The organism is Haloparvum alkalitolerans, from assembly GCF_050122995.1.
Lineage (GTDB): Archaea > Halobacteriota > Halobacteria > Halobacteriales > Haloferacaceae > Haloparvum > Haloparvum alkalitolerans.
The window spans coordinates 52,838-105,340 of sequence record NZ_JBNLIA010000004.1 but is presented as its reverse complement, the minus strand read 5'-3'; the positions used below and the strand labels follow the sequence as shown (position 1 = coordinate 105,340).

Sequence of the window (52,503 nt, the reverse complement as noted above, 5' to 3'; positions counted from 1 at the left end):
TCGCCGCGTGGGTGGTCCGCGGATACCCGCCGGTCTCGGGGTCGGTCCACGGCCTCACCGCGGTCGTCGTGGCGGCGACCGCGGCGTTCCTGCTCCACACGCGGGTCGCGTCCGGGCGTGCGGCCGCCGCCCCCGCGTTCCGCCTCCGCGACGCCGAACCCGGCTACGAGCCGATCCACAACCCGGTCACGCTCGCCGGCCTCGCGGGGTGTGGCCTCCTCTGGTCGACCCTCGCGCTCGCGCTCGTCGACGCGGCCGGGATCGTCGGCGTCGGAGCCGGACCGCAGCGCGTCCTGGCGGTGGCCGGACTGTTGGTCGTGACCGTCGCGTGTCTTGGGTACGTCTGGAACGGCGGCGTCGTCGGCATCACGGCCTCCGTCGTCGCCTTCGGGGGCGTGGTCACCCTCGCGTCGACGCGCGGGGCGGTGCCGCTCGCGACCGGCGTCGACGCCGGCGTCCTGTTCGGCGGCGTGCTGTCGCTGCTCGTCGCCGCGACGTACCTCCTGCTCCACACCGAACACCGGACGGTCGCGCGCTGGCAGGTCCTCGTCGGCGGCCTCGCGGCCGGGTTCCTGCTCGAGATGACCGACTACTGGCCCGTCCGCGCCGTCGCGCGGTCGTACGAGACCGTCGGCGGCCGAGCGCTGATCGCAGCGACCGCGGTCGCGGCGACCGCGCTGTTCTGTGCGGTGCTGTGGCTGGAGCGACGGGCGATACGCGAGACGCTCGAGCGGTGAAGCGATAAAAAACGAAGGGCCGCCGGACCGCGGACGCGCTCGCCGCGAGCGCGTTACTCGTTGCCGAACATCTGGCGCATCATCGGGTGCATCTCCATGAGCTGCTCCTCGGCGATCTCCTCGTACAGCTTGTACGTGATGGAGACCGCGAGCAGCAGGCCCGTGCCGGAGACGCCGCCGACGGTGCCGAGCATGTTCGCCATGACCGCGAGCAGCCCCACGAGGGCACCGCCGATGACGGTCACCTGCGGGATGTACCGCTCCATGACCTTCTCGACGACCTGCGGGTTACGCCGGAAGCCGGGGATCTGCATCCCGGAGTTCTGGATCTGCTTCGCGGTCGCCTCCGGGCCCATGTCCGTCGTCTCCACCCAGAAGATGGCGAAGATGGCGCCGCCGACGACCATCACCGTCAGGTCGATGGCGACGCGGACGGCGATCATCCACGGCTCCGCGGTCGTCTCACCGAGGAACCACATCCACTGGCCGGGCTGCTGGATCGGCGCGACGTAGTAGAAGAACCCCGAGATGGGGGTCCCCTGGTCGTTGTACGCACCGAGCCACGTCGGCATCGCCGCCCACTGGGAGTTGAGGATCTGGCCGAGGAACTGCACGTTCGCCTGCAGCGCGCGAACGAGGATCATCGGCAGGACGGACGCGTAGATGAGCTTCACCGGGAAGCGACCCCGTGCGCCCTTCACGCGGGCGTGCGACAGCGGGATCTCCACGCGGACCGACTCCGCGTAGACGACCACGCCGAAGATGAAGATCGTCGTGAACAGCGCGAGCAGGCTCCCGGGCTCGAAGAGGAGGCTCTGGAGGCCGTCCGCCGTGAACGGCGAGCCGATCTCCTCATTGCCGGTGATGATCGCGACCCAGCGGGCGAAAAAGCCCGACTGGCCGAGCGCCGAGAAGCTGAAGAAGCCGCCGACGAGCTGCTGGCTCACCGCCGCGATGATGAACAGCCCCACGCCGGAGCCGACGCCCCACTTGCTCACGATCTCGTCCATGAACAGGATGAGCACGCCGCCGACGAAGATCTGGGCGAAGATCAGCACCTGGACGGCGAAGACGCTCACGCCGAGCGCGCTCGCGACCGTCTGGTCGACTGGCAGGAAGCCGCCGGAGAACACCATCGGCGCGGCCGTCAGGCCCGTGACGATGAACACCAACAGCTTCTGGAGCCCCTGGTAGAGCACCTGGTCGCGCGGGTCGCTCGTGTCAAGCCCGAGCAGGTTGGCGCCGCCGAGCAGCTGCAGCACGATGGACGCCGTGACGATGGGTCCGATCCCCACCTGCAGCAGCGAGCCGGACTCCCCGGCCAGGATCGAGCGGAACTGGCCGAAGAAGTCGCTGCTCTGGCCCGCCGCCAGTCCGAACGGGTTGATGTTGGTGAGGAAGAAGTACACCATCAGGATCCCGGCGGTCCACAGCAGCTTCCGCTTGAACGGAACGTGGCCCTCGGGACGCCGGACTGTCGGCATCCGCGTGAGTACCGGTTCGGCGGCGTCCTTCCAGCTCATACGTTACGCCTCGTCGCTCTCGTCGTCTGAAGTGTCTTCCGCTTCGTCGGCGGTCTCCGCCCGCTCGGAGAGGACGGCGTCGCCGCCGGCCTCCTCGATGAGCTCGACCGCGCCCGCGGTGAACGCGTCGGCGGTGACGACCAGCTCGTTGCGGACCTGACCGCCGCCGAGCACCTTCACCACGTCGACCTCGTGACCGTCCTCGACGACGTCGCGCGCGTCGATGACGTACGCGTCGCCGTCCTCCTCGGCGAGGTCGTCCGCGGCGTACAGCGCCGCGTCCTCGTCGAGCTTCTGGACCTTGACCTCGCGGACGTCCGCGCGGGCGTCCTCGGGTCGCTTGAAGCCGTGCTTGCCGAGCGGTCCGTAGTTGTGGAACTCGTGTTTGGCGCGTCCCGCCGCGCCGCGGCCGCCACGGTGGCCGGCGCCGCGCCGGTTCTTGTGGGAGCCGCCGCCGTGCGTGCGGGAGCCGCGCTGTCGTCGTTTCTTGCTCATCGCATGTCCTCCAGTAGCGCGTCGATCTCCTCGGTGGAGTGACGACCCAGCTCGCCGCCCTCGATGGTCGGGTGCTTGATGCCCTCGTGACCACCGCGGGGCGGGTGCAGACGGACGGTCGGGGAGAGCCCCTGCTCGCGCAGCGTCGTCTCCTCGTCGACCAGCGCCGCCGCGAGCGCCTCCAGGTCGTCGTAGTCGGTGTTCTCGTCGATCCACTCGTCGTCGACGTCGGCCTCGCCCTCGAGGGGCTCGCCGCGTCGCGCGAGCGTGGCCGCGACCGCGTCGACGCTCGGCTCGCCGAACGCCACGAAGTCGTTGACCTTGGTGATCATGCCGCGGTAGGAGTCCGTCTCGGGGACGAACGTCGCGTGGTTGACGCGACCGATGTTGAGCATGTCGAGGGTGTCGACGACATCCTCGCTCATGTTCACGTCGCCGCGGATCTGAACGAGCGCCTGCATCACTCGCTCACCTCGTCGTAGTGGACCTCACGGGCGTGCTCCGGCGTGCGCGCCGCCGCCGCGTTCTCCAGCGCGTTGAACGTCGCCTTCGCGAGGTTGACCGTGGTGCGGGTGTTGCCGTCGGAGCTGGTCCAGGCGTCCTGCACGCCGGCCAGTTCGAGGATGTTGCGCACCGTCTCCGCGGCCGCTAGCCCGAGCCCCTGCGGGGCGGGCTTGACCTCGACGGTCACCGAGCCGGCCTTCCCCTCCGCGCGACGCGTGAGGGAGTTGGTGCCGCCCGGCTGGTCCTCCCAGGACCCGGAGCCGCGGTCGACCTTGATGATGTTCAGCTTCGCCACGTCGATGGCCTTCTGGATGGCGCCGCCGACCTGCTCGTCGCGGGCCTGCGCGTAGCCGAGGTAGCCGTCGCGGTTACCGACCGCGACGACGCAGCGGAACTTCACGCGGCGCCCGGAGTCGGTCATGCGCTGGACCATGTTGATGTCCAGCACTTCGTCCTCGAGCCCCGGCAGGAGCTGGTCGACGATCTCGGCCTCCTTCAGCGGGAGCCCCGAGTTCAGCGCCTGCTCCATCGACGAGATCTCTCCTTCCTGTACCTTGCGGCCGAGGCGCGTCCGCGGCTCCCAGCCGTCGTTGTTTCTACTCATAGTCCTCCTGGATGGTGGCGAGCACGTCGTCGAAGTGCTCGGGCAGTTCCGTGGCGTCGAAGTCCCCGCTGTAGAGCGGCTCGTCGAGCTGCTCGGCGTAGTCGGCGATGTGCTCGCCGCGGTTGCGCGACCAGTCCGCCAGCACGCTCTCGCTGTGGGGGATCTCGAGCCCCGCGTCGATCGCTCCTTCCTGCACCGCGAACACCTTTCCGCCGGGCGTCGCCGTGTTGAGACCGATGTCGAGGACCGCCTCCTCGAACCCGTCCGCCACGGCGCGCGCACCGAGCAGGTACCCCGTCAGGTACGCGCTGGGGAGGTTGCCCGTGGGGGCGTCCCAGCCGTACTCGTCGAGGTCCTCGCTGGAGGCGCTCGCGTGAATCTCGTCACCGTTCTGTCCGGGGGTAGCCAGCTGCGCCCTGACGTGAGCGTTGCTCACCCGGGCGACCAGGCGAGGCTTGCCCGATTTCAGCAGGCGCAACCTCTGATGGTAATCCGTCCGGACCTCACGGCGCCGTCGCATCGGCACCTTGTATCGTGGTCCTGTCGCCATTAGTTCGTCACCTCGTATCCGTAGTTGTTCTCGATGTACGCCTCGAGACGGGCGACGTCGTCGAACTCGCCACCGCCCGCCTTGTTGTACAGCGTGCGGTACTCCGACGCGTCGAGGACGTCCTCCTCGTCTCGAAGCTCCTTCAGGCGCGCCCGCTGTGCGCGGATGCGCGCCTTCCAGTCGTCCTTGGTGTTCTGCCGCGCGCCGGACTTCCCCTTGCGGGAGCCGGCGCCCTTGCGGTGACCGTACGAGCGCTTCTCGGCGCGCTCGCGGGCCCGGCCGCGGGAGTTGGACTTGGCGTCCTTCGCGCGGATGGTGCCCTGGTCGATGAGTTCGCGGACGTCCTCTCGGGTGATGGCGTCCTCGATCTCCTCCTGTGCCTCGGGGTCGAGCCAGACGCGGTTCTCGCCGACGTCGAGTTCGTCGGCCGCGAGCCGCTTCTGTGCGCTGAGGTCGCTCATTGCTCGTCAACCTCCACTTCGACGTAGGTCGGATTGAGCACGCGAATTTCGCGTTCCTCGGCGATCTCCTCGATGCGCTCGCGCTTGCGAGCGCCGACGGAGCCGCCGATGCGGACGGCCTGCGTGTCGCCGTCGACGCCCTCGAGGTCGTCCGTGTTCTCCACGCGGACCTCCTCGAAGCCGCTCGGGTGCAGGTCGCGGGCCGCCTTCGGCGAGCGGAAGCCCGCCTCGACGGTGTCGCCCTTCCCCTTCATCCCGCGGCGCTGCTTCGAGAGCGTGCCGCGGGGGCGTCGCCACGACGTGGGGACGCGCTTCTTCTTGTGGTAGTCCTGACGGTTGAACTGCGGTTTGCCCTCGCGGTGCTTCTGGGCGAGCGCGCGCGCAGTGTCGTCGTCGAGCTCCGGCGTCTTGTCCGCGTGACCGCGGGGTCGGAGCTCCGTTTCGGTTTCCTCCTCGGATTCGGCCTCGTCGGCCTCCTCCTGGGTCTCGTCTTCGATCTCGGCTTCGGTCTCCGTCTCGACTTCGAGGCCACCGACGTCGGCCTTGATACGCGCGGCGAGCGCGTTGCCGATGCCGTCGACCTCCGCGAGTTCGGACTGCGAGGCCGCCTTCACGTCCTCGACGGTCTCGTAGCCGGAGTCGCGGAGCGCCTCGGCCTTCGAGGGACCGACGCCGCTGATGTCTTCGAGTTCGTCTGCCATTTAGGCTCCTCCTTTCTGGGGCTTCTCGACGATGTACACGCCGTCCTGGAAGACGCGCGTGTCCTTGTCGGTCACCTTCGTGAGCTGTTCGATGTCGGCGGCGGTCTGTCCCACGTCCTCCTTGCTCGGACCGGAGAGCGTGATCTCTTCGCCGTCGACCTGTACGTCGGTGTCTCCGCGGACCGGCGTGCGCCGGGCCGCCTTCTCGCCGAGGAAGTTCTCGATGACGACCTCGTCGCCCTCGACGTCGACCTGCATCGGGAAGTGGGCGTAGAAGACTTCCATCTTGTACTCCCACCCCTCGGTGACGCCGTGGATCATGTTGGCGACGTGGCTCTCGAACGTGCCGACCGTCGCGTTCGTCTTCGCGTCGTCGTTCTCGGACGCGACGACGACCGCGTCGTCCTCGACGGAAACGTCCACGTCGGGGTACCAGAGGCGGCGCGTGACGCTGCCGTTCGGCCCCTCGACGGTGAGGTCGAGGTGGTCGAGCTCGGCGGAGACGTCGTCCGGAATCGTGATTTCGACTCTGTTCATTGTTAGTAGACGTATGCGATCACTTGGCCGCCGATGCCCTGTTCGCGGGCCTCGTAGTGGCTCATGACGCCGTGGCTCGTCGTGACGATGAGCGTCCCGTAGTCACGGGCGGGGAGGAACCGCTTCTCCCACTTCTCGAACTCGTCGGCACCCGCGGAATAGCGGGGCTTGACGGCGCCACATTCGTTGATCGCGCCTTTCAGTTCGACGTCGAAGACGCCGGCTCGGCCGTCGTCGACGAACTCGAAGCCGTCGACGTACCCGCGGTCGTAGAAGACCTCGAGGACCGATCCGATGACGTTCGACGCGGGCTCTACCGTGTACGACAGATGGCCAACGCTCTCGGCGTTATCGAGTCCGGCGAGCGCGTTGGCGAGGGGGTCGTTGCCTGCCATGATTAGCTGTACTTCTTGAATCCCATCTCGCGGGCGACCTCGCGGAAGCACTGCCGGCAGAGGTTGATGTCGTACTTGCCGACGAGCCCCTGATTGCGGTCACAGCGCCGGCAGGAGTGCTGCTGGCCCGTCCGCTTCGTGGCGTGCTCGCCCGTCTGTTCGTTTGCGTCGCTCTCGCTCATTCGCCTACCTCCACGTCGAAGTTCTCCTCGAGGAACGCGGACGCGTCCTCGGGCGTCATGCGGTGGCTGTCCGGGATCGACCGGGTCTCCACGTCACGCTTCGTGACGCGGTAGCCGGGCCGGACGATAGTCGCGGTCACGTCGAGTCCGTAGATGCCGACGTTCGGGTCGTACTCCTGGCTCGGGAAGTCGGTGTGGTCCTCGACGCCGAAGCTGAGGTTGCCCGTCTCGTCGAACTGCTTCTCCGAGACCTCGACGATCTCGAGGGCGGTCTCGAGGAACTCCGCGGCCGCCTCCTCGCGCAGCGTCACCTTGGCGCCGATCGGGTCACCCTTGCGGATGCCGAACTCGCCGACGGTGCGCTTTGCGGTGGTGCGGACGGAGTCCTGTTCGGTGATCTCCTCGATGATGCGCTCGGCCTCGGCGAGCGGTTCCCCGCCCTGCCCGACGCCCATGTGCACGACGACCTTCTCGATGCGCGCCTCGCGCATGGCGTGGTCCGCGCTCATTCGTCATCACCCGTGAAGTTCTCGTCGATGACCACGACGTACTCCTCGACCGTCTCGAAGTCGCCGTCGTCCGCGGTGACGGTGACGGCGTTCGAGCCGGAGCCGAGGGTCACGTCGATCTCGTCGATCTCGCCGATTCGGCCGGCGTGCTGACCGGAGACGGCGGTGACGAGGGCGCCCTCCTCGTAGGTGAAGTGGGCGACGATCTCCTTCGTCTCGTTGTCGACGACGATGGAGTCCTTCGTGTCGTACTCGCCGGCGTCCTCCGCGTCCACGCGCACGTTCGTGCCGTCGTGGAGCGTCAGCTGGACGTCGCCGCCGGGAACGGCCGTCTTGTTCGAGATGCGGCCGAGCCGGCTGCTCGCGGCGTCCTCGTCGACGGGGGTCAGCGCGAGCCGACCGCCCTCGTCCGGGAACACGCGGTAATACTCCTCCCGCTCGGTGAACGCCAGGATGTCGAACATCCCGATGGGTCGCGCCTCGTCGGAGACCGCGTCGCCGTTGACCAGAACGGAGTCCTGGTTCAGCGCGTAGCGGGCCTCCTTCCGGCTGTCGACGTATCCGAGCACGTCACGCAGCAGGATGAGCAGCGGAACGCCGGCCTCGCCGTGCGGTCCCGCGCCAGCCTTCACCGTGAAGGTCTCGGTCTTGCGTTCGACCGGCCAGGAGTTCGGTACTGCCAGTCGCTTCTGGTGGTTCGTCATTCGTTATCCTCCTGGAGACGCGCCTCACGGCGGTCGTCCTCGAGGTCGAGTTCCGTCACGCGGACGTTGCTCGCCGGGAGCGGGCGCGGGGCCTCCTCGCCGTCGGCCTTCTCGACGGTCACACCTTCGACGGTGATGACCGCGTCGGTCAGGTCGACGTCGAGCACCTCGGCCTCCTCGCCGGCGGCGTCGCCGCGGAGCACCTCGACGGTATCGCCCGCGTTCACGCGGACGTTGCGCTGGCCGTACTCCTCACGGAGCTCCTCCGAGAGGGTGGCACGGACCTGCTTTTGCCGCTCGTGGAGCGGCGCGTTCTCCGTCTGCTTTCGTTGTTTGCGTGGCTGTCGCGTCATGATTAGACGATCATCGTCGCGGTCGAGGCGATGCTGCCGAAGCGCTCGGCGACCTCGCGAGCGATGGGGCCCTTGATCTCCGTGCCCCGCGGCTCTTCGAGGTCGTCGATGACGACGGCCGCGTTGTCCTCGAACTTCACGCGCGTGCCGTTCGGTCGGCGGATCGGCTTGCGCTGGCGGACGATAACCGCCTCCAGCACCTGCCGCCGCATCTCCGGAGTCCCCTTGGTGACCGAGACGGTCACCTTGTCGCCGATACCCGCCTTCGGGTGGCGGTTCTTCGTACCGGAGTAGCCGTGGACGCTGATCACTCGCAGCTCACGGGCGCCGGTGTTGTCGGCGCACGTGATCAGCGAGCCGCGTTCGAGGCCCTGCGTGACGTCGGCCTTCAGCGCCTCCATCACTCGTCACCTCCGATCTGGACGACGACGTGGGACTTCGTCTTCGACAGCGGTCGCGTCTCCGCGATCTTCACTTCGTCACCGACTTCGACCGAGTCCAGCACGCCCGGCACGTGTGCCGGGATGCGGGAACGACGCTTCATGTACCGGTCGTACTTGGGTACGAAGACGTCGTATTCTCGCTCGACGATGACGGTCTTTGCCATATCCGTCGACACGACCGTGCCCTCTCGGACCTGGCCGCGGACGGACAGCTGCCCGTAGAACGGGCACTTCTCGTAGTCGTAATCCTCCGGGTTTTCCGGTTCCGGAGGCGTGGGTACGTCGATTCCTATCGCCATGTAGAGACACCTCGTTCGGTGCGTTCGGCGGGTCGTGAGAGCAGTTGGTCGCCATCCACCGTAACGTAGACCACGTCTTTGCACTCGCCTAGGGAGCGGCTCGCCGACTCGGCGCCCGCGTGGGCTACCGAGGCGGACGGGCCAGACTGGCGAGGGCGTACCCCCGCAGTATCCGGCCCGAGTTGGGACGTGGACCCCGGCCCCTTTCGAGAGCCGGCGGCTTCATCTGTGCGCGTCGTGACGGAATCTCCGAGCGCGAACTCGAACGTCGTGCCCGCCTTGGGCACGCGCTTGTCCCCCGACTGCGTCCGCACGACGAGCGTGCGTTCGCTCTCACGCAGGACGCGGCCGGCGACGCTGGAATAGGCGTCGCTGGCGGCGGCGGCCACCCGAACCGGGAGGCCGACGAGTTCGTGTCGCGTGAGCGTGTCGGGGGAGATCATTCGTTATTCGTCGTCGAAGTCGCCTTCTTCGCGCTGGATCGTCTTGATCCGCGCGATGGTGCGGTTCAGTTCGTTCATGCGGCCCGGACTCTCGGGCATCCCGCCGGCGGCCTGCTGGGCCTTCACGTTGAGCAGCTCGGTCTCGAGCTCCTCGAGCTCGGCCTCGCGCTCTGCGGCGGTCATGTCGCGAATTTCGTCAGTGTAGAGGATGGCCATGTATTACTCCTCCGTTTCCTCGGTCTCGGCGTCGGCGTCCGCGTCGGACTCCTCGTCCTCGTCGGCCGCCTCCATCTCCTCGACCAGTTCGGCCGCCTCTTCCTCGACGTCCTCCTCGAGGTCCTCGAGCTCCTCGTCTTCCGGCGTGGTCTGCTCGATCTCCTCTTCGGGAGCGACGTCGGTCGCCTCGGGCGAGGTCTCCTGGGTCTCCTCGACGACTTCCTCGACGATCTCCTCGTCGATGACGTCCGTCGGGTCCTCCTCGGGCACCTCGACCTCCTCGTCGGCGCCCACGTCGGGCACCTCCTCGGGTTCCTCCTCGAGGAGGGACTCGACGCCCTCCTCCTCGATCTCCTGTTCGACCTCGGGCGCCTCGACGTCCTCGTTGATGTCGAAGTCGTCGGGCAGCTCCGCACCCGGCGGGATGATCTTCACCGTGACGCCGATGGTGCCGAGCTTCATGACGGCGACGCCCTGCCCCTCGTCGACGACGTCCTCCGCGGGCTCACCGTTGTGCTTGATGTAGCCGCGGTTGAACTTCTCGACGCGGGAGCGCGCCCCGGTCACCTTGCCGGAGAGGACGATCTCGGCGCCCAGCGCGCCGGACTCCATGATGCGGTCGATCGTGGTGTGACCGGCCTTGCGGAAGTACCAGCCGCGCTCTAAGGCGTTCGCGAGACGGTCCGCGACGATCCGTGCGTTGAGGTCCGGTTCGTCGACCTCCTGCACGTCGATCTGCGGGTCGTCCATGTCGAACCGCTCCTCGAGCTCGGTGGTGATCTTCCGGATGTTCTTCCCGCCCTTGCCGATGACCATGCCGGGCTTCTCGGCTTTGAGCTGGATCTGCGTGCCCATCGGCGTCTTGGCGATGTCCATACCGCCGTAGCCGGCGCGACCGAGTTCGTCAGCGAAGAACTCGTCGATCTGGGCGCGCTGAAGGCCGTTTTCGATGAACTGGTGTTCGTCTGCCATTAGTTGTCCTCCTCGATGATGAGCTCGACGTCACAGAGGGTCGTGTTCCACGGCGAGGCGCGGCCGAACGCCCGGGGCTTGCGGCCCGGTCGCTCGCCGACCTTGTGCGGCGCGACGTGCTTGATGACCATCGCGTCGCCGTCGAACCCCTGCTCGGTCGCGTTGTTCTTGACGTTGGTGAGCAGTTTGAGGAAGTCCTTGGAGGCCTTCTCGGGGTAGCGGCCCGCGTCCCAGCCGTCGATGTCGCCCTTGTGGCCGACACCTGTGTTGTGCTGTTTGAACGGGACGGACTGCTCCTCGTCGATGACGGCCTGGAGGTACTCCTCGGCCTCCGTGACCGTCTTGCCCTTGAGCTGTCGGGCGATCGCCTTGCTGTGCTTCAGGCTGATGGGCCGCTCGCGGAGCATCCCCTTGGCGGTGGTCTCCGGGTCGGCCTCGACGCTGTAGTTGATTCCCATGGGTTACTTGAGGGGCACGAACTTCGAGGACCGGGTCGCGCCGATGCCGGCCTGTCCGTGCTCGACGGTGCTCCGCGTCAGGTGGAACTCGCCGAGGAAGTGGCCGATCATCTCCGGCTCCACGCGGACGCGCTCGAAGCTGTGTCCGTTGTAGACGGAGAAGGTCAGGCCCACGAACTCCGGGAGCACCGGCATGTCGCGCAGGTGCGTCCGGATCGGGTTATCGGCCGTCTCCTCTTCGGTGCGGCTCCGGGCCTTCTCGAGCAGCTTGCGCTTCTCGGTGCCCAGTCCTCGGGTGATACTTCGCCGCTGGCGTGCGGGGAGCAGTTCCGCGACCTCGTCGAGGTCCATCTCCTGGAGCTCGTCGAGCGAGTGACCGCGGTAGGCGAACTCCTCGCCCTCGCGGCCGATGCGGTATTCGGAACTCATTTGTTGCTACCTCGTCCGGTTCGCTTGGATGCGATGTCGCCGACCTTCCGTCCCGGCGGGGCGTCCCGCGAGACGGACTTCGGCTTGCCGGGGTGCTGGCGGCCGCCGCCACCGAACGGGTGGTCGACGGCGTTCATCGCCACACCACGGACGCGCGGGTACTTCGTGCCGCGCGATTTCATCTTGTGATGCTTGTTGCCGGCCTTGACGAAGGGCTTCTCCGTCCGGCCGCCGCCCGCGACCACGCCGATGGTGGCGCGGCACTGCGGGTCGAGTCGCTTGACCTCGCCGCTGGGAAGCTGAACGACAGCCACCTTGCGGTCGTGGGTCATCAGCGTCGCCGAGACGCCCGATGCGCGGGCGAACTTGCCGCCGTCGCCGCGGTTGCTCTCGACGTTACAGACCGGGACGCCCTCCGGGATCTCCGCCAGCGGCATCGTGTTGCCGGGCTTGATCTCCGCGGAGACGCCGATCTCGATCGTCTCGCCGACGCTCACGCCCTCGGGCGCGAGAATGAGCCGGCGGTCGCCGTCCTCGAACTCGACGTCCGCGAGCGGTGCCGAGCGCGCGGGGTCGTGTTCGATGCCGACGATCTCGCCGGTGACCGTGTCGGTCTCCTCCGGCGTCTTGTGCGACAGCTCCGCCTTGTAGCGGTGGGACGGGGCCCGGAACGTCGGGCCGCCGCGTCCTCGCCGCTGTCCCTGAATTCTTCGTCCCATCTTAGAACACCCCGATGCGGGAAGCGATCTCGGTGGCGTCGTCGTCCTCGGAGAGGCCGACGGTCGCCTTCTTCGTCCCCTGCGGAGTTATCTGCGTGTTCACGTCGACGACCTCGACGTCGTAGCGCTCGGAGATGGCGTCGCGAATCTCCGGCTTCGTCGCGTCGATGTGGACGACGAACTGGAGCTTGTTGTCGAAGTCCATCTCGTCCATCGCCTTCTCGGTGACGATGGGGTGCTCGATGACGGTGCTCATCGCTCCGCCACCTCCTCGAGCGCGCTCTCGGTCCAGACGGTGAGTCGGCCCGGGTGCGTCCCGGGCGCGAGGTCCTCCGCGTTCACCTCGTCGGCCGTGGCCACGTCGGCGCCCGCGAGGTTGCGGGCGGCGCGGGACGGCTCCTCGCTGGTGACGAAGAGGATCGACTTCGGCTGGCTGTACTTCCGGCCGCGGAGCTTGCCCTGGCCGGCGCGGACGGAGCGCCCCTCCTCGGCGCGCTCGATGTCCGCGTAGACGCCGGCGCCTTCGAGGAAGGCGACGACCTCCTTGGTCTTCTCCAGGTCCTCGAACGCGTCGGAGACGACGAGCGGAAGCTCCGCGTCCTCGTCGAACGCGTGACCGCGCTCGGCGACGATCTCGGCGTCCGCGGTGGCCGCGATGGCCGAGCGGACGGCGAGCTGTCGCTCCTTCTTGTTGAGGTCCTTCGACTGGTCCTTCTCCGCCTTCGGCGGGTGAGCGCGCCGGCCGGATTCCGCGAAGGGAACCCGACGGGCCTGCCCGTTCTCGCGCGGGACGTGCGCCATCCCGCGACCCGAGCCCGGCGACTCCGCGGGCGTGCGGAGGCCGGCGAACTCGTCGGCGCCGTAGGCCTGCTTTCGGTTTGCCTGTGCGACGGTGACGGCCCGCCGGATCAGGTCCGGTCGGAACTGCGTCTCGAAGACGTCCGGCAGCTCGACGCTGCCCTCGTCCCCGCCGTCCAGATCGCGTACTGTTGCCTTCATAGCTTATCCCTGGTTGGATGCGGTGGAGACGTACCGGACCTCGGGGTCGAGGCGCGGCTGGTCGTTCGGTCGGATGGCCGGGCGGAAGCGGAGAAGCCGCTTGTTCGGACCCGGAAGCGAGCCCTTGATGAGCGCGTAGGAACCGTCGACCTCGCCGTAGTTGACGAAGCCGCCGTCGACCGAGGCGTCGTCTCCCTCGCCGAAGTCGATCAGGCGCTTGTTGAGCTCGGTGCGCTGGTGGTAGCCGGTCTGGCCCTGCTGGGGGACCGTCGAGCGAACGCGCGACGGGTTCCACGGGCCGAGGTTACCGATCCGGCGCCGCCAGCCCTGGCGGGCGTGCTTGCCCTTTCGCTTCTGGACGCCCCAGCGCTTGACGGGGCCCTGGGTGCCCTTCCCCTTCGTGATGCCCGAGACGTCGGTGTACTCGCCGGCGCGGAAGACGTCGCCGAACTCGTGGGCGCCGCCCTCCTCGACCAGGTCGAGCGCGAAGTCGACGCGGTCCGCGACGGAGCCGCCGCCGACCCGCGTCTCCATGACGTCGGGCTTCTTCTTGGGGACGTTCGCGAGCTCGGCCGGTACGGTGTGGGTGATGACGCGGACGTCGTCGACCGCGCCCTCCTCCAGCAGCGTCCGGAGCTCCTCGGCGTCCTCCTCGAAGGTGTCTTCCGCCGGCAGGTCGAGCGTGCGGTCGAGCTCCTCGTGGAACTCGGTCGCCCAGACCTCGGTGACCGGCTTCTGTCCGTACGGCGTCTCCTCGTAGGCTCGGAGGGCGACCGCGTACATCGGCGGCGTCTCCACCACCGTCACGGGGACGGACTCCTCCATCCCCTCACGCGGCGAGTTGGCCTCGTCGTTGACCATCACGACGTGGGTCATCCCGGCCTTGTAGCCGGCAAAGCCCTGCAGCGCAGGGGAACCCTCGTCGTCGGGCCACGAGCGGATGCGAGGCACCTCGCTCGCCGCGCGGGTGCGCGGACCGAAACCCAGCGAGCCTTTTCGTGGTCGGCTTGGTTGTGGCATTGGTTACTCCGTGAGTCTGAGAGCGCCCAGTGACGCGAACATCGCTTCCTCCGTTCGCACCACCGCGCTCTCCTGTCGCGGGATCGTGTTCAGCCAGAGGTCGAACCCCGGATCGGGCTCGACTGGGCCGCCGTCGGCGGCCCGGACGTCCTCGGGGGATACCCCGAGGATCGCCGGAAGCCCTCGTCCCGGCGCGCCGAAGACGACGGCGGTGTCGTCGGTCGACGTGCGGGCGACGAGTTCACCGAGTCGCGAGACGGAGAGCTCCTCCCCGTGTCGCGACGTGGCGACGGCGAACTCCTCGCGTGCGAGTGCGTCCGGCAGGTCCGCGCCCACGACCTGGAAACCGTCCTCCGGCTTCCCGGCGATGCGGGCGCGGACCGGTTCTCTCGAAGAGATCCTGATGGTAACGCGCTCCCCCTGCTCGACCTCCATATCGGAGGGGACGAGCAGCGAGATCGGGTGTTCCCCCAGCGGGGAATTGACCCGAACGCGGCCTTCAGATCCGACCTCGGTCACGAGTCCCTGTGTTAACGACTCGTCCCCGCCAGGGGCCGAGCCGGTCCGTGACTCGACGCGGAGCGGCGGCAGCACGCCCGCGTACTGCAGTTCGTCGCGCTGCCCCCAGAGCTCCTTCCGGAGGTCCGGGGGCGTCGCGGCGTACCGCAGCACGGTGCGGACGAATCCGCCACCCCATCGGCGCTCGCCTTCCCGGTCCGGGAAGACGACGAGCCGGCTCGCCCCGAAGACCGCCGCCGCGCGGGCGACGTATCCGAGCTTGCGAGTTGCCTCGCGTTTGTCCTCGGCTTCGCGGACGAGCGAGGACGGCACACACAACGTGAGTCCGTCCATGGGTCGCCTCGTCACTAGACTGTATCCACAGTTTCCGATCCACCGGTAAAAGCGTAGCGGTCCGTATTCCGGACTGTGGCGGGTTCACACGCCCCCTGAGCGGCGTTTCGCCGTGTGAACGCGTGACGATGGGAGGACGGGCTCCCCGATCTGGCGGTATTTATTGAGTCTTCGCGGGCACGCACGCGAGAGCCACAGGTCCGACAGTCCGGTGCTGCGACGCCCCGGCGCGACCGCGAACCGTGCCACCGGACGGCGAACGACCGCCGGAACGGAACCCTTATGTTCGCGTCGGCGGTTAGCAATGAGTGCGAAGCACGCACCGGTAGTGTAGTGGTATCACGCAACCTTGCCATGGTTGCAACCCGAGTTCAAATCTCGGCCGGTGCACCTTCTCTCCGACGCCGCCCGCGTAGCGAGCGGCTCGTCCGCCGCGCCCTCAGTCGAAGCCGCTCACCAGCGTGACGACCCACTGCGCCGGGTCGCGCTCGGCGCGGACCTCCACGCGCGTCACCCACTTCACCCACTGGAAGCCGCGGCGCCCGGGCGCCACGAGTCGGACCGGGGCGCCGTGGCCGTGGGAGAGCGGCTCGCCGCCGACGCGGGTCGCGAGCAGGGCGTCCTCCGCCTCCGCGAGCGGGAGGCTCCAGCGGTAGCCCGTCACGGAGACGAACCGCACCCACGCGGCGTCGCCGGTCGGCCCGCCCGCGGCCGCGAGCAGGTCGCCGACGCGGACCCCCGCCCAGCGCTGGACGGTGTACCAGCCGCTCGTGCAGTCGAGCAGGGCACGGGCCGCGTCGCTCTCGACGGTCGGTACGTCGCCGGCGCCCCCGGTTACCCCGCCGTCTCCACCGCTCTCGCCACCGCCGCTGCCCTCGCCACCGCCGCTGCCCTCGCCACCGCCGATTCCCCCGGCCGCCGGGTCGACCGCGAAGTTGGTCGGAGTCGCGACCAGCCCGGACACCGCGAGCCGGTAGGCGTCGCGGTCGATCGGGTCGGGGTCGTCCGCGACCCACGAGGTGACCGGAAAGCTCGCGTTGCCCGCGCCCTCCCGCGGCTGTGACCCCGTGAACCGCCGGTCCGCGCCCGCGGTGTCGAGCGCGGCGTTCAGGACGCCCTGCGCGCGGTACGCGAGCACGCCCGCACCGAGCAGCACCGCGAGCCGGAGCGCGTCGCGGCGACCCTCCGTGTCCGCCAGGCGCGGTCGGCGGGCGCGCGTGCTCGCGTGCGCCGCCACGAGGGGGACGAGCGCGAGCCCGAAGCCGACGTGGACGGACAGCAGCGTCCAGTAGGAGAGCCGGACGTCCAGCCCGAACACCCACGCGACTCCGGTGGCGAGCGTTCCGACCGCGGCGACGAGCGTCAGCGCCGAGAGGACCGTGGAGGGGACCCAGCGGTCGCGGTCGGTCAGCCGCCCGCCGACCCGCGCGAGCTTCCAGCCCAGCAGCGCGACGAACGCCAGCCCGAGCGCGCGGTGGAGCCAGAACAGCGGCCAGCCCGCCGGGACGCCGACCGTGAACGAGGCCAGTCCGGTGGCCGCCTCCGCGAGGACCACGGCGAGCAGCGACCAGTCGACGACCCGCGGCGGCGGCTCCAGCCGGGCGAGCCACCTCGCGGCCGCCGCGCGGAGCGCCATCGCCGAACGGTAGGGTCGGCCGCCACAAAAGCCCGCGGCCGGGGTCGGAGCGACCCCGTTCGTGTGGAGCCACGGCCGGCTTCGACCGTCCCGGATCGCAACCGTCCTCACCGTCCTCACACAAGGGCGCACGTGACCCTCCACTTCGAGGACCTGGACACGGAGACCCGCTTCGGCCTCGGTGAGGCCACGCTCACCGAAGCCGAGATCGTGGCGTTCGCGGAGCGCTTCGACCCGCACCCGTTCCACGTCGACCCCGACGTGGGCGACGAGTCGCCGTTCGGCGGGCTGGTGGCGTCGGGGCTCCACACCTACTGCGTCTGCAACCGGCTCGCGACCGACGCCCTCTTCGGCGACCTGGCGTTCCTCGGCGGAATGGGCGTCGAGGAGCTCCGCTGGCACCGGCCGGTCCGCCCGGGCGACACGCTCACCGGGACTACCGGCGTGATGGAGCTCCGCGCCTCCGAGTCACACCCCGAGCGCGGCTACGCGGACCTGTACACCGAGGGCGTGAACGGCGACGGCGATCGCGTCGTCTCGTGGACCGCGCTCGGGATGGTGCGGCGCCGCGACGCGGCCGTCGAGGAGCCGCGCGGGGCTACGGCCGGGAGCGACTCCCGCAAGTAGCACGACGACGGGACGGACTCCGACGGAGCGTTTCCGTCACAGGTCCGGTTGATCGTGGCGGCCTCGGCCGGAACGTCCCAGCCGGTTCGACCGCGCCGGGTTCCGGGAGACGGTCCGGGCCGCCCGCAGAGGCGGGCTCGCGGATCGACCGGCGACGCCGCCTCCTTCGCCTGATCGCGGCGACACGTGGTCGGCGCGGTGTGCGATGGTCGCACGACGCCGCGGCCGCCCCAACACCGCGTCAGCACAGCACCGCCCCAGCATCGCACCGCGTCAGCACCGCACCGACTCAGCACCGCACCGACTCAGCACCGATGTCGGACCGCACCGGCTCCTACGTCACTCCACCGGCCCGGCCGCGCTCTGGACGCGCCAGCCGCCCTCCACGTCGCCCTCGCGGTCGACGTACGCGATCTCGGTGGTCTCGGTGACCGCTGCGCGGTCGGTCTCCCCGGCCGCCGTCTCGACCGCTTCGACCCGAAACTCCACGTCGAGGCTGTCGCCACAACAGCCGACGTCGACGAACTCCTCGCGGACGTCCCCGACCGACACGGTGCCGAGCGAGCGTCGGAAGTAGCTCCGGTAGCGGTCCGCCTCGAACTGCTCGCGGGCCCAGTCGCTCGCGTTCTCCGGATACGAGAGCACGACCCGCGTCGCCCGCGGTGGATCAGTGTCTGCCATGTGTTACCGTACGGTTCGGGGGCGCCTAGAGGTTTCGCCGAGGTCCGCGAGCCGCGGTCCTCGCCCGGAGCCGCGAGGGGGATCGCTCCGCCGTCGGCGTACCGCTCGCACCGCCACGTTCGGAAGATAAGAAGGCTTATTCGGCCGGCAGGACGACCCCGGGGCATGGTCCAGATCGACGTACCGGAGGTCGACTACACCCGGTACACGAACCGGCAGCTGGTCGCGATCCCGCTCGCCGTGCTGGTGGTCTCGCTGGCGGTGATCGGCGGCTGGTACGTCGTGACCGGCGCGCCGGCGAACCTCGGCGTCGAGTTCACGGGCGGCGCCGAACTCCGCGTGACCGCCGACGACGCGGGCACCGACGCGGCGGACGCGCGGCTCGACGACGCCTTCTCCACCGAGCCGTCGTCGATCCAGTACATCTCCGGGGACGGCGCCTACGTGGTGACGTTCCGCGACGCCGACCTCCCGGACGACCCCGAGCAGCGACAGGAACGGCTGAGCGCGCTCTCCGAGGAGGCCGAGGCGTCCGGCTTCAGCGTGGAGAGCGAGAGCTTCGTCTCCGCGAGCTTCGGGGCCGGCGTCGCCACGCAGGCGCTGGCCGGCGTCGGCGTCGCGTTCCTCGGCATGAGCGTGCTCGTCTTCGCGATGTTCCGCTCGTTCGTCCCCTCGCTCGCCATCGTCGCCTCGGCGTTCTCCGACCTGCTGATCCCGGTCGCGATGATGAACCTGCTCGGCATCGAGATGACGCTCGGGACGGTCGCCGCCCTCCTGATGATCATCGGGTACTCCGTGGACTCGGACATCCTGTTGAACAACTCCGTGTTGCGTCGCACCGGCGGCTTCTACGAGTCGGTGAGCCGCGCGATGCGGACCGGCGTGACGATGACGCTCACCTCCATCGCCGCGATGCTCGTGATGACGGTCGTCGCGTGGCTGTTCGGCATCACGCTGCTCCGCGACATCGGCATCATTCTCGCAGTGGGGCTGAGCGCCGACCTGATGAACACCTACCTGATGAACGTGAGCCTGCTGCGCTGGTACAAGTTCGAGGGGGTGAGCCGATAGATGCTCGAACCGGTCAAGAAGCACTGGCGAGTCGCGCTGTTGGTCGTGGTCGTCCTCGCCTCGACGGTCGTGCTGTTCGCGCCCCAGTTCGCGCCGGAGACTGGCGTCGCGGCCGACGAGAACCCCGCCGACGCCAGACAGGGGATCACCAACCTCCAGTTCGGACTCGACCTGGCGGGCGGGACGCGGATCCGCGCGCCGTTGGAGGGATACACCGCGACCGACGTGAACTTCGACGGCGACGACCCGCCGGACGTGGGTCGGGCCGTCGCGGACGGGCTGTCGGGGACCGACAGCACCGACATCTCGGTGACGCGGAGCACCCAGCGCGAGGGGTACGGCACCATCGAGGTGACCGACGCGAACGTGACCGAGGAGCAGTTCCGGACCGCGGTCGAGGCGGCCGGCTACTGGGCCGAGGACACCGAGGTCCGCGTCGGCGTCACCGAGGAGACCCGCAACGCGGCACAGGACGTGATCCAGTCGAAGATCAACGAGGCGGGCCTCTCCGGCGGACAGGTTCAGCAGGTCACCGACCCCAGCGGGCGCCACTACATGCAGATCGAGGTGCCCGGCGAGGGGCGCGAGGACGTGATCGAACTGCTGGAGGACCGCGGGACGGTCCGACTCGACATCTACTACCCGGACCCGGACGCTGAGGGCAACGCCACGCGCATCCGGAACGCGCTCGTGCGCGACGACTTCGACGAGATCGGTACCGCGACCCGCGACCAGCGGAGCGACGTCGCGTACGTCCCCGTCACCATCGTGGGCGACGCGCCGGAGGGACAACAGTCGCCCGCGGAGCAGTACCAGGCGGCCGTTCAGGAGGCCGACGCCGCGGCCGGCCGCGGGCAGGGGACGCGGTGGCGCTGTAACACCGACGACTACACCGAGACCGAAGACCCCTGCCTGCTGCTCGTCGTCGACGACGAGGTGGTCAGCACCTTCGGGATGGACGACGGCCTCGCCGACAGCATGCGCGCCGGGACGTGGGCGAACGACCCGAACTTCCGGCTGACGACCGGCAACGAGGAGGGCTCCTTCGAGCGCGCACAGGAGGTCTCGATCAACCTCCGGGCCGGCGCGCTGCCCGCGGAGCTCAACATCGGCGGCGAGGGGTCCGTCTCCAGCATCTCCCCGACGCAGGGGGAGAGCTTCCGGCTCTACTCGCTGATCACCGGGATCATCTCGGTGTTCGCGGTCGCGGGCATGGTGTTCCTCCGCTACCGCGAGAAGGAGGTCGCGCTGCCGATGATCCTCACCGCGCTCGCGGAGGTGTACGCGCTGCTCGGCTTCGCGGCGCTGGTGAACTACCCGATCGACCTGGCGGTCGTCGCCGGGTTCATCGCGGTGGTCGGGACCGGCGTCGACGACCTGATCATCATCGCCGACGAGGTGATGAGCGAGGGCGACGTGAACTCCCGGACGGTGTTCGACTCGCGGTTCCGCCGCGCCTTCTGGGTGATCGGCGCCGCGGCCGCCACAACGATCATCGCCATGTCGCCGCTGATGGTGCTCGGACTGGGCGACCTCTCCGGGTTCGCCATCTTCACCATCCTCGGCGTGCTCATCGGCGTGCTCATCACGCGCCCGGCCTACGGCGACATCCTGCGGACGCTGCTGACGGAACGGTAAGGCGGCCCGTCGTCGGGAGCTTTTTTCTGCCCGCGCTCGACGACCAAGCGATGCCCGCCACGGACCCCGCTTCGAGCGACGCGCCGTCGACCCGGCCACCGGACGGCCTCGACCCCGGCGTCCGCCGCGACCTCGTCTACCTGCTCACGCGCGCGGTCGCCACGCTCGGGGCGATCCTGATCCTCGGCACCGCCGCGATCGTGTGGCCCGGCGCGGCCGCGACGCTCGTGGTCCTCCAACTTGGCGCGCTGGCGCTCGGCCTCTCGTGGCTCGGGCAAGCCGTTCCAGAGGGGAGCGACGGGTAGTCTCAGAACTCGTCCAGTCCGGACTGGGCGGCCGCGTCGAGCAACCGCTCGCAGGTGCGCCACGACCGGCGTGCACAGTCGGGCACGTCGCCGTGTTCGTCGACGTAGGCCTCCAGAAACTCGACGGTGGTCGCGTCGCCCGGGTAGCCGCTTCCGGGGTCGGCCTCGTGGCGCTCGGCGACCGCGGCCATCCGCGCGTCCCGCTCCACCTTCGCGACGACGCTGGCGGCGCTCACGACCGGGTGGGACTCGTCCGCGCCGTGTTCCGCGGTCACGTCGACGTCCGGCCCGCCGCGGTCGGCGACCGCCTCACGGACGCGGCGCCCGAACCGGTCCGCGAGCACGTCGCCGGCGTCGACGACGACCTCCGGGGGGTCGTCCTCGGTCGCCTCGGCCCCCGGCCCGTCGTCGTCCGCCGCCGAGAACAGGTCGGCGAGCGCCCGCGCCTGCGCGGCGACCGTCAGGCCGTTCATGTCGGTGTCGGGCGCGTCGATCTCGGCGGGCTCGACGACGCCGATCCCGACTCCGACGGCCTCGCGGTCGCGGAGGGCGGCGGCCAACTCCTCGCGGCGGGCGGGGGCGACGCGCTTGGAGTCGTCCACGTCGTCGGGCAGCGTCTCGGGGTCGACCCGGACGGCCGCCGCCACCATCGGTCCCAGCACCGGTCCCTTGCCGGCCTCGTCGACGCCGATACAGATCACGGTCGAAGAACGCGGCGAACGGTCATAGGCGTTTTCCGTCGGCCGTCGCGGTCAGTCCCGGAAGAACTCCGCGTCCTCGAACGGCTCGTCCTCGCCCTCGACGGCCAGCACGTCCAGCGCCGTCACGACCGCCTCGACGCCGAGTTCGCCCGCGAGGCTCGGCTCCGTGCGCCCCTCGTCGCCCGAGATCAGCTCCTTGATGTAGAGCCCGCCCGCGCCGTGGACCTCGACGGTCGCCTCGCGGGGGGCCTCCAACTCGGCCGTCATCTCGTAGACGTCGCGCTCGCGGGTGAGGTTTGCGCGCCGGTGGTCGACGCGGTTCGGCGTGTACTGTTCGATGGTCGCGCCCTCCAGCGCGTCGACCGCGGCCGCGAGGTCGGCCTCGCTCACGTCCGCGCCGAACTCCACGCGGGCGCGGTAGCGCTTCGAGGCGTCGTGGCGCTTGACGCGCTCGACCATCTCGTAGGTGGCGAGCCGTAACCCCTCGACCTCGATCTTCCCCTCGGCGAAGGCGTTGATGTCCGCCTGCAGGCGCTCCACGTCTGCCCGGCGCCGCTGCGGCTCCTCGACCTCGATCACGAACGGGCGGCCGGTGCCGAGCATCAGCGCGTCCACGTCCTCGCGGCCGGCGCCGTGGAACGTCGCCTGGGTGCCGCCGAGCACGTCTTCGACGACCGGCGCGGTCAGCTCCTCGACGCTGTGGGGGTAGAGGTAGCCCGTCCCGTCACAGTGGTCGCAGGGCTGTCTCCCCTGTCGCCCCGAGCCGTCGCACTCCCGGCAGGGCCACTCCGTCTGCGGGATGTCGCGCTCCAGCTTGCGGTAGCGGCCGTAGACGAACGTGGAGTTCACCTTCGCGTCGGCGGTCCCGTCCTCGAGGTTCAGCGTGAACTGGACGTGCGGGCGGTCGAAGGAGACCTCCGCGTCGGTCAGGCGGCCGACGCGCTTGCCCACCTCGCGGTTGAACTCGGACTTGAACGGCTCGCCGGCGTCGGCCTCGAGGCCGCACTCCTCGCGGAGCAGCGCCTCGTTCTCCTCGATCAGCGGCGGCGTTCTGGTGCCCACGTTGTAGGTCGAGAAGTCGACGTCGCCGACGGCCTCGACGGCGCGCTCGGCCCACTCGTCGAACGCGGCGCAGTGGCCCTCGCAGACCCAGCAGTCGGCGGTCTCGACGGGGTCGAAGTCGGCGTCGTCCGCGAGCGCGTTCGCGACCCGGAGCGAGCGCCCCCGCTCCGCGTTCGAGAGGCCGAAACTGCGGTCGGCGACGAGCCGACCGAGACAGGCGTCACACACGGGCCCGGTCGCGGCGGCGTCGGCGGCGACCTCGAGTACGTTCATACCTCCTCAAGCGGGCGACCGCGTAATTGCTTTTCTGACGGCGCTCGTCACTCGCCGGCGGCCGTCCCGGTCGCGGGCGTCCGCGTCGTCCGGTCGCGGTCGGTCTCGCGGCGCGCGTCGTAGGCGCGCTGCGTGCCGGCGCCCGCGACCGCAGCCAGCGCGACCAGCGCGGCGACGGGGTAGCTCGCGGCCAGCGCGACGACCACGGGCAGCGCGGCCAAGGCGATCAGGACGCCGAGGCGGGGCACGGCCGCGGCGTCGGGCGGTGCGGCGCCGCCGGCGGCGAGCGTCGCGGCGGTCGTCTCGCGTGCTGTGTCGGTGCGTGCGTCGGTTCGTGCGTCGGTGCGTGCGTCGGCGTGTCGGGGTCGTACCATCGTCGGAGTCGTGTGACGCGATGCCCTCGCGTCGGGGGTGGGTCGGTCGGCGGCTCAGTCGGCGGCTCAGTCGGCGGGTCGGTGCCGTGGGTCGGTCGACGGGCTGGTCGGCGGCTCGCTCGTTCGAGCGGCCACTCAGCGGCGGGTGACATCGTGCACCCCCACGAGGTCGGCCAGGTCCGCGGTCGCGGCGCCGTTCGCGAGGCGGACGCGCACGTTCGCCTCGACGGTGAGGTCGTTGAGCCGCGGCTGGAGGCCGGTGACGTCGACGTCGATCACGTCGGCGTCGGCGGCGCGGTCGAGCTTGGTTCGGACGCCGGCGTGGAGGTCGCCCGCGGCGTCGCGGGGCACCTCCAGCCGCACGGCGATCCGCTCGGTGCGGTCGGCCTGGTGGGTTGCGGCGGCCATACGGGACCGGAAGGGGGTCGAACCCTCGCGAGTCGCGCCGGTGCGACCGGTCCTGGTGGCCGAACGGGGACGAAAACGGCGTACTCTCCGATGTGGGGGTCGAGAGAGCGAAGAAACCGTCGCCGTCCCGCGTCCGGCGGGGGTTACGCGGAGACGGCGTCGACGGACGCGACGACCATCCCGCGATACCCGGCGACTCCGCTCTTCGGGAGCGGCGTCGTCCAGATTGTGTTCGGGGTGGTCATCGTGACTCACTCGTGACGTGTAGGGGAGGTATAATAAATGTATCCCGGGGCAGTCAGGCGTTCACACGGTGATTCGCGTCCATCAGTGATCAGGAGTGATCGCTTGCTGCTCCGGAGGGGTCGTGGGTCGCTCGTCCGCCGACGCCGCGGCCGGCGCTTTCGCGCCGCTTAACCGCGGCCGCGGCTCACCGTCATTCATGACCAACGCGCTGGAGATCGACGGCCTCCGCAAGCGGTACGGGGACGTCGAGGCGCTGAAGGGGGTGTCGCTGACGGTGCCGGAAGGGTCCTTCTTCGGCCTGCTCGGTCCCAACGGCGCCGGCAAGACGACGTTCATCAACGTGCTCGTCGGGCTGGTGCGCGCCTCCGGCGGGGACGCGTACGTCTTCGGCAACCACGTCGAGGACGACTACCGGGAGGCGCGCGACCGCATCGGGCTGGCGCCACAGGAGTTCAACGTCGACCGCTTCTTCCCCATCCACGAGGTGTTAGAACACAAGGCCGGCTACCACGGCGTTCCGGAGGACGTGGCCGCCGAGCGGGCCGAGCGCGCGCTCAAGCGCGTCGGCATCTGGGACAAGCGGGACACGCGGTTCGACTGGCTCTCCGGCGGGATGAAGCGCCGGTTCATGCTCGCGCGGGCGCTCGTGACCGACCCCGACCTGCTCATCCTCGACGAGCCGACCGCGGGCGTCGACGTCCAGCTCCGCAGGGACCTCTGGGAGCTCGTCACCGAGCTCAACGACGACGGCACGACCGTCCTGTTGACGACCCACTACATCGAGGAGGCCGAGCGGCTCTGCGACGAGGTGGCGATCCTCGATTCCGGCGAGGTCGTCACCGTCGCCTCGCCCGAGGAGCTGATGGACCGCGGCAACGACCGCATCGTGGTCACGCTCCGGGACCCGGCCGTCGCGGTTCCCGATGCGGTCGCGGGCGACGACCGGATCGAGCGCGTCGAGGTCGACGGCGACCGGCTGGTCGCGGTCGCACGCCAGGGCGGGCTCGTCGCGCCCGACCTCGTGCGCGCGCTCGACCGCGAGGGGTTCGAGATCGTCGACCTGGAGATCCGCCGGACCTCGCTGGAGGAGGTGTTCGTCGACATGACCAGACAGGGCGAGGCGGTCGGCGACGGCGAGAGCACGGACGGCGCGCCCTCCGGGAGCGCGGCGCCGGTCGCGGCCGACGCGAGCGGGGGCGGTGGTGGCGGTGGCGACGTGAGCGAGAGCGGCGTCGCCGAGACGCCCTCCGCGGAGGCGGAGCGATGAACCGCGTCGACCTCACCGGCTTCCTGACGCTCGCGAAGCGGGAGGTGCTGCGGTTCGTCCGCCGGCCGCGCAACACGTTCGCGCCGCCGTTCATCACCAACGTGCTCTACTTCTCGGTCTTCGGCGTGGTGCTCGGCGAGCGCGTCGGCACGGTCGCGGACGTGCCGTACATCCTGTTCATCCTCCCCGGGCTGGTGGTGCTCGGCGCCGTCTCGAACGCCTTCGAGAACGCTTCCTTCTCGATCTTCCACGGCCGCTGGAACGAGTACATCCACGAGGTGCTCACCTCGCCGCTGTCGTACGCCGGCATGGTGTGGGCGTACGTCCTCTCCTCGGCGCTGCGCGGGCTGCTCGTCGGCGGCCTGATCGCCGGCGTCGGGTGGGGGATCGTCTCGGCGCTTTACCGGCCGGTGCCGGTCGAACATCCCCTCTATCTGATCGCGTTCATGCTCGTGATCACGCTGCTCTTCGCGAGCCTCGGTGTCGTCGGCGGGCTGCTGGCAGAGGACTTCGACGACCTCACCGTGATGAACCAGTTCATCCTGCGCCCGCTGGTGTTCTTCGGCGCGGTGTTCTACTCGCTGGGTGACCTGCCGCCGGCGCTGCGACAGGTGTCGCTGGCGAACCCGATGGTGTACATGGTCAACGGCGTGCGCTACGGTTTCCTCGGGTTCGCGGAGGTCGACCCCCGGCTCTCGCTGGCGGTGCTGGCCGGGATGACGGTGGCGGCCGTGCTCCTCGACGTGTGGCTCTTCGAGCGCGGCTACGGGCTGACGGACTGACCGCGGCACCGCGGGCGGCGGTGCTGTTTCTGTCGCGGTTGCGGTTCCGCGGTTGCGGTTCCGCGGTTGCGGTCCCGCGGTTGCGGTCGCGGTTACGGTCGCGGTTACGGTCGCGGTTGCGGTCGCGGTTGTGGTGCGGTTTCCGTCGACGCTGTAGTACCGCGGCGGCGCGAGGGCGCGCAGCGCCCGGAGCGCCGACCGCGGGCCCTTTTTGATCGACATTTTTCAAGGACGGGTGAGCGCGCCGCCCGCGGCGCGCGAACCCGACGCAGAAAAAGGTCGGGGTGCGGTTTCCGTCGACGCTGTAGTACCGCGGCGGCGCGAGGGCGCGAAGCGCCCGGAGCGCCGACCGCGGCCACTTTTTAGTGGAGGTTTTTGCGACGGGGGTGAGCCGCGGCGTCTTCGACGCCGTGGCGGTTCCCCGTCGCAAAAACGTCCTATTGGAACCCGATCCGGCCGCTGCCGGTGTCCCGGAGGGCGTCCTGGCTGCCGCCCTTGAACTGCTCCTCCACGTTCTCGTAGTAGCGGAGGATGTCCTCGTTGATGGTGGGGCGCACCGACTCCATGGCGCGCCGGAAGTGCTTCATCTCGACCTCCTCGGCCTCGTCGTCGTCGCGGAGCGCCTCGATGGCGGCCTCGCGGGCGATGCCCTCGAGGTCGGAGCCGACGTAGCCGTCGGTGATCTCCGCGACCTCGCGGAGGCTCACGTCGGGGGCGAGCGGCGTGTCCTGGGTGTGGATCTCCAGGATGCGCTCGCGGCCCTCCTCGTCGGGCTGGCCGATCATGACGAGGCGGTCGAACCGGCCGGAGCGGAGGAGGGCGGGGTCGATCATGTCCGGGCGGTTGGTGGCGCCGATCACCATCACGTCGCCCATCTCCTCCAACCCGTCGAGCTCGGTGAGGAGCTGGTTGACGACGCGCTCGGAGACGTTGTTGCCCATCTCCTGTCCGCGGGAGGGCGCGAGGCTGTCCAGCTCGTCGAAGAAGATGATCGTCGGCGAGACCTGCCGCGCCTTGCGGAAGGTCTGTCTGATCGCCTTCTCGGACTCGCCGACCCACTTCGAGAGGAGCTGTGGCCCCCTGACGGAGATGAAGTTGGCGTTCGTCTCGTTGGCGACCGCCTTCGCCATCAGCGTCTTACCGGTCCCGGGCGGGCCGTACAGCAGGACGCCTTTCGGGGCGTCGACGCCCATGCGGTCGAACTTCTCGGGCGAGGTGAGCGGCCACTCGACGGACTCCTGGACCTCCTGTTTCGCCTCGGTCAGGCCGCCCACGTCGTCCCACGAGATCTTCGGGAGTTCGACGAGCACCTCGCGCATCGCGGAGGGCTCGACCTCGTTGAGGGCGCCGTCGAAGTCCTCCCGCTTGACGATCATGCGGTCGATGAGGCTCGGCGGGATGTCCTCCTCGTCGAGGTCGATCTCGGGGAGGTACCGCCGCAGCGCCTTCATCGCGGCCTCCTTCGTCAGGCTCTCGACGTCCGCGCCGACGAAGCCGTGGGTGTCGTCCGCGAGGCGGTCGAGCGAGACGTCGTCCGACAGGGGCATGCCGCGGGTGTGGATCTGGAGGATCTCCTTGCGGCCGACCTCGTCGGGGACGCCGATCTCGATCTCGCGGTCGAACCGGCCGGGGCGGCGGAGCGCGGGGTCGACGGAGTCGACGCGGTTCGTCGCCGCGATGACGATGACCTGTCCGCGCGTCTCCAGCCCGTCCATCATCGTCAGCAGCTGTGCGACGACGCGGCGCTCGACCTCGCCGGTCACGTCCTCGCGTTTGGGCGCGATGGAGTCGAGCTCGTCGATGAAGATGATCGACGGCGACTCGTCTTTCGCGTCCTCGAAGATCTCCCGGAGCTGCTGTTCGGACTCGCCGTAGTACTTCGAGATGATCTCGGGGCCGGCGATCGAGAAGAACGAGGCGGAGGTCTCGTTGGCGACTGCCTTCGCCAGCAGCGTCTTCCCGGTGCCCGGCGGGCCGTGGAGCAGGACGCCCTGCGGCGGCTCGATGCCGAGCTTCTTGAAGATCTGCGGGTGCTTCATCGGCAGCTCGACCATCTCGCGGACGCGCTGGATCTCGTTTTGCAGCCCGCCGATGTCCTCGTAGGTGATGCCGCCGCCGGTCTTCTCGAAGCCGGAGATCGGCTCCTCGCGGAGCTCGACCTCGGTGTCCTCCGTGATCATGCAGACGCCGTCAGGCTCCGTCTCGACGGCGATCAGCGGGATCGCCTGTCCGGGCGAGCGCATGAACGGGTGGTTCGTCGAGGACATCACCGGCACGATGTCGCGCTCGACGACCGGCCGCTTGAGGATCTGGCGTTTGACCATGCCGGCCGCGTCGGAGCCGAACTGGACGGACGCCTCCTCCGGCGGCGCGAGGACGAGCTTGTCGGCCGTCTCGGCCTCCGCCTTCCGGATGGTGACGCGCTCGCCGATGCCCACGTCCGCGTTCTGGCGGGTGAAGCCGTCGACGCGGACCGTGTCGGTGTTCCAGTCCTGCCGGTCGGCGCGCCACACCTTCGCGGCGGTGGTCTCGCCGCCCTCGATCTCGATGATGTCGCCCGGCGACAGCTTCAGGTGGAGCAGCGTGTCGGGGTCGAGGCGGGCGATACCGCGACCCGAGTCGTTCGGGTACGCCTTCGCCACTTCGAGTTGCACTTCGTTCATGATTGGCTCGCGGGGATACTGCGTAGGTCCGCGCGGTCCGGGGATAAGTCTGTTGTCCCCCCGGACACCGGGTGCTCGACTGGCGATTCCCGGCCGCCGCACGACCACGTCCGTGTGACCATGTAGCACGGTACTGTCCGCGGGTACAAAACCCCGTCGCTGCCGTGGGTTTTTCTCCCATACCCCGCCCCCGCGCTCAGCGAAGCCGACCGCGGAACGGCTCCGCTCCCGAGCGGGAGGCTCTTTACCCGGCCGCGCCGACGCTCGAGCATGAGGACGCTCGCGTTCGACGGCCGCACCGGCGCGGCCGGCGACATGATCTGCGCGGCGCTGATCGCGGCCGGTGCCGACCCCGCGGTGCTCGACCCCGTCGAGGACGCGCTCCCCGTGCGCTACGAGGTGGGAGAGACGACGAGGAACAGCATCCGAGCGACGACGGTCGACGTGCTCCTCGCCGAGACCGACGGCGGGCACTCGCACGACCATCACGACCACGGCGAAGCGGATCATCGACACGGCCACGGCGAGGACGACCATACCCACCAGCACGCGGAGGGTTCGGGGGTCCACCGCACCTACCCCGAGGTGGTCGAGGCGGTCGAGGCGATGGACCTCCCGACCGGGGTCGCGGAGGACGCGCTCGCGGTCTTCGAACTGCTCGCCGAGGCCGAGGCCGCGGTCCACGGCACGGACCTCGCGGAGACGCACTTCCACGAGGTCGGGGCGGACGACGCGCTCGCGGACGTGGTCGGCGCGTGCCTGCTGCTCGACGACCTCGACCCGGACCGCGTCGTCACCGGGCCGGTCGCCGCCGGCGGCGGCGAGGTGGAGATGAGCCACGGCGTCTACCCGGTTCCCGCGCCCGCGGTCGTGGAGGTCGCCGAGCGCTCCGGGCTCGCGCTGCGCGGCGGGCCGGTCGAGTCGGAGCTTTTGACGCCGACCGGCGCGGCCATCCTGGGCGCGCTCGCGGAGCCGGTCGCGGAACTCCCGGCGATGACCGTCGAGGCGGCGGGCTACGGCGCCGGGCGGAAGTCGTTCCCGGAGCACCCCAACGTCCTCCGCGCCGTCGTCGGTGAGGCGGTCCCCGACGGGGGCGACGACGCGGCGGACCCGCACGCCCCCGGCGACCACGGCCGCGACCACGGGGACACCGACCACGGCGGCACGCACGGCCGCGGGGACACCCACGGCCACGACGCCACTCGCGACCACGGGAACGCGCACGGTCACGACGCCGCCGAGCGCGGACGGCGCGACGCCGGACTCGTCCGCGACGACGTGGCGGTGCTGGAGACGAACCTCGACGACGCGCCGCCGGAGGTGCTCGGCGGGCTTCAGGAGACGCTCTCGGACGCGGGCGCGCTCGACGTGACGGTCCTGCCGACGACGATGAAGAAGTCCCGGCCGGGTCACCTCGTGAAGGTCGTCTGCGAGCCGGGCGACGCCGCGGCGGTCGCGGAGCGCCTCGCGCGCGAGACGGGGACCTTGGGGGTCCGAGAGTCCGCGGCCGGTCACCGCTGGATCGCCGAGCGCGCGTTCGAGACGGCGGAGGTAGTCGTCGATGGCGAGACCCACGAGGTGGCGGTGAAGGTCGCCTCGACGGCCGACGGCGAGGTGTACGACCGGAGCGCGGAGTACGACGACGCGGCCGCGGTCGCCCGCGAGACGGACCTCCCGATCCGCGAGGTCATGCGCCGCGCCGAGAACGCGGCCGGGAACTGAACGGGCCCCCGAGCGAGATCACGGGGGTTCACCGTCCGGGAAGCGACGGTACCGCCCAATCAGAAGAGGGTGGTTGGCTCCGAGTCCTGGAACTCGTGGCCGTGCAGTCGTTGCGGTACTGTGCGGGGAGAGACTCGAAGTGCTAGCGGCTCGACCCGGTCCGGTCACCGAAATCTCCGGGACCCACGGCTCGCTGCGTCTGCCGTTCAGTCGTCCAGTTCTTCGACCAGCCCCTCGGGGGGATGTTCGGCGTCGCTCTCCTCGCCGGGGGTTTCGGGCGGCGCGTCGAACTCCGGGTCGAACAGGCGGAGCGCGGTCTGGATGGTGGTCCAGTCGTCCTCGCCGGCGGCGTCGCGGAGGGATTTCGTGGGCGCCGCGAGCAGTTGGCCGACGAGCGCGTCCGCGAGCGCCTCGACGGTCTCGCGCTGCTCGGCGGTGAGCCCGCCCTGCGTCTCCAGTTTGGTGAGCGCCGTGTCGACCTCGCGGGCCTTGGTGCGCTCCGCGCCCGCGTACATCGCGGAGATGACCTCGTCGGCGCGCTTGCGCTTGAACGAGTCGAGCAGGCGGTCGAGCTCGTCGTCGATCATCGCCTCGACCGCGCGGGCCTCCGCCTCGCGCTGTTCGCGGGTCCGGCGCGTGACCGACTCCAGCGCGTCGATGTCGTACAGCGTGACGCCGTCGAGGTCGTCCGCCGCGGTCTCCACGTCGCGCGGCTGAGCGATGTCGATGCAGACGACCTCGCCCGCGTCGGTCAGGTCGCCGCGGCCGAGGACCGGTTCCGGGGCACCCGTCGCACTGATCACGAGATCCGCAGTCGGGATCACCTCGACCAGTTCCGAGAGCGGGAGCGCGCGCGCGTCCATCTCGATCTCGCCGGCGACGTGTTCGGCGTGCGGGACGGTCCGATTGGCGACGACGACCTCCGCGGTCGGAGTGTCCGCCAGAGCGCGGGCCGCGAGCGTCCCCATCTCGCCGGCGCCGACGACAACCGCGGTCGCGCCGGCCAGATCCAGTTCGCGCGCGGCGAGTTCGACGGCCGCGGAGCCGAGCGAGACGACGCCCTCGTTGATCGCGGTCTCCGTGCGGGCGCGCTCGCCGACGTGGATGGCCTTCGTGACGCTCTCCTCCAGCATCGGGCCGATGCCGCCCGCGGATCGCGACTCCTCGTAGGCGGTCCGCACCTGGCCGAGGATCTGGTCCTCGCCGAGCACGAGCGACTCCAGTCCGGCCGCGACCCGCATCAGGTGGCGGAGGCTCTCCTCGTGGTCGAGGTGTCTGACGGCGCCCTCGCGCACCTCCGGGGCGAACGTCGAGAGCGCCGCGGTGCCGTCGGCGGCCCTGTCGGTGACGACGTATGCCTCCGAGCGGTTGCACGTGGACACGGCGTACGCCTCCGAGACGCCCTCACGGGCGAGAAGGTCGGAGACGGTCGCGCGGACCGAGTCGCCGCCCGCGGCGTCGATCTCGTCGACCGACGCCCGGGTGTGAGCGACGCTGACGCCCGTGATTACGCCGGTGTCGATCATGCGTTGCACGTCTCCTGGACCACCCTGTTGGCTTCTTCCCGAGCGTTTGCGTCGCCCGCTTGTAAAGCCTTCCAAACCGGCCCCGACCGCACGACGGCGCGGACCGCGTCCCGTCGCGTCTCGGGGTCGACCCCCGCCGCCTTCAGCTCCGCCCGGATCTCGCCGGTCAGCGCCGCCATCGCGCCGGCACCCTCGAGTTCCGCCTCGATGCGCTCGCGGAGGTGCTTGGCGAGCGCCGGACTGGTCCCGCCCGTCGAGACGGCGACCGTCACCGGGTCGTCCGCGACCGTCGCGGGGACCACGACGCTCCCCGCGTCGCGCCCACCAGCCTCGTCCGTCCGGTTGACCAGCGCGCCAGCCGCCCGCGCGGCCGCCTCCGCCGCCGCGTTGACCGCGGGGTCGTCCGTCGCCGCGACCACCAGCGCCGGGTCGGTCCGTTCGACCCAGTCGCCGACCGCGTCGGCGTCCGGGGCCTCGCGGATCAGGTCGACGGCCCCGGCGTCCCCGTCGGCCACCCGATCAGTGGCCATGGTCCGCAGCGCGTCCGAAAAGGCCGGGCTCACGACGATTACCGACGCCTCCGACGCGAAGCGGCGGACCTTCCGGGTCGCGACGCTCCCGCCGCCGACCACCAGCACGGTCTCGCCGTCGAAGTCGTGGAACAGGGGGATCATGGATGTCGAGGAACTCCGAGAGGGATCAGGCCGTGTTCGAACTCGCGCGCTCGTCGATCCGGATCCCCGTCTTCTTCAGGATCCGCGTCGAGAACAGCGTGTCCCAGTCCTCGTCGCTCACGTCCCAGTAATCGTCCATCACCTCTTTCACCTGCTGGACCCGCCGGTCGCTCTCCGCCTCGGAGCGCCCGTGGGTCATCGCGAAGAAGTTGTACGGCCAGACGCCGTCGTGGCGCGGCCGCTCGTAGCAGTGAGTGACGAACTCCAGGTCGGCGACGACCGGGCCGACCTCGTCGAGCACCTCGTCGGGGACGTCCCAGACCGTCATCCCGTTCTCGGTGTAGCCGAGCGCGTAGTGGTTCGGGATGACGCCGACGCGGCGGACCTTCCCCTCCGCGTCGAACCGCTTGATCGTCTCCACCACCCAGTCGGTCTCCGCGCCGACCGCCTCGGCGACGTCCGCGTACGGCGTCTCCGTGACCGGCAGCCCGCCCTGAATCTCCACGACGAGGTCGCGCTCGGCCGGCGTCAGCGTCTCCCGCCCGGAGGGCTCGACCGCGGGACCGAGCTCCGAGAGGTCCACGTCGCCGTCCGGAACCGGCCCGTCGAGCAGGAACTTCGCGCCGACGTGGAACTCCTGAATCTTGGGCAGGTCGTACGTCTCCTGTCCGGTCGCGGCTTCGATCTCCGCGAGCACCTCCGCGACGCGGTCCGCGCCGTCCTTGTCCGGGTCGGGGTGGTCGGCCACCGAGACGACGAACCACATGTTGAGGTGCGGGTGCTCGCGCTCGTAGTTGTGCGCGACCGCGGGGAACTCGTTCACCGTCTCCGCGACCTCGTCGTACCGCTCCTCGGGGGCGTGCATCGCCACCAGCGACGCGGCGCCGCCGATCTCCTCGGCGTTGACGAGCGCGCCGAACCGAGAGAGGACGCCCGCCTCGTCCAACTCGCGCACGCGCTCGCAGAGCTCCGGACCCGTCACCTCGACGCCGCGATCCCGGAGCGCGGCCGCCGCGGGCTCGAAGGGGCGCTCGACGACCGGGAATCCCCCCTGAAAGGCGTTGAGGATCGCCCGGTCGAGCGTCGACAGATCCGCGTCGACCTGCTTCATACGCGCCCTGAGGGCCGCGGCGGATTAAGGGGTTCGGAGCCGCGGCCCGTCGAGCGGACTCAGCCGTCGAGGTCCCGCGCGATGTCCGCCAGCGACCCGCTCGGGCCGGCGTCCACGTCGTAGACCGCCCGGTCGCCCGGCAGCCGGAGCCCGTAGGCGTCGCCCGACTCCACGACGTCGAGCAACAGGGAGTCGTCCTCCTCGCGGTCGTGCTCGCGCAGCCACGCGACGAGGCGGTTCTCGCCCTCGCCGGGGGTCCGCGCGAGCCGCCGGTTGTCGTAGGCGCCGCGGATCAGGCGACCGCTCGCGTCCGAGACGATCCGCGCGTGGTAGGTCTCGCGCTCGACGATCAGCCGGACGAGGTCGCCGTCCGCGAGCCCCAGCGCGTCCGCGAAGCCGGACTCGACGCGGCGGTCGAGTTCGTCGTCGTTCGGGAGACGCACGCAGGGCTTCCGGGTACCGCCGCTGCGGGCGACCGTCACGCGGACGGACGCGACGCTCTCGTCGTCGGAGGTGACGCGCGCCATCGAAAAGGTGGGTCGGCTACTCCTCGTCGCCGTCGTCGCCCTCGCCGAGCGCGGCGGCCACGTCGCCCTCGCCCTCGACGACCTTCACGTTGATCTGGGCCACGTCCTCGGCGACCTCGGCGCCGCGGACCGTGACGCGCTTGCGCTCGCCCTCGCGGGACGGCTCGTAGCCGACGCCGCCCTCGAGGAGGAGCTCCTTCAGGCTCGTGCCGGGGACGTCCGCGCGCATCGGCCGCCCGGTTTCGTCCGAACCGCCGGTGATCTCGACCGTGAAGCCGTCGAGGCCGACCGCGGCCCCGTCGGCCTCGTCACCGAGGCTCAGTCCGAGAAACCGATTGGCGTCCTGTCCGTCGACCTCGCGCTGGAACGTCGCGCCGGTGTCGGGGTCGGCGACGACGACCTGGAATTCTGCCATGCGGGAAACGACAGCCCGACCGAGTAAAAGTACGTCGGATCCGCGGCCGCACGAGAGCCGTCCGCACGGGTCGGCCGTCTGTCCCGGTCGCGACCGGGCTGTTTCTGTCCCAGTCGCCGCCAAGTCGTTTTCCGTCCCCGACGGAGTGGGGGTCCGAACCCCGCGCAGCCGTTCCTTATTTCTCCGTGAGGGCGTCGACCCCAGTGACCACCGCCGGCGTCCCGCCGCCCCACGGCCCCGCCGCGAACGCCGTCTCCAGCGCCCGCGCGACGCGGTCGGGGTCGGACGGCCCGCCCGCCGCGGCGAGGCTCCCGACGCTCTCCGGATCGAAGGTGACGCCGAGGGCGTCGTACACCGGCGTCAGCACCTCCGCGACGGCCGGTTCGTCGCTCGCGACGACGACCAGGCAGCCCGACACGAGCGCGGCGTCCTTCTGGACGCGCTGTGCCAGTCCGGCGACCTTGCCGCCGTCCGCGACCCGGACGGAGTGGTCGCCGGGACAGAAGGACGCCGCCGGCTCGCCGCGCGCCACGTCCGCGCCGAGGTCGCGGAGCGTCTCCAGGAGCGTCTCGGTGGCCGTCGCGTAGCGCTCGTCGAGTCCTTCCCGCATCTCCGCGAGCGGGACCGCGACCGCGAACGCGAGCGTCTCGCCGGTGTACGCGACCGCGCGCCCCCCGACGCTCCGCTCGACCGGCTCGTAGCCGCGCTCCAGCGCCGCCGCTCGCGCCGTCGGGAACCCCTCCTGCCGGGCGTCGCGTCTCCCGAACGCGACCTGTCGATGCGGCGCCCGGACGCGAACCCGGGGGATCCCGTCCGCCGCGGTCGCCGACAGCATCGCGGCCGTCGCCTCGCGGTCGTCGTCCGGCGTCCCGGCCCGACCTCGCACCACGCGCATACGTTCCCTCGGCGGCCGAGCGACAAAAGCCGGTCGGGGACCGACGCCGCTTTGCCGGCCGACCCCCGAGATCCGAGCGATGAGGGTCACGCTGCCGGGCGCGGTGCTGGCGCGCTATCCGCGCTTCTCGCTGTACAACTCGCCGTACCCCGCCCACGACCGCGGAAGCGCGGTGGACCTCTACCCCGCGGGCGACGACGGCCTCTCGCCCGTGGCGGGCGTCGTCCGCGAGACGCGGACCGTCGGCTGTCCGGACCGCTCGTACGCCGCGGAGCGAGACCACCTGATCGTGCTCGACGTCGACCCGGAGTGGGCCGCGGCGGCGGGCGTCGCGGACGGTCTCCTCGCGCGGGTTCTGCACGTCGACCCGGCGGTCGAGCCCGGCGACCGAGTCGCGGTCGGCGACCGCCTCGGTCCGATGGTTCGGTCGGGTTTCTTCGGCCAGTGGGTCGACAGACACGTCCATCTCGGCTTCCGGCCGGCGGACGCGAACCCCCTCCGCGCGAGCGGGTCGCTCCCGGTCGACCTCGGCGTCGACGTGGCGCCGGCCGCGTGGGACGGCACCGGTCGCGTCGTGGAGACGGGACCGACGCACGCGGTGCTCGACGCGCCCGCTCATCCCGCGCCGGGCGAGCGGTTCGCGGCGCTGGCGAGCGACGGGGGCGTCCCGCTCGACGGCGGGTTGCGCCACTACGCGGGCGGCGGCGCGCTCGGAGCGGTCGCCGGCGCGGGAGTCGCCGGCGGTGGGGACGGCACGGAGCTCTCGCTCCTCGGCGAGCCGGTCGGCGTCGCCGACGGCCGCGACGTGCGGTGGAACCGGGTGGCGATACGCGCGAACGGCGAGCCGGCGGCGGGGCTGTCGCTGTTCGCGTCGCGGGAGCGGCTCGGGGCCAAGCTGGTGCTTCCGGAGGCGCCGCTGGCGGTGGGCGACGAGGTCCGCGTCCGGATCGCGCCGACGGACGACCCGGTGCGGTTCGGGGTGGGACGGTAGAGCGAGGGCGCGTCGACCGCGCGAGGGGTGACGGAACCGCCGCTATCGGCGACAGAAATGGCGAACGGCCGGCGCTCGGACGGTCCGCAGGTCAGGTCCCGCGGTCGTCGTGACTCCGCGGCGGTGCGCCGGACGCCCGCCGAGTTCGCCGCGGAGCGCGTCGTCAGGTCACGGGGCGGGTGGCGCGGCATGACTCAAAAGGGTCAGCCCCAGCGCTCCCGGTGCCGGCGCTTCGCCGCGCGGTAGTAGTCGTCCTCGCGCACGCGGTCGAGGTGCGTTTCGAACACCAGCGCCGCCTCGCGCTTGTCGGAATCCGCCCACCGCTGCGGCTCGCGCTCCGTCCCGTCCTCGTCGTACTTCCGCCCGCTCGGATACGTCGCGTAGCGCATCGCCCGCGTGTACCCCATCCGAAGGTACTTGCGCGCCATGTCCATGCCCACGAAGTCCCCGCGCTCGCGGTAGTCGCGGAACTGCTCCTCGATGGCGGTCGCCGCCTCGGCGGCCGTCTCGCGGTCCGCGTACCCCCACAGCGGCAGGAGTTCGGACTTGTACGGCTCGACCTTGAACGCGCCCTCCTCGCCGCGGCCGACGCGGTAGCACTCCGGGCGTTCCCGGAAGTCCACCGCGTACTCCGGACCGTCGTCGCGGGTCGGCAGGTCGGGCCACGCGTCGGACACGCGGGGCGGTACGTGCGGGGCGGCCACGAACGTTGCGGCCGGAAACTCCCCGCCCGTTCGACGCGATTCCCGGAGTTACAAGCCGGCCGACACAGAGGTCAGGGACATGAGTCAGGAGCCCACGGACCTGCCGCCGTTGCCGGACGGCGCGGCGGCGTTCATGGAGGAGCGCATCGAGGCCGAGCACGGCTACCTCTCGTGGCTGAACACGGGCGTCGAGTCGGTCGAGCGCGGCCGGATCGTTCTCACCATCCCCTACGACGACAAACTCACGAACAGCGACGGGGAGACGATCCACGGCGGCGTGGCAGCGACGCTCGTCGACACCGCCGGCGGGCTGGTCCAGCGGACGGCGTTCCCGGACCCCCTCGACGGCGGCGTCGCGACGGTGAACCTCAACGTGAACTACCTCAGACCGGCGACCGGCGACCTCCGGGCGGAGGCCGAGGTGGTCCGCGCTGGCGGCTCCATCGGCGTCAGCGACATGCGCGTCACCAGCACCGCGAACGGCGAGACGCGCGAGGTGGTCGTCGGGCAGGGGTCGTTCCGGCTGTTCCGGGAGGACTGAGAGGAGGGCCGGACGGCGCCGCCGGTCAGCGCCCGAAGCCGGGAAGGTCGTCGAGAACCGCGTCCGAGTTCTCGACCGCGTCCCGGAGGGCGTCGAGGCCGGGTTCGCCGACGCGGTCGGGGTTGGCGTGGACCCGCACGTCCTGTTCGCCGAGCGGGACGAAGCCGAGCCCGAGCCGCTCCGCGGTCGCCCGGAGGCCGACGCCGGCGTCCGCGTCGCCCGCTGCCACCTTTCTGGCGGGGCTCTCGTAGGCACGGACCGCGAAGCCGAAGCCGTCGACCGCCTCGGTCACCTCGCGGCGCTCGACGCCGCGCTCCTCCGCGAGCGCGGCGAGTTCGTTCGCGAGACTGGTTCTGAGTCCCGAGTCGGTCGTCCGGTTGACGAACCGGAGGTCGCGGTCGACCAGGTCCGCGAGTCCGGTCACGTCGTCGGGGTTGCCGGCGGGGACGACGAGTCCCCACTCTCGCGTCCAGCCGCCGAGGTCGACGGCGTCCACCTCGCGCTCGACCGGCCCGGCGGTGACCGCGGCGTCCGGCAGCCCGTCGCGGAGCCTGCGGAGCCCCTCGCGGGAGCCGACCGGGAGGTACCGCGGGCGGTCCACCTCGTCCAGCAGGCGGTTGAGCGCGGGGTCGTCCTCGCCGACGCCGAGCAGGGTCGGCGGGCGCACGTCGGGCGAGAACAGCTGCACCTCGACCGCCTCGCCCTCGTCGAGGTAGTCGGTGTCCGGGTCCACGGCGACGACGCCGTCCGCCTCCACGAGGCTCGTCGTCGCGCCGGACCCCTTGTCGACCGGGTACGCGAGCGGGGCGGCGTCCGGCCGCTCCAGCAGGCCGACGGGCATCAGCCTGAGTCGCCCCTCGCCGTAGCGCTCGCCCGCCGCCATCCGGGCGGTCACGGTCGCGGTCGCCGGCTCCGGCTGCCCCGCCGCCTCCCGGACTGCCGGCGCGACGAACGTCCGGAAGATGGTGAGCGCGGAGACGGGGTAGCCGGGGAGGCCGACGTACGCCGACTCGCCCGCCCGCTCCGCCTCGGGCGACCGGTCGAGGCGCCCGATCAGCATCGGCTTGCCGGGCTTGACCGCGACCCCGTGGAGCAGCAGGTCGCCCCGCTCCTCGATGACGCGGTAGATCACGTCGACCGCGCTCGCGGAGGTCGACCCCGACGACAACACGAGGTCGCACTCGTCGGCCGCCTGCGTCAGCAGGCGCTCCATCTCCGCGTAGTCGTCGCCGGCGTGCGGGTAGAGCTTCGCCTCGCCGCCGGCCTCCTCGACGCCCGCGGCGATCGTCGTCGAGTTCACGTCGTAGATCTGTCCGCGCGCGGAGTCGAGTTCCTCGCCCAGCCGGACCAACTCGTCGCCGGTCGAGACGATGCCGACCGTCGGCTTCCCGCGGACCGGCACCGCCTCGCGCCCGAGGGCGGACAGCAGGCCGATCTCCCGCGGCGTGAGTCGCGTGCCGGGGCCGAGCGCGCGGGCGCCGGCCGCCACGTCCGCGCCCGCGACCATCACGTGGTCGCCGGGCGCGACCGAGGTGCGGAAGGCGATCCTGTCTGCCGTCCCGTCGTCTCCGTCCGCTTCTCCGTCGCCGCCGTCCGCGCCGTCGCCGCTCGCCGCCTCCCTCACCTCGTCGGTCCGCTCGACCATCACCACGGCGTCGGCGCCCGGCGGCATCACCGCGCCCGTGGATATCTCGGCGCAGGTGCCGGGGTCGACGGTCACGTCCGGCTCCGCCCCAGCGTGGACCGCGCCGATCAGGTCGAGTTCGACCGGGTCCGCCTCGTCGGCGCCGAACGTGTCGCGGGCCCGCACCGCGTAGCCGTCCATCGACGCGCGGTCGAAGCCCGGCACGTCGAGGTCGGCGTCGATCCGCTCCGCGAGGACGCGGCCGCGGGCGTCCGCGAGCGGGACCGACTCCGGCTCGGGAGCGAGGTCCAGCGAGTCGATGACCTCGCGGGCCGCCGCCGGCTCCGCGAGGTCGCGGAACTCCTTGCGCTCGCTCATTCGGTCGCCTCCCAGATCTGTACGTCGACCGCTTCGCCGGCGTCGATCCCCTCGCGCCCCTCCGGGACGACGACCCAGCCGTCCGCGAGCGCGACGCTCGAGAGGACGCCGGAGCCGCTGGCGCGGGTCGGCGCCGCGGTCGTCGCGTCCCCGTCCTCGCTCAGCCGCACTCGCGCGAACGTCCGCGTCCCGGGCTCGCTGGCGATCTTCCTGTCGAGCGTCGCGCGCCTGGTCGGGTGCGGCGGCGCCTCGGTCCCCGCGACCGCCGCCACGACCGGCCGCAGGAACTGGACCGCGTTGACGATGCAGGCGACGGGGTAGCCGGGGAGACAGACGACCGGCGTCCCGTCCGCGACCCCGAGACACACCGGGTGGCCGGGCTTGAGCGCGACGCCGTGGACGAGCACCTCGCCGACCGCGTCGAGCACCTCGGGGATCAGGTCGCGCTCGCCGACGGAGGAGCCGCCGGTCGTCACGACCACGTCGGCGTCGAGGTCGCGCTCGACCGCCGCGCGCAGGGCGTCCTCGTCGTCGGTGACCACGTCCCGGTAGCGCGTCTCGGCCCCCCACCGCTCGGCCATCCGGGCGACGGTGAGTCCGTTCGTCTCGATCACCTCGCCCGGACCGGGGTCGGACTGGACCAGCTCCTCGCCGGTGGGGATCACGGCGACCTCGGGGGCCTCGTAGACCGGGACCTCGGTCAGCCCGACCGACTTCAGCAGGCCCAGGTCCGAGGGCCGGAGCCGGTGGCCGGGTTCGTAGAGACGCTGGCCCTCGGCCACGTCCTCGCCGGCCGGCCCGACGTTCTCCCCCTCGGCGACCGCGTCGAACGTCTCCACGTCGCCGCCGACCTCCTCTACTTCCTCGATCATCACGACGGCGTCGGCGCCCTCCGGGAGCGCGCTTCCGGTGTGGACGCGGGCGGCTTCGCCCGGACCGACCGCGGCGTCGTCGCCTCCGGGAGCCTCGGAGCCCGCGCCGCCCGTTCGGCGGAGCACCTCCGGCGAGCGCCCGGACGCCCCGAAGGTGTCCCGTGCGCGAACGGCGTAGCCGTCCATCGCGGCGCGGTCGTAGCCCGGCACCGGCGCCGGGGCCTCGACCGGCTCCGCGACGACGTGCCGGTCGGCGTCCGCGAGCGGGACCGTCTCGACGCGCCCGTGGGGCGTCGCCGCGCCCAGCAGCGTCTCGCGGGCGTCCGCGACTCGGGTCCGGTCCTTGAACCCGGTCTCGTGTCTGTCGTGGCTCATGCGTGGCGGTTCCGGGCCCGACGGCAAAAACCCCGCCGACCGCGTCGGACTGGCCTCCGGTAGCACCCGCGAGCCGGCTACGACAGCACCTGCGGGCCGAACAGCATCACCAGCAGCGCGACCAGCATCGTCAGTCCGACGCTGACCGTGATCGACCGCGTCAGCGCGGGACGTGCCTCGACCGGGAGACGGGAGACGACCGCCTCGGTCGCGGTGCGGAGGATCCGCCCGCCGTCCAGCGGGAACGCCGGGACGCAGTTGAAGATGGCGAGCTGGAGGTTGATCCAGCCGGTCCAGAACAGCAGGTTCGCGGCGAGGAACACCCCGCCGTCGCCCAGCGCCGACAGCGGACCGGTCACCTCGTAGAAGGCGGAGTTGCTCCCGACGAACCCCGCGAAGTTGTACTGGATGCTCGGGTCGACGACCGCGAGGAACGGGAGGACCGTGACGAGCAGCAGCGTGCCCAGCAGGCCGCCCCCGGCCTCGCCGCTCAGCAGGGAGAGGTAGTAGTCCGCGGGGTAGCCCGTCATCCCGAGGCTGTCCACGCTCACGCCCGAGACGCCCGGCGTGGCGAAGATGCCGAGGAACGCGCCGCCGTCCTCCTCGTGCGTGCCGAGCTCCACGGCGTAGTTCGTCCACTCGTAGCCGCCCTCGCCGTCGCCCGCCGTCCGGTACGCCTGTACGGTGACCTCCTCGCCCGGTTCGCGCGCGTCGAGCGCGGCGGTCAGGTCGTCGTTGTCGACGACGCGCTCGCCGTCGACCGACGTGACGACGAGATGGTCGCCGGCGGGCGCGCCCGCCGCCTGGAACGGCCCCTCTTCCGCGACCGCGACGAGCGCGCCGGCCGGCGCGGTGACCGTCTCCCCGTCGGCCGTCTCAAGCGTCACCACGGGATCGTCGGCGGCGGCGATGGCCTCACGCAGGCCGCCCTCCGTGCGGACCGCGGTGCCGTCGACCGCCACCACGGTGTCGTTGACGCTGACGCCGGCCGCGGACGCGCCGTCGCCGGCTCCTCCGCCGGACCCGTTCGACGGCGCGGCGAACGGCGATGTCTCCGCGACGCTGGTCACGAGCAGTTCGCGCTCGACCTCCGTCGTCGTGCCGTCGGAGAGTTCGACGGCGACGGTCTCCGCGTCGGTCGTCTCGAGCCGCTCGGAGAGGTCGGAGGCGTTCGCGACCGGCTCTCCCTCCAGCGCGACGATGCGGTCCCCGGCGCCGATGCCGGCGTCGGCGGCCGGCGAGCCGGGGTAGGTTCCGCCGACCGCGGCGCCAGGCGCGACGGAGATGGCGCCCGCGACCGGGCCGAAAAGCAGCGCGAACGCCAGCGCGACGACGACGAAGTTGGCGGTGACGCCGGCGGCGAACATCCGGGTGCGGCCGCCGCGGTCGACCTCCTTCGTGGACTCCTCGTCCGGTTCGACGAAGGCGCCGATGGGGATCAGCGTGAGCAGCGCGACGCCCATCGAGTCGATCTCGATCCCCTCGACGCGGCAGAGCAGGCCGTGGGCGCCCTCGTGGACCACCAGCGCGACCAGCAGGCCGACCACGATCTCGGCCGCCACCGTCAGCGGGAGGAACTCGTTGACGCCGGGGATGATCAGCACGTTCTGCGGCGTGTTGATCCCGGTCGGGGCCGGCGGGTTCGCCACGATCGAGACCGCGTTGGCGACGAGGAGCACGAACATCCCCGCCATGATCACCAGCGCGGCGCCGACGCCGACGTTGGCGACCGCGCGCCACAGTCGCTTCGGGCCCGCGAGGCGGTCGAGCAGCGCACGCCCCCGCTTCGTGTGGATCGTCGTCAGCGGGCCGGAGACGCGGACCGCGTCCGGGAGGTACCCCCGGTTGCGCAGCCACATCGCGGCCGCGGTGTACGCGAGGATCCCGAGCAGGATCCACTGCAGGGTATTCATTGTCCGCGGTTCGGGTGCGTTCCGGGTAAGCCGTTCGGTTCCCGGAGTTTCGACTCGAACCGACCGCGCCGGGCGCACGGGTCGCGGCTCCCGAGGGGGACGCGCCGGTCCCGGCAGGTATCAACACACAAGTACCCGCCCCCCGAACGGCGGTGCATGAACGCGCTTCTGGACTTCGTGGTTCGCGTGGTCGGCGACGTGGGGCGTCTCGGCGGCGTCTTCGTCGAGCAGGTGCTGACGAACGGCGACCCGATCTCGATCGCCGTGTTCGTCGTCGGTCAGCTGTTCATGGTCGGGGCCATCGCGGCGCTCGGATACGCCGCACTCGGCGCCCTGCTCTCGGAGATCGGCGTGGACCTTCCGGCGCTCGGCGCCGGCGCCGCGGAGTAGTCAGCGGGCCGGCAAGGGGCAAGTCAGTCCCGTTACCCGCCTCTTTTGACGACGCTGTCCGAACCGGGAGCCATGGATCCAGACCTGGACCGGTTCAACTCGCGCCGGTCGACCGTCTACGGCCAGCGCGGCGTCGTCTCGACGAGTCAGCCGCTCGCCTCGCAGGCGGGCATCGAGACGCTGCGCGACGGCGGTAACGCCTTCGACGCCGCGGTGGCGACCGCGGCCGCGCTCAACGTCGTCGAGCCCACCTCGACGGGGCTTGGCGGCGACGTGTTCGCGCTGTACAAAACGGCCGACGGCGAAGTCGGAGCGATGCGCGCCTGCGGCGGCGCCCCCGCGGACGCCACGCTGGAGAACGTCCGCGAGGCGGTCGCGCAGGACCCCGACGCCGACGCCGACGACCCGGCCGACGCGGAGATGCCGGACACCGGCCCGCTCGCGGTGACGGTCCCCGGCACCGCCCGCGGGTGGGAGGCGACGGCGGAGGAGCTCGGGACGAAGGACCTCGGCGAACTGCTCCAGCCCGCGATCCGGTACGCGACCGAGGGGTACCCGGTCTCGGAGGTCGTCTCGGCGCAGTGGCAGCACGGCGAGGAGCTGTTCGAGACGCCAAACGCCCGCGAGGCGTTCCTGTTCGACGGCGAGGCCCCGGAGACGGGCCAGACCGTGCGCCTGCCGAAGCTCGGCGCCTCGATGGAGACGATCGCCGAGGAGGGCGCGGACGCCGTCTACGAGGGCGAGATCGCGGAGGCCATCGCCGACGAGGTGCAGGAACAGGGCGGCTTCATGACCGTCGACGACCTCGCCGCCTTCGAGGTCGAGTGGCCGGAGCCGGTCTCGACGACGTACAACGGCGCCGAGGTGTACGAGCTCCCGCCGAACAACCAGGGGCTCATCGCGCTGGAGGCGCTCAACGTCGCCGAGCAGTTGGGCGCCGGCGAGTACGACTACGACTCCGCGGAGCGCGTCCACTACTTCTCGGAGGCGCTGAAGGTCGCGTTCCACGACGGCCACCGCTACATCACCGACCCCGACTACGAGGACCACCCGCCGCTCGCGTCCGAGGCGTGGGCCGAGAAGCGCGCCGCGGAGGTCGGTCCGGAGGCGAACCACGACGTGAGCTTCGGCGTCCCGAACGCGGGCGACGCGGAGGACGCGGACACGGTCCTGCTCACCGTGGCGGACGACGAGGGCAACGTCGTCTCGTTCATCAACTCCCGGTTCGCCGGCTTCGGCTCCGGAGTGGTCGCGGGCGACACCGGCATCGCGCTCCAGAACCGCGGCTCCTCGTTCTCGCTGGACGCGGACCACCCCAACCGCATCGAGCCGGGCAAGCGCCCGTTCCACACCCTGATCCCGGGGCTCGTGGAGTTCGACGAGGACGACTGGGCCGCCTTCGGCGTGATGGGCGGCTACATGCAGCCGCAGGGGCACGTGCAGGTGATCAGCAACATCGTGGACTACGGGATGCCCCTCCAGCGCGCGCTCGACGAGCCGCGGTGGCGCTACCGCGAGAGCGGCGAACTCGCGCTCGAACCGCAGTTCGACGACGACGTGGCCGCCAAACTCGTCCGGAAGGGCCACGACGTGCAGGTGCTCTCGCCCGGGCTGTTCGGCGGCGCGCAGATCACCCGCAACGAGGACGGCGTGCTCTCCGGCGCGACCGAACCCCGCAAGGACGGCAACGCGCAGGGGTACTGACCGGCCGCGTCGCTGGCGGGGATTTTTCTGTCGCTACAGGATTTCCGTGGATGGGGGCCTTCTGTAACTGCGGTCCTTCTGTAACTGCGGGCCTTCTGTAACTGCGGGCCTTCTGTAACTGCGGGCCTTCTGTAACTGCGGGCCTTCTGTAACTGCGGGCCTTCTGTAACTGCGGGCCTTCTGTAACTGCGCCGGCCGAGACCGCGGCCCTCGCCCGCCCGATCAGTCCACGTCGCGGAGCCCCTCGCCGACGATGCCGCCGAAGTAGCCGCAGACGGCGAAGTAGACGACCGCGACCGCCGCCAGCACCGGGAGCGAGATGGGCCAGTCGATGCCGATGACGGCGGCGGGGATGGTGATCCCGGGGACCGACGCGAGCGCGCCGGAGAGCGCGCCGACCTGCCAGCCCGCGCGGTCGCCGTCGTGGAGGTACGCCGCGACCGTGCCGCCGACCGCCGGCGAGAAGGGGACGAACACGAGGGGGACGGTGATCGCGGCGCCCACGCCCGCGCTCGGAAGCGTGTCCATGCGCCTCCTCCGCGGTCGAGGGACAAAACTCCGGCGCGACGCGCCGACGCGGGAGCGGGGCGGCCGCGGCCGGCCGGCGCCCTTACTCGGGGTTCGACTCGTCCGCCGCGAGAACGCGCTTGAAGACCGGCAGGACCCACTTCACCTGCGCGCCGTCCTCCACGAAGACGAGCGTGCGCGGCGGCCGGACCGCCTTCGGCCTGACGCGGAGGCCCTCCTCCGCAGCCGCCTCCGCAGCCGCGTCGGGAGCGGCGAGGAACTCGACGCGCGCGCGGTCCGACTGGACGTACACCTCCGCGAGCGGGGGCTCATCCCGTCCGGCGTCGTCGTCCGGTCCGTCCTCGGTCCGGCGGACCGCGTACGCCAGCGCGCCGTCCGCGGTCGGCTCCACGTCGGGGTCGGCGTCGGTGACCGTCAGGTCGCGGAGCCGGCCCTCGTTCCCCTCGATCTCGGAGGCGAGCAGCTGAGCGATCCGGACGCCGTCGTCGAGGCGCTCGTCGACCATCAGGCGGCCTCCCCGCCGGCGTCCTCGGAACGGTCGTCGACCCCCTCGCCGGTTCCGCCGTCGGCCCTCTCGCTCGCTTCGTCGCCGACCTCCCCGCTCGCCTCCGCGCCGTCCGCGAGCAGTTCCTCGCGGACGGTCCCGGCCAACGCCCCCACGTCGACGTCGTGCTCGCGGGCGTACACGACCGCGGCGGCCTCGAGGGTGATCGCCAGCGTGCGCTGGCGCTCGTTGATCGCCGCGACCGCTTCCTGCTTGTCGATGCCGGCGGCGACGACGGCGTCGAGCGCGCGCTCGAACGTCGACTGCTCGCGGAGGATCGACTCGTCGGGGACGAAGTTCTCGGGGACCGACGCCTCGCCGGGGTCGAACTGCGGGACGAGGTCGCCGTCCTCGACCGCGACCAGCCCGCGGCCCTGCGCCACGTCGACGAGGCGCTTGGCCTGATCGGGGGAGAACCAGTCGCGGTCCAGCGAGAGCGCGACCACGAACTCCCCCTCGCCGAGCCGGTCCTTGCCGGACTGGCGGAACGGGACGGCGACGGCGGCCTCCAGACTCATGTCCGCACGACCGGCGCGGACGCCGGTAAACGTATCGAAGCGGCCGGCCGGAACCGCCGGCGGTGCGGGATAGGGGGCCACAGCCCCGAGTCGAACGGTTCAAGTATTCGCTCGCCGTTCGCTGTACGTATGAAGGACCAGGGACGCTCCAAGCGGAAGCGAACCGGCGGCCGACTGAAGCACTCCAGCGACAAGAAGCGCCACCAGCTCGGCCGCGAGGCGACCGAGACGACGCTCGGCGAGCCGCGCCTCCAGTACATCGACTCCCGCGGCACCGGCAGCAAGGTCAGCGCGCTCTCGACCAACCTCGCGCAGGTCACCGTCGACGGCGAGACGGTCTCCGCGGAGATCGAGGACGTCGTCGACAACCCCGCGAACGTCAACTACGCCCGCCGGAACATCATCACGAAGGGCGCCATCATCGAGACCACCGAGGGCCGCGCCCGCGTCACCTCGCGTCCCGGTCAGACCGGACAGGTCAACGCCGTCGCCGTCGAGGAGTAACGGTCCCGTTCTTCCGATTTTTCTCCGCGCCGACAGCGGTGCCGCGGGCCGTGGCCGTCCACCGGAGATGATCCTCCGAGGCTACCGATCCGCCCCTCGATCAGTCGATGAACAGGTCCGTCCCCGGGAGCGCGGACGCCGCCGCCGGCAGCGCCGCGAACCAGTCGGCGTCGAACACCGTCGCCTCCCCGGACGCGATCCGGAGCGGCTCCGCCGCCGTCGGCTCGGGCTCGGCTCGGAATACCACGAACCGTCGCGACGCGGTCGCCTCCCCGTCCGGCGTGACGAGGTCGATCCCCCACACTCCCTCGACCGCGTCGAGAGTCCCGGCGACGCCGGTCGCCGCGAGCGCGCGCCGTGCTGCCGCGGCGTAGTCGTCGTTCGCCGCCACCGTCTCGACCGGGAGTTTCCACGCGCAGTCCGCGGTCGCTTTCCGAAGCAGAGCGCGACCGTCCTCGTCCTGGATGCCGACGACGGCCATGTCGTCGTGCGTCGCGAGCTCCGCGACCGCTCCGCGATCGGCGGTCTCGGTCTCCACGTGAAACGGGACGTCACGCTCGCGGAGGACGGAGAGGTCGGTGAAGGCGTCGGGAACGGAGTCCGGTTCGGCGGTCGCCGCATCGTCGCTCGCCGCATCGTCGGTACGCGGAGATCGGTCCTGTGTCATGAGTGGCTCCGCCGCCGTCAGGTCCGGCCACGAGAATCGGACGCGCCGACCGGCCCCGTGATCCCGGGCTCACGAGCGGTGATACCCCGATATCGGCTCCGCGACCAAGAGCCCGGCGATTTATTTCCAGGTTATTGATCTACGTAAGAATTCGGAGCGGAGGGACAAAAATCCATCGCCGCGTGCCGGCCGACACGCGCCGGTGGCCGGCCGCTCCGGGCCGGGACGCGGCCGTCGGACGGTAGGTGCCGCGCCTCGCGCCGCCGTCTAAAGGTATTTCCCCGCGCGTCCCCGACGAGTCGCCAATGCGGATGGAACTGCGGGTGTGCAAGCACTGCTACGACGGTTCGCACGGCAACGACCACAAGACCGCGGTCACCCGGGACATGGTCAAGTGCGCGGAGCGGATCCGCGAGTACAAGGATCTCATCGGGATCGACTCGCTGTACATCACCTACGTGAAGGAGGGCGACACCGGCGGCGCGGAGGCGCTGCCCGCCATCGTCGCCTCCATCGAGGGCAAACAGATCCAGCTGTCGGACACCCAGCTCGTGATGGAGGACGAGGAGGAGAACATGCTCGTCTACCCCGAGGTCGAGGACATCCTCGAGGTGCTCACCCGGAACATCGACCAGATCGAGAACCAGACCCGCAACGAGGTCGGCGTCGACCTGTCCGACGAGACGCTGGAACTCGTCGGGTGACGCGCGGCGCCGCGCGTCGCCGACGCGGGCGCTCGCGCACCGCCGCCGTCCCGCCGACGCCTACCTTTTAAGCGCGAGCGCCGCCCGAGGGGCGGTATGCTCGACAGGCTGCTCGGCCGCGCCTCGCTGAAGGAGCGCATCGAGGAGTTGGAGGAGGAGAAGCGCCACCTGGAGCGGCGCGCCGAGGCCGAGGAGGAGCGCCGCAGCGAGGCGGTCGCGGACCGCCAGCGCGCGGAGGAGCGCGTCAACCGGCTGGAGGACCGGATCGAGGAGCTGGAGGACCGCGTCGAGCGCGGCGGGGCCGAGGCGGTCGACCTCGAGTTCCGCTGCGTGACCGACGCGAGCGGCGAGCGCGCCGCGGAGATCCTCTCTCGGCTCCGCGGCGTGGAGACGGGGCCCGAGGGCGCGCTGACGGCGTTCGTTCCCGACGAGAACGCGCTGCCGGAGGCGGTCTCCGAGATGCTCGGCGACCGCGCGCCGCTCGCGCGCCGGGCCGCGCCCGCGGTCGTGGTCGCGGACGACGCCGGCCTCGTGAGCGCCGCGCTCCGGCCGCCGCTTTCCCCCGACGAGGCCTTCTGTGAGTGGGACGAGGCCTTCCGGCTGGAGGAGGCGTGGTTCCGCCCGACCGGCCGACTCGGCTTCGGCCTGATCCGCGCGGACACCTTCGCGGTCGGCACCTACGAGGCCGGCGAGCGCGTCGACGTCGAGGGGTTTCACACGGACGTGATGGAGGGCCACTCGAAGGGCGGCTTCTCGCAGGGCCGGTTCGCGCGCCGGCGCGAGGGGCAGATCCACGACCACATCGAGGAGGCCCGCGAGGTGCTCGCGGAGGTCCGCGCGGACGTGGACCGGGTGGTGCTCGTCGGCGAGCGGAGCGTGCTGAGCGAGGTGCGCGATCTGGCGGACGCGACGGACGTGGCCGACGCGACCGGCGACCCGGAGGCCGCCCTGAACGACGCCTTCCGAGACTTCTGGACGACGCGCGTCTACGGGATCTGATCGGGGTACTGGGACACCGCCTATCGTCTTGGTGCCGGAAACTGTGGCGGTGCTGTGCGGTCGGCGCGCGCGAGGAACGCGCGCGAGGGAGCCCGCAGCCGCGGTCGCGTTGCGTTGCGGTCACGCGACCGCGGCTGCGGCGAGGCTGGGGAGGTGTGAGGCTGCGGTGAGGAGCGGTTGCGGTGCTGTTCGGGGTGGGACTGAAAGGGGCAGTCGGCTCGGTCCCGCCCGGACGACGCAAGCACTCGCGTCGGGTGTTGCGGAGAGACGCGAGCGCGCAGCGAGGCCCGGCGGGTCGAGCCGGCTGGGGCTTTCTGGGTGTTGCGGTTCCAAGCAGCAAGATCTGCAACAGAACAAGATTAGTCGTACAGAGAGCCGGTTGGGGCTTTCTGGGTGTTGCTGTCCGATCAGCAGAATTTCCGCATGGAGCCTCCACGCTCCTTCGCGTCTCGCCCCGGAAAGGATGCTTTCAAGCGCCCGGTCGCCGAACCGGGAGGCATGTACGAGGGACTCAAGGGGTTCAGGGAGTTCTACCCCGAGGAGCAGTCCGCCCGCGCCGAGGTCGCCGCCACGCTGGAGGCGGTCGCGGCCCGGTACGGCTTCCGCGAGATCGCCACGCCCGCGCTGGAGCGGACCGAGATGTACGTCGACAAGTCCGGCGAGGAGATCGTCGAGGAGCTCTACCACTTCGAGGACAAGGGCGGCCGCGACGTGGCGATGACGCCGGAGCTCACGCCGACCGTCGCGCGCATGGTCGTCGGGAAGGGCCAGGAGCTGTCGAAGCCGATCAAGTGGGTCTCCACGCGCCCGTTCTGGCGCTACGAGCAGGTCCAGCAGGGCCGGTTCCGGGAGTTCTACCAGACCAACGTCGACGTGTTCGGCTCCGCGGAGCCGGAGGCCGACGCCGAGGTGCTGGCGTTCGCGGCCGACGCGCTCACCGAACTCGGGCTGACCGGCGACGACTTCGAGTTCCGCGTCTCCCACCGCGACATCCTCGGCGGCCTCGTCCGCGCGCTCGCGGACGACCCCGAGGCGGTCGACACCGGGGCCGCGATCCGCGCGGTCGACAAGCGCGCGAAGGTCGGGGACGCGGAGTACCTCGGCCTGCTGTCGGACGCCGGCCTCGACCGCGAGACGGCCCGGGAGTTCGACGACCTGATCGCCGGGGTGGAGACGGTCGACGACCTCGACGCGGTCGCCGAGGCGGGCGGCGACGACGTGACGGCCGCCGTCGAGAACCTGCGAAACGTGCTCGCGGCCGCGGACGACTTCGGTGCCGCCGAGTTCTGTAAGCTGTCGCTGACGACCGCCCGCGGGCTCGACTACTACACCGGCGTCGTCTTCGAGTGCTTCGACTCGACCGGCGAGGTGAGTCGGTCGGTGTTCGGCGGCGGGCGCTACGACGACCTGATCGAGAGCTTCGGCGGCCAGCCGACGCCCGCGGTCGGCGTCGCGCCGGGCCACGAGACGCTCGCGCTGCTGTGCCAGCGCGCCGGCGTCTGGCCCGACGAGGAGCTGACGACCGACTACTTCGTGCTCACCGTGGGCGACACGCGGAGCGAGGCCGCCGCCATCGCGCGCGACCTGCGCGACCTCGGGCACGTCGTGGAGACGGACGTCGCCGACCGGAGCTTCGGCGCCCAGATGGGCTACGCCGACTCCATCAACGCCGAGACCGTCGTCATCGTCGGCGAGCAGGACCTCGCCAACGACGAGGTGACGATAAAGGACATGGGCTCCGGCGACCAGACGACGGTCCCGGTCGACGAGTTCCCCCCGGAGGAGGGGCGACCCACGTACGAGGACTACGAGTAGCGCCGGTCGCTCGCGGTCGACGTCCGGTCTTCAACCGCGGCCGCTTCCGACCGCGCCCGCTACCGACCGCACCCGCTACCGACCCCGCCCGCTTCCGACCGCGGCCGCCACGGTTTTTCCCCTCCGCGCGCAACGCCTCGTTCATGTACGACGACGTGCTGCTGCCGGTCGCCCCTGACAGCGACGCGAGCCGAGCGATCCCGCACGCCGCCCACGTGGGGGAGCGCGACGGCGCGACCGTCCACGTGCTGTCGGTCGCCGACACCGTGGTCGAGACGCTCACCGGCCCGGAGGTCGGGTCCCTCGCCGACCGCGTCGAGAGCGCCGCCCGCGACCGCGCCCACGAGGTCGAGGCGGAACTGGAGGACCGAGAGGTAGAGACGCGGACGCACGTGGTCCGCGGCCGTCCCGAGGAGGTAATCACCGAGGTGATCGAGGAGCAGGGGATCGACCTCGTCGTCATGCCGAGCCACACGCGCACGGGCGTCCAGCACTTCCTGCTCGGTTCCGTGGCCGAGCGCGTGGTCAGACACGCGCCCGTGCCGGTGACGACGGTGCCGATGAACGACCGCGCCGCCGACGACTCGTAGGTCCCCCTCGCCGCGGAGCCGCGTCCTTTTAGCCCGCCCGTCGCCTGCGTCGGTCCGTGCGCGCGTTCCGCATCGCCTACGACGGCCGCCCCTTCTCGGGCTTCCAGCGCCAGCCTCGGGTCCCGACGGTCGAGGGCGCGCTGTTCGACGCGCTCCGCGACCACGGGGTCCTCGGCGCGGACGACCACCGGCCGCCGGGGTACGCGGCCGCGGGTCGGACCGACGCCGGGGTCTCCGCGGTCGGCCAGACGGTCGCGTTCGACGCCCCCGACTGGCTCACGCCGCGCGCGTTCAACGGCCAGCTCCCCGGCACCGTCCGTGCGTGGGCGAGCGCCGAGGTTCCCGACGGATTCCACGCGCAACACCACGCTGCACGGCGGACGTATCGGTATTACCTCCACGCGCCCCGCGACCCCGATCCCGGGCTCCAGAC

64 protein-coding genes and 1 tRNA gene (2 of these 65 only partly in view) are annotated in these 52,503 nt (G+C 71.1%); 19 read left to right on the top strand and 46 right to left on the bottom strand.

Translation table 11 applies throughout. The annotated features are described in order from the left end of the window. Positions 1–737: the 3' portion of a restriction endonuclease gene (locus ACQE3L_RS06230; RefSeq protein ID WP_426962904.1), read on the top strand. 1,063 nt of this gene lie to the left of the window's left edge; only the last 737 of its 1,800 coding nucleotides appear in the window; its start codon lies beyond the left edge, outside the window; it ends in the stop codon at positions 735–737. A gap of 53 nt (positions 738–790) precedes the next feature. Here the strand turns inward: ACQE3L_RS06230 and secY are convergent, their stop codons facing one another. Genes secY through ACQE3L_RS06105 form a run of 25 tightly spaced genes read right to left on the bottom strand, consistent with a single transcriptional unit; the run spans position 791 to position 15,105 of the window. After that, entirely contained in the window at positions 791–2,260 is a 1,470-nt protein-coding gene (gene secY / locus ACQE3L_RS06225) for a preprotein translocase subunit SecY (protein ID WP_426962903.1), read from the bottom strand. A gap of 3 nt (positions 2,261–2,263) precedes the next feature. Next, positions 2,264–2,755: an uL15m family ribosomal protein gene (locus ACQE3L_RS06220; protein WP_426962902.1), complete on the bottom strand. Its 492-nt coding sequence runs from the start codon at positions 2,753–2,755 to the stop codon at positions 2,264–2,266. After that, a complete protein-coding gene (rpmD, locus tag ACQE3L_RS06215) occupies positions 2,752–3,216 on the bottom strand; it encodes a 50S ribosomal protein L30 (protein WP_426962901.1) in 465 nt (154 codons plus the stop codon). The genes ACQE3L_RS06220 and rpmD overlap by 4 nt, the downstream gene beginning before the upstream one ends. Continuing rightward, entirely contained in the window at positions 3,216–3,863 is a 648-nt protein-coding gene (locus ACQE3L_RS06210) for a 30S ribosomal protein S5 (RefSeq protein ID WP_426962900.1), read from the bottom strand. Before ACQE3L_RS06210 ends, rpmD begins: the two co-directional genes overlap by 1 nt. Then, a complete protein-coding gene (locus ACQE3L_RS06205; RefSeq protein WP_426962899.1) occupies positions 3,856–4,413 on the bottom strand; it encodes a 50S ribosomal protein L18 in 558 nt (185 codons plus the stop codon). The genes ACQE3L_RS06210 and ACQE3L_RS06205 overlap by 8 nt, the downstream gene beginning before the upstream one ends. Then, positions 4,413–4,874, bottom strand: a complete 462-nt coding sequence (locus ACQE3L_RS06200) for a 50S ribosomal protein L19e (RefSeq protein WP_426962898.1) — start codon at positions 4,872–4,874, stop codon at positions 4,413–4,415. Before ACQE3L_RS06200 ends, ACQE3L_RS06205 begins: the two co-directional genes overlap by 1 nt. Further along, a complete protein-coding gene (locus ACQE3L_RS06195) occupies positions 4,871–5,575 on the bottom strand; it encodes a 50S ribosomal protein L32e (RefSeq protein ID WP_426962897.1) in 705 nt (234 codons plus the stop codon). Before ACQE3L_RS06195 ends, ACQE3L_RS06200 begins: the two co-directional genes overlap by 4 nt. Further along, entirely contained in the window at positions 5,576–6,112 is a 537-nt protein-coding gene (locus ACQE3L_RS06190; RefSeq protein ID WP_426962896.1) for a 50S ribosomal protein L6, read from the bottom strand. A gap of 2 nt (positions 6,113–6,114) precedes the next feature. Next, positions 6,115–6,507, bottom strand: coding sequence for a 30S ribosomal protein S8 (locus tag ACQE3L_RS06185; protein WP_426962895.1), 393 nt, complete (start codon positions 6,505–6,507; stop codon positions 6,115–6,117). Between the two features lie 2 nt (positions 6,508–6,509). Next, entirely contained in the window at positions 6,510–6,689 is a 180-nt protein-coding gene (locus tag ACQE3L_RS06180; RefSeq protein ID WP_426962894.1) for a 30S ribosomal protein S14, read from the bottom strand. Further along, positions 6,686–7,198, bottom strand: a complete 513-nt coding sequence (locus ACQE3L_RS06175) for a 50S ribosomal protein L5 (RefSeq protein WP_426962893.1) — start codon at positions 7,196–7,198, stop codon at positions 6,686–6,688. The genes ACQE3L_RS06180 and ACQE3L_RS06175 overlap by 4 nt, the downstream gene beginning before the upstream one ends. After that, on the bottom strand, positions 7,195–7,902 hold the full coding sequence (locus ACQE3L_RS06170) for a 30S ribosomal protein S4e (protein ID WP_426962892.1): 708 nt from the start codon (positions 7,900–7,902) through the stop codon (positions 7,195–7,197). Before ACQE3L_RS06170 ends, ACQE3L_RS06175 begins: the two co-directional genes overlap by 4 nt. Continuing rightward, positions 7,899–8,255, bottom strand: a complete 357-nt coding sequence (rplX, locus tag ACQE3L_RS06165; RefSeq protein WP_426962891.1) for a 50S ribosomal protein L24 — start codon at positions 8,253–8,255, stop codon at positions 7,899–7,901. The genes ACQE3L_RS06170 and rplX overlap by 4 nt, the downstream gene beginning before the upstream one ends. Before the next feature lie 2 nt (positions 8,256–8,257). After that, positions 8,258–8,656 carry a 50S ribosomal protein L14 gene (locus tag ACQE3L_RS06160; RefSeq protein WP_058366159.1) on the bottom strand — a complete coding sequence of 133 codons (399 nt, stop codon included), beginning with the start codon at positions 8,654–8,656 and terminating at the stop codon, positions 8,258–8,260. After that, the gene (locus tag ACQE3L_RS06155; RefSeq protein WP_426962890.1) at positions 8,656–8,997 is read right to left on the bottom strand and encodes a 30S ribosomal protein S17; all 342 of its coding nucleotides are present in this window, start codon (positions 8,995–8,997) and stop codon (positions 8,656–8,658) included. The genes ACQE3L_RS06160 and ACQE3L_RS06155 overlap by 1 nt, the downstream gene beginning before the upstream one ends. After that, the gene (locus ACQE3L_RS06150) at positions 8,988–9,440 is read right to left on the bottom strand and encodes a ribonuclease P protein subunit (protein WP_426962889.1); all 453 of its coding nucleotides are present in this window, start codon (positions 9,438–9,440) and stop codon (positions 8,988–8,990) included. The genes ACQE3L_RS06155 and ACQE3L_RS06150 overlap by 10 nt, the downstream gene beginning before the upstream one ends. A 3-nt stretch (positions 9,441–9,443) precedes the next feature. Next, positions 9,444–9,656 (bottom strand): 50S ribosomal protein L29, encoded by a 213-nt coding sequence (gene rpmC, locus ACQE3L_RS06145; RefSeq protein WP_058366161.1) that lies wholly within the window; start codon positions 9,654–9,656, stop codon positions 9,444–9,446. A gap of 3 nt (positions 9,657–9,659) precedes the next feature. Continuing rightward, positions 9,660–10,628, bottom strand: a complete 969-nt coding sequence (locus tag ACQE3L_RS06140; RefSeq protein WP_058366162.1) for a 30S ribosomal protein S3 — start codon at positions 10,626–10,628, stop codon at positions 9,660–9,662. Next, a complete protein-coding gene (locus tag ACQE3L_RS06135) occupies positions 10,628–11,086 on the bottom strand; it encodes a 50S ribosomal protein L22 (protein WP_426962888.1) in 459 nt (152 codons plus the stop codon). Before ACQE3L_RS06135 ends, ACQE3L_RS06140 begins: the two co-directional genes overlap by 1 nt. Before the next feature lie 3 nt (positions 11,087–11,089). Next, positions 11,090–11,515 carry a 30S ribosomal protein S19 gene (locus tag ACQE3L_RS06130; protein WP_426962887.1) on the bottom strand — a complete coding sequence of 142 codons (426 nt, stop codon included), beginning with the start codon at positions 11,513–11,515 and terminating at the stop codon, positions 11,090–11,092. Continuing rightward, positions 11,512–12,234 carry a 50S ribosomal protein L2 gene (locus ACQE3L_RS06125; RefSeq protein WP_426962886.1) on the bottom strand — a complete coding sequence of 241 codons (723 nt, stop codon included), beginning with the start codon at positions 12,232–12,234 and terminating at the stop codon, positions 11,512–11,514. Before ACQE3L_RS06125 ends, ACQE3L_RS06130 begins: the two co-directional genes overlap by 4 nt. Position 12,235: 1 nt before the next feature. After that, complete coding sequence (locus ACQE3L_RS06120; RefSeq protein WP_058366166.1) at positions 12,236–12,490, bottom strand: 50S ribosomal protein L23; 255 nt, start codon at positions 12,488–12,490, stop codon at positions 12,236–12,238. Continuing rightward, positions 12,487–13,233, bottom strand: coding sequence for a 50S ribosomal protein L4 (gene rpl4p, locus ACQE3L_RS06115; RefSeq protein WP_426962885.1), 747 nt, complete (start codon positions 13,231–13,233; stop codon positions 12,487–12,489). Before rpl4p ends, ACQE3L_RS06120 begins: the two co-directional genes overlap by 4 nt. A gap of 3 nt (positions 13,234–13,236) precedes the next feature. After that, entirely contained in the window at positions 13,237–14,253 is a 1,017-nt protein-coding gene (locus tag ACQE3L_RS06110) for a 50S ribosomal protein L3 (RefSeq protein WP_426962884.1), read from the bottom strand. A gap of 3 nt (positions 14,254–14,256) precedes the next feature. After that, entirely contained in the window at positions 14,257–15,105 is an 849-nt protein-coding gene (locus ACQE3L_RS06105; RefSeq protein ID WP_426962883.1) for a putative RNA uridine N3 methyltransferase, read from the bottom strand. Positions 15,106–15,424: 319 nt separating this feature from the next. Here ACQE3L_RS06105 and ACQE3L_RS06100 point away from each other — a divergent pair. After that, a tRNA-Gly gene (locus tag ACQE3L_RS06100) sits at positions 15,425–15,495 on the top strand. 49 nt (positions 15,496–15,544) lie between these two features. Here the strand turns inward: ACQE3L_RS06100 and ACQE3L_RS06095 are convergent. After that, positions 15,545–16,741, bottom strand: a complete 1,197-nt coding sequence (locus ACQE3L_RS06095) for a molybdopterin-dependent oxidoreductase (RefSeq protein ID WP_426962882.1) — start codon at positions 16,739–16,741, stop codon at positions 15,545–15,547. Between the two features lie 132 nt (positions 16,742–16,873). Between ACQE3L_RS06095 and ACQE3L_RS06090 the strand changes: the two genes are divergently transcribed. Next, positions 16,874–17,368, top strand: a complete 495-nt coding sequence (locus ACQE3L_RS06090; protein WP_426962881.1) for a MaoC/PaaZ C-terminal domain-containing protein — start codon at positions 16,874–16,876, stop codon at positions 17,366–17,368. A gap of 339 nt (positions 17,369–17,707) precedes the next feature. Here the strand turns inward: ACQE3L_RS06090 and ACQE3L_RS06085 are convergent, their stop codons facing one another. Continuing rightward, positions 17,708–18,049: a DUF7968 family protein gene (locus ACQE3L_RS06085; protein ID WP_426962880.1), complete on the bottom strand. Its 342-nt coding sequence runs from the start codon at positions 18,047–18,049 to the stop codon at positions 17,708–17,710. 165 nt (positions 18,050–18,214) lie between these two features. Here ACQE3L_RS06085 and secF point away from each other — a divergent pair, with 165 nt between their 5' ends. From secF to ACQE3L_RS06070, 3 genes are read left to right on the top strand one after another with little or no spacing between them, the layout of a single operon-like run. Continuing rightward, positions 18,215–19,120 (top strand): protein translocase subunit SecF, encoded by a 906-nt coding sequence (gene secF, locus ACQE3L_RS06080; protein ID WP_426962879.1) that lies wholly within the window; start codon positions 18,215–18,217, stop codon positions 19,118–19,120. Further along, positions 19,121–20,758 carry a preprotein translocase subunit SecD gene (locus ACQE3L_RS06075; protein WP_426962878.1) on the top strand — a complete coding sequence of 546 codons (1,638 nt, stop codon included), beginning with the start codon at positions 19,121–19,123 and terminating at the stop codon, positions 20,756–20,758. Positions 20,759–20,808: 50 nt separating this feature from the next. Then, complete coding sequence (locus ACQE3L_RS06070; protein ID WP_426962877.1) at positions 20,809–21,063, top strand: hypothetical protein; 255 nt, start codon at positions 20,809–20,811, stop codon at positions 21,061–21,063. A 2-nt stretch (positions 21,064–21,065) separates the two neighbouring features. On the opposite strand, the gene rnhB is transcribed toward ACQE3L_RS06070, so the two are convergent. The 4 genes from rnhB to ACQE3L_RS06050 all read right to left on the bottom strand — a co-directional run bounded on the left by rnhB (position 21,066) and on the right by ACQE3L_RS06050 (position 23,881). After that, positions 21,066–21,761 (bottom strand): ribonuclease HII, encoded by a 696-nt coding sequence (rnhB, locus tag ACQE3L_RS06065; RefSeq protein WP_426963104.1) that lies wholly within the window; start codon positions 21,759–21,761, stop codon positions 21,066–21,068. A 54-nt stretch (positions 21,762–21,815) separates the two neighbouring features. Next, positions 21,816–23,099, bottom strand: a complete 1,284-nt coding sequence (locus ACQE3L_RS06060; protein ID WP_426962876.1) for a tRNA pseudouridine(54/55) synthase Pus10 — start codon at positions 23,097–23,099, stop codon at positions 21,816–21,818. A 47-nt stretch (positions 23,100–23,146) separates the two neighbouring features. Next, positions 23,147–23,473: a hypothetical protein gene (locus ACQE3L_RS06055; protein ID WP_426962875.1), complete on the bottom strand. Its 327-nt coding sequence runs from the start codon at positions 23,471–23,473 to the stop codon at positions 23,147–23,149. Between the two features lie 135 nt (positions 23,474–23,608). Beyond that, positions 23,609–23,881 (bottom strand): hypothetical protein, encoded by a 273-nt coding sequence (locus tag ACQE3L_RS06050; RefSeq protein ID WP_058366310.1) that lies wholly within the window; start codon positions 23,879–23,881, stop codon positions 23,609–23,611. Positions 23,882–24,323: 442 nt separating this feature from the next. Here ACQE3L_RS06050 and ACQE3L_RS06045 point away from each other — a divergent pair, with 442 nt between their 5' ends. Then, the gene (locus tag ACQE3L_RS06045) at positions 24,324–25,394 is read left to right on the top strand and encodes an ABC transporter ATP-binding protein (protein WP_426962874.1); all 1,071 of its coding nucleotides are present in this window, start codon (positions 24,324–24,326) and stop codon (positions 25,392–25,394) included. Continuing rightward, complete coding sequence (locus ACQE3L_RS06040; RefSeq protein WP_058366308.1) at positions 25,391–26,176, top strand: ABC transporter permease; 786 nt, start codon at positions 25,391–25,393, stop codon at positions 26,174–26,176. The genes ACQE3L_RS06045 and ACQE3L_RS06040 overlap by 4 nt, the downstream gene beginning before the upstream one ends. A gap of 437 nt (positions 26,177–26,613) precedes the next feature. Here the strand turns inward: ACQE3L_RS06040 and ACQE3L_RS06035 are convergent, their stop codons facing one another. Beyond that, complete coding sequence (locus tag ACQE3L_RS06035) at positions 26,614–28,839, bottom strand: CDC48 family AAA ATPase (RefSeq protein ID WP_426962873.1); 2,226 nt, start codon at positions 28,837–28,839, stop codon at positions 26,614–26,616. A 270-nt stretch (positions 28,840–29,109) separates the two neighbouring features. Between ACQE3L_RS06035 and larC the strand changes: the two genes are divergently transcribed. Then, positions 29,110–30,561: a nickel pincer cofactor biosynthesis protein LarC gene (gene larC, locus ACQE3L_RS06030; protein ID WP_426962872.1), complete on the top strand. Its 1,452-nt coding sequence runs from the start codon at positions 29,110–29,112 to the stop codon at positions 30,559–30,561. Between the two features lie 206 nt (positions 30,562–30,767). Here larC and hemA read toward each other — a convergent pair whose 3' ends face one another. The 6 genes from hemA to ACQE3L_RS06000 form a co-directional block, all read right to left on the bottom strand. Continuing rightward, positions 30,768–32,087, bottom strand: a complete 1,320-nt coding sequence (gene hemA / locus ACQE3L_RS06025; protein ID WP_426962871.1) for a glutamyl-tRNA reductase — start codon at positions 32,085–32,087, stop codon at positions 30,768–30,770. Further along, positions 32,084–32,761, bottom strand: coding sequence for a precorrin-2 dehydrogenase/sirohydrochlorin ferrochelatase family protein (locus ACQE3L_RS06020; RefSeq protein WP_426962870.1), 678 nt, complete (start codon positions 32,759–32,761; stop codon positions 32,084–32,086). Before ACQE3L_RS06020 ends, hemA begins: the two co-directional genes overlap by 4 nt. 25 nt (positions 32,762–32,786) lie before the next feature. Further along, positions 32,787–33,872 carry a siroheme decarboxylase subunit beta gene (ahbB, locus tag ACQE3L_RS06015; RefSeq protein WP_426962869.1) on the bottom strand — a complete coding sequence of 362 codons (1,086 nt, stop codon included), beginning with the start codon at positions 33,870–33,872 and terminating at the stop codon, positions 32,787–32,789. 59 nt (positions 33,873–33,931) lie between these two features. After that, complete coding sequence (locus ACQE3L_RS06010; protein WP_426962868.1) at positions 33,932–34,399, bottom strand: DUF7112 family protein; 468 nt, start codon at positions 34,397–34,399, stop codon at positions 33,932–33,934. 16 nt (positions 34,400–34,415) lie between these two features. Beyond that, positions 34,416–34,814 (bottom strand): 30S ribosomal protein S6e, encoded by a 399-nt coding sequence (locus ACQE3L_RS06005; protein WP_058366243.1) that lies wholly within the window; start codon positions 34,812–34,814, stop codon positions 34,416–34,418. Positions 34,815–34,989: 175 nt separating this feature from the next. Then, positions 34,990–35,709 carry a lipoate--protein ligase family protein gene (locus tag ACQE3L_RS06000; protein ID WP_426962867.1) on the bottom strand — a complete coding sequence of 240 codons (720 nt, stop codon included), beginning with the start codon at positions 35,707–35,709 and terminating at the stop codon, positions 34,990–34,992. A 79-nt stretch (positions 35,710–35,788) separates the two neighbouring features. Here ACQE3L_RS06000 and ACQE3L_RS05995 point away from each other — a divergent pair, with 79 nt between their 5' ends. Further along, on the top strand, positions 35,789–36,700 hold the full coding sequence (locus ACQE3L_RS05995; RefSeq protein WP_426962866.1) for a DUF8155 domain-containing protein: 912 nt from the start codon (positions 35,789–35,791) through the stop codon (positions 36,698–36,700). 203 nt (positions 36,701–36,903) lie between these two features. On the opposite strand, the gene ACQE3L_RS05990 is transcribed toward ACQE3L_RS05995, so the two are convergent. Continuing rightward, positions 36,904–37,377: a DUF4385 family protein gene (locus ACQE3L_RS05990; protein WP_426962865.1), complete on the bottom strand. Its 474-nt coding sequence runs from the start codon at positions 37,375–37,377 to the stop codon at positions 36,904–36,906. A gap of 106 nt (positions 37,378–37,483) precedes the next feature. Here ACQE3L_RS05990 and ACQE3L_RS05985 point away from each other — a divergent pair, with 106 nt between their 5' ends. Next, positions 37,484–37,945, top strand: coding sequence for a PaaI family thioesterase (locus tag ACQE3L_RS05985; RefSeq protein ID WP_426962864.1), 462 nt, complete (start codon positions 37,484–37,486; stop codon positions 37,943–37,945). A 25-nt stretch (positions 37,946–37,970) separates the two neighbouring features. On the opposite strand, the gene ACQE3L_RS05980 is transcribed toward ACQE3L_RS05985, so the two are convergent. The 3 genes from ACQE3L_RS05980 to ACQE3L_RS05970 form a co-directional block, all read right to left on the bottom strand. Next, complete coding sequence (locus tag ACQE3L_RS05980) at positions 37,971–39,947, bottom strand: molybdopterin biosynthesis protein (protein ID WP_426962863.1); 1,977 nt, start codon at positions 39,945–39,947, stop codon at positions 37,971–37,973. Beyond that, complete coding sequence (locus ACQE3L_RS05975; protein ID WP_426962862.1) at positions 39,944–41,194, bottom strand: molybdopterin molybdotransferase MoeA; 1,251 nt, start codon at positions 41,192–41,194, stop codon at positions 39,944–39,946. Before ACQE3L_RS05975 ends, ACQE3L_RS05980 begins: the two co-directional genes overlap by 4 nt. A 77-nt stretch (positions 41,195–41,271) precedes the next feature. Next, complete coding sequence (locus ACQE3L_RS05970; RefSeq protein ID WP_426962861.1) at positions 41,272–43,107, bottom strand: site-2 protease family protein; 1,836 nt, start codon at positions 43,105–43,107, stop codon at positions 41,272–41,274. Between the two features lie 156 nt (positions 43,108–43,263). Here ACQE3L_RS05970 and ACQE3L_RS05965 point away from each other — a divergent pair, with 156 nt between their 5' ends. Further along, positions 43,264–43,497: a DUF8024 family protein gene (locus tag ACQE3L_RS05965; protein WP_426962859.1), complete on the top strand. Its 234-nt coding sequence runs from the start codon at positions 43,264–43,266 to the stop codon at positions 43,495–43,497. Positions 43,498–43,569: 72 nt separating this feature from the next. After that, positions 43,570–45,201 (top strand): gamma-glutamyltransferase, encoded by a 1,632-nt coding sequence (gene ggt / locus ACQE3L_RS05960; RefSeq protein WP_426962858.1) that lies wholly within the window; start codon positions 43,570–43,572, stop codon positions 45,199–45,201. 222 nt (positions 45,202–45,423) lie between these two features. On the opposite strand, the gene ACQE3L_RS05955 is transcribed toward ggt, so the two are convergent. The 3 genes from ACQE3L_RS05955 to ACQE3L_RS05945 all read right to left on the bottom strand — a co-directional run bounded on the left by ACQE3L_RS05955 (position 45,424) and on the right by ACQE3L_RS05945 (position 46,791). Beyond that, positions 45,424–45,729: a DUF5518 domain-containing protein gene (locus tag ACQE3L_RS05955; protein WP_426962857.1), complete on the bottom strand. Its 306-nt coding sequence runs from the start codon at positions 45,727–45,729 to the stop codon at positions 45,424–45,426. Positions 45,730–45,811: 82 nt separating this feature from the next. Next, positions 45,812–46,234, bottom strand: a complete 423-nt coding sequence (locus ACQE3L_RS05950) for a DUF7993 family protein (RefSeq protein ID WP_426962856.1) — start codon at positions 46,232–46,234, stop codon at positions 45,812–45,814. Beyond that, a complete protein-coding gene (locus ACQE3L_RS05945) occupies positions 46,234–46,791 on the bottom strand; it encodes a DUF2240 family protein (protein ID WP_426962855.1) in 558 nt (185 codons plus the stop codon). Before ACQE3L_RS05945 ends, ACQE3L_RS05950 begins: the two co-directional genes overlap by 1 nt. 129 nt (positions 46,792–46,920) lie before the next feature. Here ACQE3L_RS05945 and ACQE3L_RS05940 point away from each other — a divergent pair, with 129 nt between their 5' ends. Beyond that, positions 46,921–47,295: a 30S ribosomal protein S8e gene (locus tag ACQE3L_RS05940; protein WP_426962854.1), complete on the top strand. Its 375-nt coding sequence runs from the start codon at positions 46,921–46,923 to the stop codon at positions 47,293–47,295. Positions 47,296–47,395: 100 nt separating this feature from the next. On the opposite strand, the gene ACQE3L_RS05935 is transcribed toward ACQE3L_RS05940, so the two are convergent. Continuing rightward, entirely contained in the window at positions 47,396–47,962 is a 567-nt protein-coding gene (locus ACQE3L_RS05935) for a hypothetical protein (protein ID WP_426962853.1), read from the bottom strand. A gap of 305 nt (positions 47,963–48,267) precedes the next feature. Here ACQE3L_RS05935 and ACQE3L_RS05930 point away from each other — a divergent pair, with 305 nt between their 5' ends. The 5 genes from ACQE3L_RS05930 to truA all read left to right on the top strand — a co-directional run. Further along, positions 48,268–48,666 (top strand): hypothetical protein, encoded by a 399-nt coding sequence (locus tag ACQE3L_RS05930; protein ID WP_426962852.1) that lies wholly within the window; start codon positions 48,268–48,270, stop codon positions 48,664–48,666. A 96-nt stretch (positions 48,667–48,762) separates the two neighbouring features. After that, positions 48,763–49,665, top strand: coding sequence for a Vms1/Ankzf1 family peptidyl-tRNA hydrolase (locus ACQE3L_RS05925; RefSeq protein ID WP_426962851.1), 903 nt, complete (start codon positions 48,763–48,765; stop codon positions 49,663–49,665). 498 nt (positions 49,666–50,163) lie between these two features. After that, positions 50,164–51,480 carry a histidine--tRNA ligase gene (hisS, locus tag ACQE3L_RS05920; RefSeq protein ID WP_426962850.1) on the top strand — a complete coding sequence of 439 codons (1,317 nt, stop codon included), beginning with the start codon at positions 50,164–50,166 and terminating at the stop codon, positions 51,478–51,480. A 143-nt stretch (positions 51,481–51,623) separates the two neighbouring features. Then, positions 51,624–52,070 carry a universal stress protein gene (locus ACQE3L_RS05915; RefSeq protein WP_426962849.1) on the top strand — a complete coding sequence of 149 codons (447 nt, stop codon included), beginning with the start codon at positions 51,624–51,626 and terminating at the stop codon, positions 52,068–52,070. A 56-nt stretch (positions 52,071–52,126) separates the two neighbouring features. Next, a protein-coding gene (gene truA / locus ACQE3L_RS05910) for a tRNA pseudouridine(38-40) synthase TruA (protein ID WP_426962848.1) crosses the window boundary here: on the top strand, positions 52,127–52,503 show its 5' portion. It continues 502 nt past the right edge of the window; 377 of the gene's 879 nt are visible here — the first part of the coding sequence; it begins with the start codon at positions 52,127–52,129; the stop codon falls past the right edge of the window.

Coding starts and splice junctions, on each gene's coding strand:
- secY (WP_426962903.1), bottom strand. CDS start 2,260: ATGAGCTGGAAGGACGCCGCCGAACCGGTACTCACGCGGATGCCGACA.
- ACQE3L_RS06220 (WP_426962902.1), bottom strand. CDS start 2,755: ATGAGCAAGAAACGACGACAGCGCGGCTCCCGCACGCACGGCGGCGGC.
- rpmD (WP_426962901.1), bottom strand. CDS start 3,216: ATGCAGGCGCTCGTTCAGATCCGCGGCGACGTGAACATGAGCGAGGAT.
- ACQE3L_RS06210 (WP_426962900.1), bottom strand. CDS start 3,863: ATGAGTAGAAACAACGACGGCTGGGAGCCGCGGACGCGCCTCGGCCGC.
- ACQE3L_RS06205 (WP_426962899.1), bottom strand. CDS start 4,413: ATGGCGACAGGACCACGATACAAGGTGCCGATGCGACGGCGCCGTGAG.
- ACQE3L_RS06200 (WP_426962898.1), bottom strand. CDS start 4,874: ATGAGCGACCTCAGCGCACAGAAGCGGCTCGCGGCCGACGAACTCGAC.
- ACQE3L_RS06195 (WP_426962897.1), bottom strand. CDS start 5,575: ATGGCAGACGAACTCGAAGACATCAGCGGCGTCGGTCCCTCGAAGGCC.
- ACQE3L_RS06190 (WP_426962896.1), bottom strand. CDS start 6,112: ATGAACAGAGTCGAAATCACGATTCCGGACGACGTCTCCGCCGAGCTC.
- ACQE3L_RS06185 (WP_426962895.1), bottom strand. CDS start 6,507: ATGGCAGGCAACGACCCCCTCGCCAACGCGCTCGCCGGACTCGATAAC.
- ACQE3L_RS06180 (WP_426962894.1), bottom strand. CDS start 6,689: ATGAGCGAGAGCGACGCAAACGAACAGACGGGCGAGCACGCCACGAAG.
- ACQE3L_RS06175 (WP_426962893.1), bottom strand. CDS start 7,198: ATGAGCGCGGACCACGCCATGCGCGAGGCGCGCATCGAGAAGGTCGTC.
- ACQE3L_RS06170 (WP_426962892.1), bottom strand. CDS start 7,902: ATGACGAACCACCAGAAGCGACTGGCAGTACCGAACTCCTGGCCGGTC.
- rplX (WP_426962891.1), bottom strand. CDS start 8,255: ATGACGCGACAGCCACGCAAACAACGAAAGCAGACGGAGAACGCGCCG.
- ACQE3L_RS06160 (WP_058366159.1), bottom strand. CDS start 8,656: ATGGAGGCGCTGAAGGCCGACGTCACGCAGGGCCTCGAACGCGGCTCG.
- ACQE3L_RS06155 (WP_426962890.1), bottom strand. CDS start 8,997: ATGGCGATAGGAATCGACGTACCCACGCCTCCGGAACCGGAAAACCCG.
- ACQE3L_RS06150 (WP_426962889.1), bottom strand. CDS start 9,440: ATGATCTCCCCCGACACGCTCACGCGACACGAACTCGTCGGCCTCCCG.
- rpmC (WP_058366161.1), bottom strand. CDS start 9,656: ATGGCCATCCTCTACACTGACGAAATTCGCGACATGACCGCCGCAGAG.
- ACQE3L_RS06140 (WP_058366162.1), bottom strand. CDS start 10,628: ATGGCAGACGAACACCAGTTCATCGAAAACGGCCTTCAGCGCGCCCAG.
- ACQE3L_RS06135 (WP_426962888.1), bottom strand. CDS start 11,086: ATGGGAATCAACTACAGCGTCGAGGCCGACCCGGAGACCACCGCCAAG.
- ACQE3L_RS06130 (WP_426962887.1), bottom strand. CDS start 11,515: ATGAGTTCCGAATACCGCATCGGCCGCGAGGGCGAGGAGTTCGCCTAC.
- ACQE3L_RS06125 (WP_426962886.1), bottom strand. CDS start 12,234: ATGGGACGAAGAATTCAGGGACAGCGGCGAGGACGCGGCGGCCCGACG.
- ACQE3L_RS06120 (WP_058366166.1), bottom strand. CDS start 12,490: ATGAGCACCGTCATCGAGCACCCCATCGTCACCGAGAAGGCGATGGAC.
- rpl4p (WP_426962885.1), bottom strand. CDS start 13,233: ATGAAGGCAACAGTACGCGATCTGGACGGCGGGGACGAGGGCAGCGTC.
- ACQE3L_RS06110 (WP_426962884.1), bottom strand. CDS start 14,253: ATGCCACAACCAAGCCGACCACGAAAAGGCTCGCTGGGTTTCGGTCCG.
- ACQE3L_RS06105 (WP_426962883.1), bottom strand. CDS start 15,105: ATGGACGGACTCACGTTGTGTGTGCCGTCCTCGCTCGTCCGCGAAGCC.
- ACQE3L_RS06095 (WP_426962882.1), bottom strand. CDS start 16,741: ATGGCGCTCCGCGCGGCGGCCGCGAGGTGGCTCGCCCGGCTGGAGCCG.
- ACQE3L_RS06085 (WP_426962880.1), bottom strand. CDS start 18,049: ATGGCAGACACTGATCCACCGCGGGCGACGCGGGTCGTGCTCTCGTAT.
- secF (WP_426962879.1), top strand. CDS start 18,215: ATGGTCCAGATCGACGTACCGGAGGTCGACTACACCCGGTACACGAAC.
- ACQE3L_RS06075 (WP_426962878.1), top strand. CDS start 19,121: ATGCTCGAACCGGTCAAGAAGCACTGGCGAGTCGCGCTGTTGGTCGTG.
- ACQE3L_RS06070 (WP_426962877.1), top strand. CDS start 20,809: ATGCCCGCCACGGACCCCGCTTCGAGCGACGCGCCGTCGACCCGGCCA.
- ACQE3L_RS06060 (WP_426962876.1), bottom strand. CDS start 23,099: ATGAACGTACTCGAGGTCGCCGCCGACGCCGCCGCGACCGGGCCCGTG.
- ACQE3L_RS06055 (WP_426962875.1), bottom strand. CDS start 23,473: ATGGTACGACCCCGACACGCCGACGCACGCACCGACGCACGAACCGAC.
- ACQE3L_RS06050 (WP_058366310.1), bottom strand. CDS start 23,881: ATGGCCGCCGCAACCCACCAGGCCGACCGCACCGAGCGGATCGCCGTG.
- ACQE3L_RS06045 (WP_426962874.1), top strand. CDS start 24,324: ATGACCAACGCGCTGGAGATCGACGGCCTCCGCAAGCGGTACGGGGAC.
- ACQE3L_RS06040 (WP_058366308.1), top strand. CDS start 25,391: ATGAACCGCGTCGACCTCACCGGCTTCCTGACGCTCGCGAAGCGGGAG.
- ACQE3L_RS06035 (WP_426962873.1), bottom strand. CDS start 28,839: ATGAACGAAGTGCAACTCGAAGTGGCGAAGGCGTACCCGAACGACTCG.
- larC (WP_426962872.1), top strand. CDS start 29,110: ATGAGGACGCTCGCGTTCGACGGCCGCACCGGCGCGGCCGGCGACATG.
- hemA (WP_426962871.1), bottom strand. CDS start 32,087: ATGATCGACACCGGCGTAATCACGGGCGTCAGCGTCGCTCACACCCGG.
- ACQE3L_RS06020 (WP_426962870.1), bottom strand. CDS start 32,761: ATGATCCCCCTGTTCCACGACTTCGACGGCGAGACCGTGCTGGTGGTC.
- ahbB (WP_426962869.1), bottom strand. CDS start 33,872: ATGAAGCAGGTCGACGCGGATCTGTCGACGCTCGACCGGGCGATCCTC.
- ACQE3L_RS06010 (WP_426962868.1), bottom strand. CDS start 34,399: ATGGCGCGCGTCACCTCCGACGACGAGAGCGTCGCGTCCGTCCGCGTG.
- ACQE3L_RS06005 (WP_058366243.1), bottom strand. CDS start 34,814: ATGGCAGAATTCCAGGTCGTCGTCGCCGACCCCGACACCGGCGCGACG.
- ACQE3L_RS06000 (WP_426962867.1), bottom strand. CDS start 35,709: ATGCGCGTGGTGCGAGGTCGGGCCGGGACGCCGGACGACGACCGCGAG.
- ACQE3L_RS05995 (WP_426962866.1), top strand. CDS start 35,789: ATGAGGGTCACGCTGCCGGGCGCGGTGCTGGCGCGCTATCCGCGCTTC.
- ACQE3L_RS05985 (WP_426962864.1), top strand. CDS start 37,484: ATGAGTCAGGAGCCCACGGACCTGCCGCCGTTGCCGGACGGCGCGGCG.
- ACQE3L_RS05980 (WP_426962863.1), bottom strand. CDS start 39,947: ATGAGCGAGCGCAAGGAGTTCCGCGACCTCGCGGAGCCGGCGGCGGCC.
- ACQE3L_RS05975 (WP_426962862.1), bottom strand. CDS start 41,194: ATGAGCCACGACAGACACGAGACCGGGTTCAAGGACCGGACCCGAGTC.
- ACQE3L_RS05970 (WP_426962861.1), bottom strand. CDS start 43,107: ATGAATACCCTGCAGTGGATCCTGCTCGGGATCCTCGCGTACACCGCG.
- ACQE3L_RS05965 (WP_426962859.1), top strand. CDS start 43,264: ATGAACGCGCTTCTGGACTTCGTGGTTCGCGTGGTCGGCGACGTGGGG.
- ggt (WP_426962858.1), top strand. CDS start 43,570: ATGGATCCAGACCTGGACCGGTTCAACTCGCGCCGGTCGACCGTCTAC.
- ACQE3L_RS05955 (WP_426962857.1), bottom strand. CDS start 45,729: ATGGACACGCTTCCGAGCGCGGGCGTGGGCGCCGCGATCACCGTCCCC.
- ACQE3L_RS05950 (WP_426962856.1), bottom strand. CDS start 46,234: ATGGTCGACGAGCGCCTCGACGACGGCGTCCGGATCGCTCAGCTGCTC.
- ACQE3L_RS05945 (WP_426962855.1), bottom strand. CDS start 46,791: ATGAGTCTGGAGGCCGCCGTCGCCGTCCCGTTCCGCCAGTCCGGCAAG.
- ACQE3L_RS05940 (WP_426962854.1), top strand. CDS start 46,921: ATGAAGGACCAGGGACGCTCCAAGCGGAAGCGAACCGGCGGCCGACTG.
- ACQE3L_RS05935 (WP_426962853.1), bottom strand. CDS start 47,962: ATGACACAGGACCGATCTCCGCGTACCGACGATGCGGCGAGCGACGAT.
- ACQE3L_RS05930 (WP_426962852.1), top strand. CDS start 48,268: ATGCGGATGGAACTGCGGGTGTGCAAGCACTGCTACGACGGTTCGCAC.
- ACQE3L_RS05925 (WP_426962851.1), top strand. CDS start 48,763: ATGCTCGACAGGCTGCTCGGCCGCGCCTCGCTGAAGGAGCGCATCGAG.
- hisS (WP_426962850.1), top strand. CDS start 50,164: ATGTACGAGGGACTCAAGGGGTTCAGGGAGTTCTACCCCGAGGAGCAG.
- ACQE3L_RS05915 (WP_426962849.1), top strand. CDS start 51,624: ATGTACGACGACGTGCTGCTGCCGGTCGCCCCTGACAGCGACGCGAGC.